The sequence below is a fragment of the [Clostridium] aminophilum genome (genome assembly GCF_900101295.1).
GTDB classification, from domain to species: domain Bacteria; phylum Bacillota; class Clostridia; order Lachnospirales; family Lachnospiraceae; genus Clostridium_R; species Clostridium_R aminophilum_A.
This window is the reverse complement of record NZ_FOIL01000004.1, coordinates 57,672-115,342: the sequence shown is the minus strand read 5'-3', so window position 1 is coordinate 115,342 and position 57,671 is coordinate 57,672. Positions and strand designations below refer to the sequence as shown.

The window sequence follows — 57,671 nt, the reverse complement described above, 5'->3', positions numbered from 1 at the left end:
ATCTCCTATGGAACGAAAAAGAGGGACTGCTGCACGCAGTCCCCCGAAAAACTTCTGAAATATTATTTGTTTTCTGCCTTCATGTCTTTTAATTCATCGAAGACAGCGTCATTCAGTACTTTGATGTAAGTACCCTTCATGCCGGATGAGCGTGACTCAATTACTCCAGCACTCTCGAATTTACGGAGAGCATTCACGATGACGGAACGCGTAATTCCGACACGGTCGGCGATTTTGCTCGCAACCAGGATACCCTCTGTGCCATCCAGCTCACCGAAAATGTGCGTAATGGCTTCGAGCTCAGAGAACGAAAGTGTGCTGATTGCGGATTTCACAATCTGAACCTTACGTGTCTCTTCGGCATTTTCTTCATTGACAGACCGCATCATTTCCAATCCGACAACGGTAGTACCATACTCACTGAGGATGATATCATCAATATCATACTGCGCATCCGACTTGTAGATGAACAGTGTACCGAGTCTTTCACTCGAAATATCAATCGGCGTGATGATCGCCTGATACTTTTTCACATAATCCTCGTCAAAACCAAGGGTTGCCAGATTGACATTCTCCTTGGTCGAGAGAACACTCAGAAGTCTTTCGTTGAGCATATGATCAATCATATTGCCCACCTGATCCACAATCAGTTCGTGGATCTCATCGATGCCGTCGTGATTTGCAACCCCCAGCACCTTTCCTTTGCGGCTGATCACAAGAATATTAGATTCAAGAATATCACTGAGAACTTCGCAGATATCATTGAACACCACTTTGTGTGAGTGGTTATTGTGCAGCAGCTTATTGATCTTACGTGTTTTGTCTAATAGCTGAACGCCCACTGCTATACCTCCTTTTTTACTCAGCTGTCAGCGTGTAAACCGCAGAATGTTTTTTGCATTTATGTACGTTGAAGGGACATTTCCAGAATATTCTTTTTTTGTCCTTCAAATCGTCAATTCTGCAATATTCGGGAATGAGCATACCATTCCTTTTGATTGAATATTAACACTAATCTACCTGAGTTGCAAGAGTTTTTGGCAATTTACGTGCATTTTTAATTTTTTTCGTCTCCTCCGAGATTTTTCACAAATCCGCAGTTTTTATTGGCACACATCAGTTTATTCCCTTTTTCAACCATATAAGTGCCGCAATTCGGACATTTTTCAGCGGAAGGTTTCTGCCAGCTCATAAACTCACAATCCGGGTAGGACGAACAGCCGTAGTAGACTCTTCCCTTCTTGGACTTGCGAATCACAAGATCCTTGCCGCATTTCGGGCACGCGACGCCGATCTTCTCCAGATACGGTCTTGTATTTCGGCAGTCCGGAAATCCCGGGCAGGCCAGGAATTTTCCGTGAGGGCCGTATTTGATGACCATGTTGCGTCCGCACACTTCACAGATCTCATCCGTCACCTCATCCGCAATCTTGACGGACTCCAGTTCTTTCTTCGCTTTGGCAACCGAATCATCCAGATCCGGGTAGAAATTCTCGATAACGGTCTTCCACTTGACGGATCCGTCTCCGATACGGTCAAGCAGATACTCCATATTCGCAGTAAAAGCAGTATCCACGATGGTCGGGAACGCTTTTTTCATGATACGGTTAACCACATCACCGAGTTCGGTCACATAGAGATTCTTTTTCTCTTTTGTGATATAACGCCGGTTCAGGATTGTGGAGATTGTCGGCGCGTAAGTACTCGGACGGCCGATACCGTCTTCTTCCAGTGCCCGGACAAGACTTGCCTCGGTATAATGGGCCGGCGGCTGGGTAAAATGCTGCTCGCCGGTCACAGAAAGAGCCGACAGCTTCTGGCCCATCTCCAGGGATTCCGTCAGCGCGTTCTTCTCTTCTTTTTCGCTGTCAATCGAATATACGGACAGAAAACCGTCAAAAAGGATTCTGCTTGCCGACAGTGAGAACAGATGACGGCCTGCGGCAATCTTCACGGATGTTGTCTCATAGGACGCCGGTGTCATGCGGCTCGCCACAAATCTCGTCCAGATGAGATGATAGAGGCGGAACAGATCCCTCGGAAGAGAGTCCTTTACCTCGGTCGGGGTCAATTCCACATTAACCGGGCGGATCGCCTCATGGGCATCCTGAATCTTTGCGTCATTTTTCCCGCCGGTCGTATTGCCGCCTCCGGCATATTTTTCTCCGTAGTTTTCGGAGATATATCTTCTTCCGGCCGCATCCGCCTCTTCGGAGATACGGGTGGAATCGGTACGGAGATAGGTAATCAGCGCGATGGTTCCAAGTCCCTTGATCTCGACGCCCTCATAGAGCTGCTGGGCGAGACGCATGGTCTTGGAGGTCGAGAAGTTCAGATTTGACGCCGCCACCTGCTGAAGTGTACTGGTGGTAAAGGGAAGCGGCGGCTTCTTGCTCCGAACGCCGTTCTTGACTTCCGCAACCGTGAAATCGGCATGTTCCAGTTCCTTTTTGATCCCGTTGACTTCCTCTTCGCTTGCCGGAACATATTTTTTCCCGTCTCTTCCGTAATAATGAGCGATAAGCTTCTTCTTTCCCTCGGCAAGTTCTGCATCCACCGTCCAGTACTCTTCCGGAATAAAGGAATTGATCTCATCCTCACGGTCGCAGATCATTCGAAGCGCCACCGACTGAACACGGCCGGCAGAAAGTCCCCTCTTCACCTTTTCCCACAGAAGCGGGCTGATCATGTAACCGACAAGCCGGTCCAGCACACGGCGGGCCTGCTGAGCGTCCACCAGATCCATATCGATCTTTCTCGGCGCTTTCAGAGAGGCTTTTACGGCATTTTTCGTGATCTCATTGAACGTGATACGGGAAACCTTTTTATCCACGGCCTCGTCCAGTTTCAGCGCCTTGGACAGGTGCCAGGAAATCGCCTCCCCCTCACGATCCGGGTCGGTTGCGAGATAGATATGGTCCGCTTTTTTTACTTCTTTTCGCAGGCGCGCAAGTGTATCACCTTTTCCGCGGATTGTGATATACCGCGGTTCGTATTCCTGAGTCACATCAATTCCGAGCTGACTCTTCGGAAGGTCCCTGACGTGGCCGCCGGAAGCATCAACGGTATAATTGGAGCCAAGGAACTTTTTTATGGTCTTTACCTTGGCCGGAGACTCCACAATAACAAGATTTTTTGACATATAAGCACCTACTTATCAAGTTTCTTCATATAATATTGGTTATCCGGCTGGACTGCCAGCCCGTAGATTTCCAGTTTCATCAGCGCCACAAGACATTCTCCCCAGGATAGACCGCTGCGTTTCATGATCTCCTCGATGTGTCTCGGGTGCGAATCAATGGCACTATACACCTTTTTTTCATTCTTGACAAGTCTGCTGTCACACACTCCGCTCTGTTTTCTGCCTTTTTTCGCGTCCAATCCGAAATATTCAAGCACATCCTCCGGCCCGGTCACAATCCCCGCGCCCACCCGGATCAGGCGGTTTGTCCCCTCACTGAGCGGGTCGGTACGCCGCCCCGGCAAAGCAAAAATATCCTTCCCCTGATCCAGTGCCAGATCCGCCGTAATCAGGCTTCCGCTCTTCCGTTTTGCCTCCACGATCAGCACCATATCCGCCAGTCCGCTGATGATCCGGTTTCGAACCGGAAAATGCTGCGGAAGTGCCGGACAGTCCAGCGGATGTTCCGACAAAATTCCTCCGTTTTCCGTGATTTTTGAAAAAATATCTCCGGCCTCCCTCGGATAGCAGATATTCACCCCGCAGCCGAGAACCGCATAACATTCTCCGTCTTTCCCCAGGGCCCCTCGAAGCGCGAAAGAATCGATTCCGAGAGCCATCCCGCTGATCACCGGAATCCGGTTTTCAGCCAGAAGGCCGCCGAAATATTCCGCCTCCTCCTTTCCGTATTCCGTACAGGTTCGTGCGCCGATCAGCGCGCAGGCCTTTTGATCTCCGTCCGGAAGTTTCCCCTTCACATACAGCCACATCGGCGGATCCGGAATCCGTCGGAGTTTTTCCGGAAATGCCGCATCCTCCGGCAGAACAATCCGTATTCCGTACCGCTTCATCCGCTCCAGATCGCGCATCGCTTCCTCCCTTGCAGAGCCGTCATGGAGCGTTTCCGTCAGCATTTTCCTCTGTCTTTCCGTCAAAATGCCGGCGTTATCCAGTTCGTTTCCGCTCAGCCGGAGCACATTCCGGTAACCGCCCGCAAGGTTGATCAGTTTTTGCGCACTCACTGCACCAATCCCCTGCCGGTGACTCATCCACACCGCTGCCAGCCGGTCTTCCTCCTCATACATTTCCGTTTTCCTCCATCCCTGTTTCTTCAGAATGCTTCTCTGTTCTCGCTTTCTTCACCGGATTCTGCTCCCGCACCGAATCCCGGCTTTCTTCGCCGGATTCCTGCTTTCTCCACCGGATCCCGGCTCTCTTCACCGGATTCTGCTCCCTCACCGGATCCCGGCTCTCTTCACCGGATTCTGCTCCCGCAACGGATCCCGGCTTTCTTCGCTGGCTCTCTCTGCCTTCTCCACCGGATTCCTTCCTCTCTGATCCGCTGATCTTCTTTCCTCCTCTGCATCCGCCGTTTCCTCTGACATTTCCCGTTCACCCTCTTCCCCAGTACTTTCTCTGAAAGGACCGGTAGGACAATGCCTCCGAGAGAACCATCTCGTCAATTTTCTCCTTGCCCTCCAGATCCGCCAGCGTTCGCGCCACGCGGCAGATCTTTCCGTATCCGCGCAGACTGGTATTGCCGCCGGCACTGTACCGTTCCAAAAGCTGCTCTGCTTCCGGTGTCAGCGGACAATACTCCCGGATCTGGGCAGAATCCATCTCACTGTTGTAACGGATGGGCTCGGAAGAAAACCGTTCCTGCTGAAGTTCCAAAGCCCGCATTACTTTTTCCCGCATATTCGCCGTGGTCCACACATCCCCTCCCGACACCTGGTGCATGGGCCTTATCTTCTGTCTCGGCACCTCAACTCCGATATCGATCCGATCCAGAAAAGGGCCGGAGATCTTTCCCAGATAACGGTTCCGGTCGTTTTCCGAGCATTGGCACCGTTGATCCGGGTATAAGCCGCATTTACAGCCGTTCAGTGCGGCCGCAATCATGCAGTCCGCCGGATATACCATCGTGCCTTTCATTCTCGAAATCACGACCCTGCGTTCTTCCATCGGCTGCCGCAGAAGATCGATCGTCCGGGGCGAAAACTCAGCCAGTTCATCGAGAAACAGGATTCCGTGGGTGGCCAGGGTGATTTCTCCCGGCCGGGGATTTGCCCCTCCTCCCACAAGAGCTGACGGTGTCACACTGTGGTGAGGCGACCGAAAAGGTCTCCTTCTGGAAAATGGTGCACTCGGATCCAGCAGTCCGCAGATGCTGCGGATTTTCGCCAGCTCTATGGTCTCTTCCATCGTCAGAGGCGGTAAAATCCCCGGAAGTCTGGACGCCGCCATGCTTTTTCCGGTCCCGGCAGGCCCGATAAACAGAATACTGTGCCTCCCCGCAGCGGCAGCCATGCAGGCATACTTCACCGATTCCACACCGATCATATCCCCGTAATCTTCCGCAGACGGAAGGTCTTCCTCCTCAAACATAAGGGGATCAAAGAATTCTCCCTGTATCGATGCTCTTTGACTCAGCAGCCGGCATAACTCTTTCAGATCGGTTACGCCGATCAGTTCCGCTCCCATAACGGCCCGTCCTTCCCGGACATTGTCTTTTGGCAGAAAAATCCTTCGGACACCGGCTTTCACCGAGGCAAGCACCATCGGCAGAATTCCGCGGATCGGCCGGACGGTCCCATCCAGTCCGAGTTCCCCAAGAAAAGTGAATTCTTCCAGACCATTCGGATCAATTACACCCAGGCAGCAGAGAACCGCAGCCGCGATGGCCAGATCAAAGGCCGTCCCCTCTTTCCGGATCCCCGCCGGAGACAGATTGACGGTAATTCTCCTCGGCGGAAGTGGAATTCCGGAATTCCGGATCGCCGTACGAACCCGTTCCTCCGCCTCACTGACCTCCCGCGACAGATGTCCGACCAGATGAAACATGGGAAGCCCGGGACTTACATCCGCTTCCACTGCGATTTCAATTCCGTCAATGCCGCTGATTCCGTAACTACGGATTCTTGAAAACATCCACATCCCCCTTTGACAGATTTTTTCCGCACGCAAAGTGCGCTGCGGAACCGTATGAGAGTATTTCTTTTTTTCGAAAATGAATAAAAAAATGAGAACAGGATTTCGAATCACGTCGAAATCCCGTCGCTGATTAAGACCGGGACAAGATCCGAGATGTAAAAAACGAATGATAAGATGAGTTTCTACATATTATAAAAGATGTTTATATCTATTCTTCGAGGGAATGATATATCATTTTCCTTTGATTCTCAAGCCTCAGATTATATTCTATGAAGAATAATTCTTTTTAATATATTAAAAGGCAATTTTCATTGAATACCCCTCCCAATGGCCGCAGGCATCCGCTTCCTCCACAGGGAATCTTCATTTCAGCGGCGTGGGCATCCTCGGGGAGTTTTTTGTGTTATGGGCAATTTCGAAGAAGTTCTCTATAACGCAAAAATTCCCCCGGGGAAATCCCCGGGGGAACCGTTCCGGACAACGTCCGGTTATATACGCGACTAACTCGCCAAATCCTGTGCTTGCACGAGGCCTTGGCGACTGTCGCGATAACGAGCGAAACTTGCAAAGCGTGTTTCGCTCGTTTTATTTTTGCTCAAATTACTTGTTGTAAAGAGCATCCAGCTTGCTCAGATATTCGAATCTATCCTTTGCAGCCTGCTCGTTAGCAGCATCGAGCTGAGCAGCTCTTTCCTTGTTCTTGAGAGCCAGGGAGGCGTAACGAACCTCACCCTTCAGGAATTCCTGATAGTCACCTGTCGGTGCCTTGGAATCCAGAGTGAACTTCTTGTCGCCGCCAGCCGGATTGAAGCGGAAGTTGTTCCAGTAACCGCACTCAAGAGCGAGCTTCTCCTCGGTCATAGCCTTAGCCATGCCCTTCTTGATTCCGTGGTTGATACACGGAGCGTAAGCCATGATCAGGGACGGACCCGGATATGCCTCAGCCTCTGCAAGAGCTCTAACCGCCTGAGCGTAGTCGCCGCCCATGTCGATCTGAGCTACGTATACGTAACCATAGGACATCGCGATGGTAGCAAGATCCTTCTTACCGGTCTCCTTACCGCCTGCAGCGAACTGAGCTACAGCACCCATCTTGGTAGCCTTGGAAGCCTGACCGCCTGTGTTGGAGTAAACCTCGGTATCGTAAACCATGATGTTGACATCCTTGTTGGATGCAAGTACGTGGTCAAGACCACCGAAGCCGATATCGTAACCCCAACCGTCGCCGCCGAAGATCCACTGGGACTTCTTAGCGAGGAAGTCTTTCTGGTTGACAACTTCCTTAGCAGTCTCGTCATCCATGGACTCAAGAGCCTCAACGAGTGCATCCGTTGCAACGCCGTTCAGAGCGCCGATGCCGAAGGTATCGATCCACTCCTGAGCTGCCTTCTGGAATGCAGCATTTTCCGGATGAGCAACAACGAGAGCTTCCACTCTCTTCTTCAGGTTGTCACGCATTGCGTTCTGAGCAAGAAGCATACCGTAACCGAACTCTGCAGCATCCTCGAACAGGGAGTTGTTCCATGCCGGACCGTGACCCTCATCGTTTACAGTGTACGGAGTGGACGGTGAGGAGTTACCCCAAATGGAAGTACATCCTGTTGCGTTCGCAATGTACATTCTGTCACCGAAGAGCTGTGTGATCAGCTTCGCATACGGAGTCTCGCCACAACCTGCGCAGGCGCCGGAGAACTCAAGAAGCGGCTTCTTGAACTGGGAACCCTTTACAGTATTGATCTTAAACTTCTCTACAACGTCTCTCTTCTCCGGGAAGGTAACAGCGAGATCGAATGCCTTCTGCTGCTCCATAGCCTGATCGATCGGAACCATGGTCAGAGCCTTGTCGCCTCTCATGCCCGGGCATACGTTCTGGCAGGAGCCACAGCCTGTGCAGTCGAGAGTGGAAGTAACGATGGTGAACTGATACTCGTCCTTCATACCGGTCAGCGGAAGTGTTGCAGTGCCTTCCGGAAGCTTTGCAGCCTCATCAGCTGTCAGAGCGATCGGACGGATTGCAGCGTGCGGGCAAACAAGGGAGCAGAACTCACACTGAATGCACTTGGAAGAATCCCAAACCGGAACGTTTACAGCGATTCCTCTCTTCTCGTATGCTGCTGCGCCGGACGGTGTAGAACCATCTACATAGTCAAGGAGTGCAGATACCGGGAGGTTGTTACCTTCCTGAGAAGATACAGCAGCCTGAATGTTGTTTACGAAGTCAACAACATCCTTGCGGCCTGTCTCAGCGTGGCTGGACTCAAGACCTTCGTCAGCGCCGTTAGCCCAGGACTCCGGAATCTCGATCTTAACAAGGTTCTGAGCAGATGCACCTGCATCGATAGCAGCCCAGTTCTTCTTAACGACATCCTCACCCTTACGGCCGTATGTCTTCTGAGCAGCGTCCTTCATCAGCTTAACTGCCTCATCCTCCGGAATGATCTTCGCAAGAACGAAGAATGCAGCCTGAAGGATTGTGTTGATACGTGTCGGGCCCATGCCTGTCTCAATACCAAGCTTTACACCGTCGATGGTGTAGAAGTTGATCTTGTGATCATACATGAACTTCTTAACCTGACCCGGGATGTGCTGCTCGAGCTCTTCGCCGGTCCACTTGCAGTTGAGAAGGAATGTACCGCCGTCAACCAGCTCCTGAACCATGTTGAACTTTGTGATGTAAGCCGGGTTGTGGCATGCTACAAAGTTAGCCTTGTGGATCAGGTATGTGGACTTGATCGGCTTCTTTCCGAAACGAAGGTGAGACATGGTAACACCGCCGGACTTCTTGGAATCATAGTCAAAGTAAGCCTGAGCGTACATGTCTGTGTTGTCGCCGATGATCTTGATGGAGTTCTTGTTTGCACCTACGGTACCATCTGCGCCGAGACCCCAGAACTTGCAGTTTACGGTGCCTTCCGGAGTGGTAACCAGAGCCGGGCCGAGATCAAGAGAAAGGTTGGTTACATCATCCTTGATACCGATGGTGAATCTCTTCTTCTCTTCGTTCTTATATACAGCAACAATCTGGTTCGGAGTGGTATCCTTGGAACCAAGACCGTAACGGCCGGAGAATACCGGAACCTGATCGAACTTGGAACCCTTCAGGGCAGCTACAACATCAAGGTAAAGCGGCTCGCCGAGGGAACCCTTCTCCTTTGTTCTGTCAAGAACAGAGATCTTCTTAACAGTATCCGGGATTGCATTGATGAGAGCCTCTCCGACGAACGGTCTGTAAAGACGAACCTTTACAACGCCGACCTTCATGCCCTGAGCGTTGAGGTAGTCGATGGTCTCCTCGATGGTGTCGTTTACGGAACCCATCGCGATGATAACCTGATCCGCATCCGCTGCACCGTAGTAGTTGAACAGCTTGTAGTCTGTGCCAAGCTTTTCATTTACCTTGTTCATGTACTCTTCAACGATTGCCGGAAGAGCATCATAATACTTGTTGGAAGCCTCAGTAGCCTGGAAGAAGATATCCGGGTTCTGAGCAGAACCTCTCTCGTTCGGGTGATTCGGGTTCATTGCACTCTTTCTGAATGCGTCAATTGCCTCGAAATCAGCCATATCCTTCAGATCCTCGTAATCCCATGCCTGGATCTTCTGGATCTCGTGGGATGTACGGAAACCATCGAAGAAGTTGATGAACGGAACTCTGCCCTTGATTGCTGCAAGATGAGCAACCGGTGTGAGATCCATAACCTCCTGTACGCTGGATTCGCAAAGCATTGCGCATCCGGTCTGACGACAGGCATAGATATCGGAATGGTCACCGAAAATGTTCAGCGCGTGGGAAGCGATCGCACGGGCAGAAACGTTGAATACACCCGGAAGGAGCTCACCAGCTACCTTGTACAGGTTCGGGATCATAAGAAGAAGACCCTGAGAAGCGGTGTAGGTTGCAGTAAGTGCACCTGCTGCCAGAGAACCGTGAACAGCACCTGCTGCACCAGCCTCGGACTGCATCTCTGTAATCTGTACTACATTTCCGAAAATGTTCTTTCTGCCTTCTGTTGCCCATTCATCGACATGCTCCGGCATAACGGATGACGGGGTGATCGGATACATGGCAGCGACGTCGGTATATGCATAGGAAGCATATGCAGCGGCTTCGTTACCATCCATGGTTTTCCAATTTCTTCCCATGAATAATTCCTCCTTATTTTAACTTTAGACTTTTACAAGTCTGATGTATACATGCATCAAACTGATAATATTATAACAAGTTTTAATAACATTTCAATTGATTCTGTCGTATTGTGAAGTATTTTTTTTAGTGCAGGTTTGCGAATACTTTTCGTTATATTTTGGCCGTTTCTGTCGTCAGGATGCCGTTTCCTCCCCGCGCGCTTCCAAACGGCGCGCCACATTTTCCCGTATCAGCTGGTAGATGACGGATGTCCCCGGAATAAAGAAGATCATTCCAACAATACCGAACAGTCCGCCTCCGACACCGACCGCAAGGAGGACCCAGATGGCCGGAAGTCCCACGGAGCTGCCGACAACACGCGGGTAAATGAAGTTGTTGTCAACAAAGACCGTAGCCATATAAACCCCGGCAAAGTACAGCGCATACATCGGGTTGACCACTGCGATGAGAAATGCGCCGATGGCCAAACCAATGTAAGCTCCCACAATCGGAATCAGTGCTGTAAAAGCAACGAGAACGCCGATGAGCATGGCATACGGCAGAGACAAGAGTGTGAGCAGCAAAAAGATCAGAAAACCGAATATGCATGCGTCGGTAAACTGGCCGGCAAAATAATTGGAATAGGTCTTCGCGATAATCCCTGTGATCCGCAGCGTCTTCCGAACTTTTTCCGGCGAAAGATACGCCCGCAGAACGCGGACCGCCTGTCCGCCCAGTTTTTCCTTGGAGGACAGAATGTAGATTGAGAACATCAGGGCAAGAGCCGCCGTCACCAATCCGCCGAATACGCCGGATACCGTGGAAACCGTCGATTCAAACACATTTCCCGCGCCGGACCGGACAAACGGAAGAAGTTTGTCCCATATGTTTTCCCACTCGGTTCCTATGGTCAGGCGTTCCAGGCTTGCGCGTATCTGAGGATTCTGGCCGAAATAGACCAGAATCTTCTGCGTGAGATCTTCCAGAAATGCCGGAACCCCGCTGGCAAGACTGACCATGGCGGCCCCAATCTCCGGAATCATCAGAGTCAGGATAATTCCCAGGGCAGCAAAGATCAGAAGAAACGAGACAGCCATGGCAATCGCACGGCGAATCCCTCTCCGGCTCTTCTGTTCCGTATCAGGGATCACTTTCCCGATCAGATTTTCAATCGTCTGCATGGGAATGTTCACGATAAACGCGATCATCGCGCCGAGAAGAAACGGAAACAGCACGGAAAACAGCCGGCCGGCCAGCGCAATCACCGCCTCCAGCCGGATGACACAGGCGATCAGAAGAACCGTATAAGAAACCACAAGGATCACCTTTTTGAGCGAACAGTCACCGGTTTCAGAATTACGAAAACGAACAAGTTTCATTTTGTCACCACCTGTCATAAATGGATTGTCATCAGCCGCCGAATACCCGGCTGACCGCACTGCGGATGCTGTTCTCGGATGCACGGAACGATCCCTGGATCATCTGAGGACTTCCGCCGCCTCTTCCGTCCAGATCGGCGTTCAGTTCTTTTGCTGCCGCCCGGCAGTCATATGAGACACTGCCGATACAGTAGGAAAATGCCTCCGTTCCGCTCTCATCCGTGTGTCCCGCGAGCACGCAGACCGTTTCCCCCTTTTTCTTTTTCAGAAGAAGATCGCAGAACCGCCGGATCTCCACCGTCGACGCTTCCGGTTCCGTATCAATCAGAAGTTTCTGACCATCCGGAAATGTCTCCGACTTGTACTGAAACAGTTCCTTCTGGAGTTCCGCGATCCGCAGGTTCTTTCTGCTGTCCGCGTCGAGAATCCGCCGGACCGCCGCCGCACTCTCATACGGCTTGGCCGAAAGCATTTCACAGATCTCCCGGTTCAGATCCGTCTTGATCCGGTAATCCTCCATCGCCTTTCTTCCGGCATGCATCATCAGCCGCATTCCGCCCTTGTATCGAATCATGGAGAGAATTTTGACTGCGCCGATCTCTCCCGTACGGAGAACATGGGTTCCGCAGCAGGCACACATATCGGCTTCCGGAATCTCCACCAGCCGTACCGTGCCGGTCAATTCTTTTTTGCTGCGGTAATCAATCCGGGCCAGTTCTTCTTCCGACGGGCAGAACACACGGATCGGAAGGTCCCGGAAAATGATCTCGTTTGCCGCCTTCTCGATCTCCATCAGTTCCTCCCAGGAACATTCACCGCTGAAGTCCATCCGGATTTCCTCTCCCATGTGAAATCCCACATTTTCAAAACCGAATTTCCGGTGCAGCAGACCGGAGAGAATGTGTTCTCCCGAGTGTTCCTGCATCATGCAGAACCGCCGATCCCAGTCAATGGTTCCGCGAACGCGGCTTCCCGCCGGAACCGGACGGTCCGTGTAATGGACGATGGAGTTGTCCTTTTCCTGAACATCCAGCACCGGGATAACGGTGTCCTCAAAGGTGGTCTGATCTGCCGAATTCAGGATTCGAAGGATTCCGGTATCCGCCGGCTGGCCGCCGCCCTCCGGGTAAAACGCGGACTGATCCATTGTCACCGCATATCGGCCGTCCTCCGGCACACAGCAAAGCACATCTGCCTCAAATTCGGTGCGATACGGTTCTTCATAATATAATGTTCTGGTTCCTGACTGCATGTTTGTGGTCCTGCTTTCTTTTTTCTATATTATATCCTTGTGCAATTCCCGATCCGATCCGTTGGCCGTCAAAGTCTCCGGATCTGATAGAGAAGCGCATTCACGATCGCCGCCGCAACCGTACTTCCTCCCTTTCTGCCACGGGCAACAATATGCGGTGTACTCTTCAGCGTCAAAATCAGTTCCTTTGCCTGCACAACGTTGACAAATCCGACCGGCACACCGATGATCAGCCGCGGATGAAGACGCCCCTGCTGAATCAGGCTGTACAGTTCCACCAGCGCCGTCGGTGCATTGCCGATGGCAAAAACCGCTCTTCGACCGGTCTGTTCTTCCAGTTCCGCCGCTTTCCGCATACTCATCACTGCTCTGGTGACGCCGGCAGCCTTCGCATCCCGCGCCACATCTGCGTCCGCCATAAAGCAGAACACTTCCGTCCCCAGAGACTGAAGAACCGCCTTTCGGATTCCGGATTTCGCCATATTGGTATCCGTGATAACCGGCGCGCCCTCGGTCAGCGCCCGGATTCCTGCCTGAACCGCCTTTGGCGAAAAGACAAGCGTATCCGCAAATTGAAAATCTGCTGTGGTATGGATGACCCTGCGGACAACCTTATCCACATCCTCCGGATAGGGACCCTTCCCCAGCTTTTTGAGTTCTTCTCCGATCATCTCGAAACTTTTCTTTTCAATATCCGACGGATGGATCTCCAGAAGACCGATCCCCTCCGGGAGCTGAAAATCTGTATTCATACCGTTTTTCCATGCCGGCTTATCCCGTTCCGCCGGCACGTCTCTCTCCCTTCTGTAATGTATGAGCCGCGCATCGGATCATTGTCCGCCGGGGAAATCCCCGTTGTTTGAAATCTCTTCTTTTTTCAGCCCCCGGACAGATCCCTGCGGTCGATGATCTGATAGATCTTCTCCATATCCAGATTCCGGCGAACTCCGTCCGCGAGAATGTCATACTGTCTGCGGCGGTAGTCCTCGTAATCCGCTGCGTCTGCCGGATCTATGATCCCGGTCTCCTCAACGGCATCCGCTCCCGGCATCTTCCGCTTCCGGAGAAGCTCCGCAATCCCCGCCGCAACGCCCTGTCCGTCAAAAATCCCGTGCAGATAAGTTCCCGCAATCCATCCCGAAGCGTATCCTTCCGGCTCGGGGAGAAGTGCCTTTCGCAGCTTCAGAAGCGGTTTTCCGCCCCGGACGGTGGTCCGTCCCATGTGAATCTGATATCCGCGCACCTGTTTTCCGCGAAGCGCCGCAAACAGTCCCTCCGACGCAACCGCTTCCCCTTTATTCTGTGAACGGATTTTTTCGCCGGTAAATACGGTCTCAGCCGGAATCAGTCCCATTCCGCGGAGAACCCGTCCCGGCTGACCGGACTCATGCCCTTCCGGATCCGAAAGAACCTCTCCCATCATCTGGTAGCCGCCGCAAATTCCAATGATCGGGACTTCCGCAGCCGCCAGTTTCAGGATCGCGCTCTCAAGGCCACTGGTCCGCAGCCACAGCAGATCATCAATGGTATTCTTTGTTCCCGGAAGAACCAGAAGATCCGGTGTTCCGAGTTCTTTGACATCCGTGACATAGCGCACATTGCACAGTCCCACCGTCTCAAATACATGAAGATCCGTAAAATTCGAGAGTCTCGGGAGACGAATCACGGCGATATCGATCTCTCCGGGTGCCGCCGGTTTTCCCTTCGCCGTAAGCCGTGTGCTCAGACTGTCCTCATCATCAATATCCGCCTTCAGAAACGGCACTGTTCCGACAACCGGAATCCCGCACAGTTTCGAGATCATTTCCGTTCCCGGATCCAGAATCGACCGGTCGCCGCGGAATTTGTTGATCACGAGCCCGCGGATCCGTTTTCTCTGTGATTCCGGAAGAAGCATCACCGTTCCGTACAGCTGTGCAAACACGCCGCCCCGGTCAATGTCGCCGGCGAGAATCACCGGAGAGTCGGTCATCTCCGCAATGCCCATATTGACGATATCATCCTGCGCGAGGTTGATCTCGGCGGGGCTGCCGGCTCCCTCAATGACGATAATGTCATACTCCTCATCCAGACGCCGGTAGGATTCCAGGATCTGCGGGATCAGTTTTTTCTTATAAGCGAAATATTCCTTCGCCGGCATGGTTCCGATGGGTGTGCCGCGGACAATCACCTGCGACCCCACGTCACTGGACGGCTTCAGGAGAATCGGATTCATATCCGCCGTCGGCTCAATGCCGCATGCTTCCGCCTGAACCGCCTGTGCACGGCCGATCTCCAGCCCGTCCACGGTGATAAAGGAATTGAGTGCCATGTTCTGTGACTTGAAAGGAGCCACTTTCCATCCGTCCTGCCGAAGTACGCGGCAGAGACCGGCGGTCAGAAAGCTTTTCCCGACATTGCTCATCGTTCCCTGTATCATGATCGATTTCGCCATGCTCTTCCTCCTGTTCTGAAATATGCAGCCCGCGGTCAGGCATCCTTTTCCGCGTTTTCTTTCTTAATCGCCCCGATCTCTGCCGCCAGCCGCTCACAGCTCTCCTGCGTTTTCACCGCCGCGCGGTACCAGCCTTCGCCAAGTCCGGCGTAGTTTGAGCAGTCCCGAATCAGAATTCCCTTCTTCTGCAGGCGGTCTCCCAGATCCCGGATCTCTGTCCGGAACAGAACAAAGTCCGCAAAAGATTCTGCGCACCTCATTCCCAGCGCTGTCAGACGGCTCCGCAGCTCATTCCGGCGGATTTGGATCTCTCCGGAAGTTTTCCGCACAAACTCCCGCTCCGCAAGGCAGGCGATTCCGGCCTCTTCCGCCGGCACCGATACGCTCCACGGCTGCCGAAGTTCTTCCGTCTGCCGGATGATGACCGGATCCGCGATCATAAAACCAAGCCGGAGTCCTGCCATCGCGAAGATTTTCGTGAAAGCATTCAGGACAATCAGTCCCGACGGTTCCGGTTCGTGCCCGGCGCATCTCCACAGGGAAAGGGCGCTGCGCTCTTTTCCGTCCGTGCAGAACCAGAGAAAACTTTCATCGACTAAAAGAATCATACCATATTTTTGACAGATTCCGAAAATTCTCCTGACAAAATCGAATGTTCGGACATGTCCATCCGGATTATTCGGATTGCACAAAATAACCATGCCGGAAACCGGAGGGAGATGTTCCGCAAATGCTCGAACCGCCGCCAGAACCGCATCATCATCATACGGGGAAACCGACTCGGCCGAAAATACCGGCAGGCCGGTAATCTCGGCGCCGACGGTTTCCGCCGCTTTCCGGTATTCCGAAAAGCCGGGAATCGGAATCAGCACGCGTTCCGGGCGGAGTGCCTGGAAAATGCTGTAGAGAAGGTCCGACGCACCGTTTCCGAACAGCAGGGAATCCGTCCTCACCGGGAAGCCCTCCTGCCGGAGGCTCTCCGACATGCGGTTTCTCAGATTTCTCTGAAGCGCGTCCGGATACTGCTCCCATCGGTCCATGCTCTCAGCCGCCGCCCGCCGCGCACTCTCCGGCATGCCGAACGGGTTGATATTTACCGACAGATCCAGATCGATCCCGCCGCGGAATATATCTCCGCCGTGAACGTATGTGTACTTCGAAACGTTTTCTCTGTTCTTATGCTCCATCATGTCATTCCTATTCCGTTCCCAAAAATAATTTCCGCTCCGTCCATACGTTCTCTTCCGGCAGAAATATCGTCCGCAAGCGGACTTCGGCTCTCCGCTCCAGGGATACTGCGGGGAGCGCAGCGGACTTTGCGCGCCGCCGCTGATCACCGTAAGCTGACATCTTTCTGCCGCAGCCGGCACAAGTCTCAGACCCCCGTCAGGATCAGCACGGAAAAACGGACCGCCGCCGCAAAACAAGCAGCGAGATACGCGGTCCCGTACATCAGCCGGTTTGCCTCGGTGATATCGGACGGTTCCGTTTTCTTTTTTTCATCTCCGATAAACGGCTTCTCCACTTTCTTTCCGAAATACCATGCATCCCCCGCAAGCTTCAACCCCAGAGCGCCGGCACAGGCAGACTCGGTCTGTGCGGAATTCGGGCTCTTGTGATTTCTTCGGTCCCGTTTCCAGATCCGGTACGCCTCCGCCGAATCCAGGCCGAGAAATCCTGCCGCGGCGATCATAAAAACGGCAGCGATCCTTGACGGGATGTAGTTAAAGACGTCATCGGTGCGGGCCGCACACCTCCCGAAATACAGATACCGGTCATTCCGGTATCCCACCATGGAATCCATCGTGTTGACCGCTTTGTAGATCCAGCCGCCCACCGGTCCGAACAGCGCGAGCCAGAAGAGCGGGGACACAATTCCGTCCGAAGTTCCCTCCGCCACCGTCTCCACGGCGGCCTTCGCCACGCCTTCCTTCGTCAGGGTTTCCGTGTCGCGGCCGACGATCATCGAGACGGCTCTCCGCGCCCGGAACAGGTCATTCTCCTCCAGCGCCTGCTGCACCTTCATGCTCTCGGTTCTCATCGAACGCACCGCCACCGCGTAACAGACCGAAACCGTTTCCAGCAAAAAAGCCGCTGCCATCGCAGCCGCGGTGAATCCGCACCGGAGAAGAAGAATCACCGGAAAAACCGTAACTGCCGCCGCCCCCAGTCCCGATGTCAGAACCACGACGGCGGTAAACAGGCATCCTCCGGCCAATTCTCCCTTCGGTGTCTTCGGAAACACCGCCCGAACCCATCGCTCCGCAACCGTGATCCAGCTTCCGATCAGCCGGACCGGATGCGGAATCCACTGCGGATCTCCGACCGCAAGATCCAGGAGAAAACCGGCCAAAAGCGCGCCGGTATGTATGATAACCCAACTCAATTTTTCATTTCCTCTTTATTGTTTTTCCCTGTTTCATTCTTTTCCGTTTCTGCGGAACCGATCACCGTCGGAATACCGCATACCACGCGGATGACAATATCCGCCCTCTCTGCGATCTTCTGGCAGATTCTGCCGTAGGTGTCGCGGAACTCGCGCTCACGGCGGCTCAGGGGGACGACGCCGCAGCCGATCTCATCCGCCGTAATCACACGGATCGCGGGGTCCTCCAGAATCCGCTGAACGGTTTCTTCCGCCTCCTCGCTAAGTCTTTTCCAGTAATTCTCCTCCGACATCCCCGCGGAAGCGGATTCCTCGAACACTCCCTCTGTTCCTTCCGCCCGGACCTCCGGCAACGGATTTCCCGAGACTTCCGCCGTCCGGTCCGAAGGACTCCCATCGGAATCCAGTGCCTCTTCTCCCCGCAATCCATACAGTTTCGCGACCGTGTCTTCCAGATGAAGCAGAATTTCCGGTCCCGATGCATAGGACTGCGCTGTCTTCGTTTTTCCCTGGCCTCTTCCGCCGACAATCAGTATCATATCAATTCCCCTTTGGCTGCTGATTCATCACCGGTCTTCCGACAGTTTCTTCCGCGGCAGCTTTCCAACCGGTTTTCTCACTGCTTCCGCTGAGTATGAAAGAATGCCCCTCATTCGCATATCTTTCCCGGAGAAGCGCAGACATTTATCCGTTTTCGCCGGACTCCGGATACCCGAGCGGCGCTGAAAGCCTGAGCCTCCAGCGCCGCTGACAAATGCATCATTTATCCGTAATAATCTCCGCCGACATTGACCGCAAGTCCGTTCAGCTGACAGAGTGTAACCACCACGGTAAAGATCAGCACCGCTCCAAGGCTGGCAGTGGTGTCATCCTGATCAAACCGCGGAGAGATCTCACAGATGTCGAAACCGCGCACTTTTCTGGTCCGAAGAATGTGCTTCATAATCGGCACCACAGCCTGCGGATCCAGTCCGAGGGCCTGCGGGGCGCTGACGCCGGGCGCAAATGCCGTGGAGAAGACATCGGTGCAGATGGTCATGTACGCATTTTTGTGCTGATACATGAAGTCATCCACATGTTCATAAACCTCTTCCCGGGAACCGTACTGAAGTGTTCTTGCCAGCATATAGGGCACTCCGAGACGCTCCGCTTCCTTGAAAAGGCTGACCGTATTGCTGTGGCGCTGAATGCCCAGCGGCATGTAAGCAAACGGCATTTCCTCTTTCTCACAGATATCCGCAATCTGACGGAACATGGAGCCGGAGGATGCACCGCCGTCGTACGGTCTCATATCAAAATGCGCATCAAAGCTGATGATGCCGAGATCGACTTTGCTGCTCTCGTCTTTTCTTCCGCTGCGGATCTTCTCCTCCAAAATCTCCTTTTCATGGGCGAGTTCACCCATATAATGACCGAAGGTGGTCTCATGTCCGCCGCCCATGACAATCGGGAAAAGGTTGAGGCTGAGAATCTTCTGAACCGCCTCGGCCAGAATGCTCTGTGCCTCTTCCAGTTCGATGCCGTCAGTCACGATATTGCCGCAGTCATAGAGTGAAACACCCGGATCAAAGACACACGGAAGATTCGAAAGTTTTTTTCTCAGAAGATTCGGGCCGAGAGCCGCACCGGCCCGGCCCTTGTTCCGCTTAACGCCGAGATCACAGCAGAAACCGATCAGTCCGAAGCCGAGCGGTCCGGAAAACGGCTCCGTCACCGAATTGAGATCCAGCGGACGGATTCTCTGATGCCAGCGAAACGCGTCATAATCCTCCTCGCTGTCGATGCGGCCCTGCCACTGATCCGTTACATCAAAATAATAGTTTTTCAGCATTGTTCTATCCCCCATCTATGTTCAGAATCGAAGCATCAGTTCTTTTTCAACCACATTTCCGTTCTCGAGGTAATATCTCGGAACTCTCTTGCTCACCGCGCAGACAATCTCATACGGAATTGTTCCGGCCAGATCCGCCAGAACTTCCACCGGCTGATGGCTTCCGAAGATCTCGACCTCGCTTCCGACGTCGACGCTGTTCTTTCCGGTCAGGTCAATCATGCACATATCCATGCAGATCTTTCCCCGCTGCGGGCACAGCCCCTCCCCGGTATACAGCGAACAACGGTTGGACAGCGTGCGGAAGAAACCATCCGCATATCCGTACGGAACAACCCCCATCCGTGTTGTCTGATCACAGGTGTAAATGCCTCCGTAGCTGATCTTTGTCCCCTTCGGATAAATCTTGATGGTGCTGACCGTCGTCTTGAGTGACATCACCGGCCGAAGTCCCCACTGTCGGGCAAATTCTCCGTAGCCGTAGAGAAGAAGTCCCGGACGGACCATATCGAGGTAAGTCTCCGGATATCGGACCGTCGCCCCGGTATTGGCACAGTGACGGATGCGGAATGACCGCCCCATTTTCTCCTCCACCGCGCAGATCACATCGCGGAAGAGCTGAAACTGATGTTTTGTATACTCCTCGCAGTCCTCCCCGGGCTCGTCGGAAACCGCAAAATGCGTGAAGATTCCCTCCGCGTCCAATCCCGGAAGATTGCAGGCCAGCGCGATGCCGTCCACACCGTGCTCAAAATAGTCTCCCTCGCAGATATAACCGAGCCGCGACATACCGGTGTCAACTTTGATATGAACCTTCAGCGTGCCGCCGTATTTTACCGCCTCGGCACTGTACTCCCGCGCCTTGGCCTCGCAGGTGACTGCCTGTGTGATGTTGAAACAGATCAGCCGGTCCACCTGTTCTTTCGGCGTGTGTCCCAGAATCAGGATCGGCATGGTAATGCCGGCATTCCGGAGTTCCAGCGCCTCGTCGATGCTGGAAACCGCAAGGTAATCCGCACCGAGCTCCTGCATTTTCCTTCCGATCTGCACGGATCCGTGTCCGTAGGCATCCGCCTTGACGACGCCCAGAAAACGCACGTCTTTGCCGATCTTTCGGCGAATGGTCTGATAATTATAGGTAAGAGCATCCAGATCGATCTCTGCCCAGGTTCTTCTAAGTGTAGAATTCATAGTCCCCTTATGCAGTCAGGATTTTCATCCCCGGCCGCTCTCCTTTTTGTTATAGCACCGGAATATTATACACCGATTTGACGGAACATTCTATACGGTCTGTTCCTTCCGGATATCTTCTTCGGAATTTCAGCCTCCGAGCGCATCAACCATATCCTGAAGTTCGATGAAACGCTCCATCTTCGCCTCCAGAAGTTCATCCGTCTCCGCCTTTTCCTTTGTCAGACGGTTCAGTTCCACGAAATCGCTGGCCGCTTTCAGAATCGCCCGGTCCAGTTCTTCCGATTTCCGGGTGAGCGAATCAATCTCGTCCTCGATGGTGTCGTACTCGCGCTGTTCCTTGAAGGAAAGTTTTTTCTTCGGCTGTGCAGACCGATCCTTCCACGTACTGCGTGTATTCCCCTGAGGAGCCGGATGATCCTCCCCCTCCGCCGGCGTGGTTTTCCCGCCCGGACCGGTTTTGCCGGCCGCGGCTTTACCGGCGGCGGAGTCTTCCGCTTCCATCAGCATTCTCTCACGGTACTCCTCATATCCGCCCTCATTCTGGCGCAGAATACCATCCGGAGAGAAGGCAAAAATCCGCGTCACCACGCGATCCAGGAAATAGCGGTCATGGGAAACCGCGATCACAATGCCGGAGAAGCCGTCCAGATAATCTTCGAGCACACGGAGAGTAGCGATATCCAGATCGTTGGTCGGCTCATCGAGGATCAGGACATTGGGTGCCTCCATCAGAATCCGCAGAAGATAGAGTCTTCTGCGCTCGCCGCCCGAGAGTTTGGATACCGGCGTATACTGCATATTGCTGTCAAAAAGGAATTTCTCGCACATTGCGGACGCACTGGTCAGGCCATCCTTTGTGCGGATAAACTCCGCCGTTTCTTTCACATAATCGATGACGCGCATATCCCCGTCCGGCATCTCCGCTTCCTGTGAAAAATATCCGACGTGAACCGTCTGTCCGATGTCGATCGTTCCCGCATCCGGCGGGACAAGACCCACGATCGTCTTCATCAGCGTGGACTTTCCGCATCCGTTCGGGCCAATGATGCCGATCCGGTCATTTTTCAGAAATGTGTAACTGAAATCCCGGAACAGCGTCCGTCCTCCGTAGGATTTCGAGACGTTTTTCAGTTCAATCGTCTTGTTGCCGAGACGGGACTGAAGCGAATTGATCTCCACCTCACGATCGATCACGATCTTATCCCGGTCGCGCAGTGCTTCAAAGCGGGCGATATGGGCCTTCTGTTTCGTACTTCTGGCTCTTGCGCCTCGCTGAATCCATGCCAGATCCTTTCGGTAGAGCGTCGCCATCTTCCGTTCTGCCGCCTCAGCGTACTCGAGGCGCTGCTGCTTCAGTTCCAGATATCCGGAATAATTGGTCTCATATCGGTAGGTCTTCCCGTGGTCGATCTCGAGAATTTCCGTTGTAACCATATCCAGGAAATACCGGTCGTGTGTCACCATCAGAATCGCGCCGCGGTAATGCTGGAGATAATCCTGAAGCCACTCGATCATCTCATTGTCCAGATGGTTGGTCGGCTCATCAAGGATCAAAAGATCACACGGTGTCAGAAGCGCCGCAGCGAGAGCCGCACGCTTTCTCTGACCTCCGGAGAGTGTCCGCGGATCCGCCTCCGGATTGTCGATGCCGAAACGCGCCAGCATCGCCTTGATCTCTCCGTTCTGATGATAAATCTGATCGTTTCCGTATACCATGGCGGCGACATTTTCCACAACGTTATGGTCCGGATCAAAGTCCGGATTCTGGGAAAGATAGGAGATCCGGATCTCCCGACCGCGGACCGTCTGTCCCTCATCCGGTTCGAGGGCTCCCGCCGCAATGGCCAGAAGCGTGGATTTTCCGGTTCCGTTGACACCGATCACGCCGATCCGGTCACGATCAGAGATACCGACGGTCACCTGATCCAGAAGAACACGGTTTTCAAAGGATTTACTGATTCTTTCAAGGTTTAAAATGTTCATATCTGCTCTCTCATCACATGGACTTTTCCCGTGGGGCATATAAGAAAAGACTTCCGCACTTTCCGCTCACGGCTGCCAACGAGGCGAAACACGCCCCGCAGGTTTCGCTCGTTCGCGCGCACAGAACTTTTCGGAGGAATCTCTTATACCACAAAAACCGGCAAACGGCTGCCGCACTCACGCGGGAAGCCCTCTGCCGGTCGTCGGAACATGAAGCACAAATGCGGAATGTTCGCTTGCGGAATCGGGCAAATGTCACCCTGCCCGACTGTCTTATTGTTTCATCTGACGGATCTCATTCAGAATCTCGATGTCATCGGCCAGAACACGCATATTGGTCACCTGCATTTCCTCGCCGGGCCTCTGAATTGTCATCTCGATGACGGTTCCCTCCGGAACGCCCCGTCCCTGCTGAAGCTGAATAAACTGAACTACTTTCGGATGATTGTTCTGAAATCTGCGGAACAGTCCAGCCGCCTTAAACATATCTGCCGGATTCATTCCCATGATCAGACCTCCCCCTCCGGACCGTCAAATCCGAAGGAAATTGCTCCGTCATTCAGGTCCTCGTAAATTTCACGCGCCTTCTCGGAAGAATCTTTATATTTCTCCGCGATCTCCTTCGCTTCCTTCAGAGAAGTGTTGTCCGGCTGGTCCTTGGCCTCATCGAAGAACCGTCCCTGGTGGAACAGCGCCTCCGCCAGATCCGGCATGTACTTTTCATCGTTGTTCGCGCACGCACGGATCAGTGTGACTTCATTCGTAAAGCAGACTTCTGCCTGATCCAGACGGTCCACGTCCCAGGCGATCTGACCGAGCTCATAGAAATTCTTCGCAGACTCGATCTGTGCTTCCGCACCCGGAAGTCCGTGATAGAGTGTCGCTGCGGTGCGGTATCCGTTGATCGCATCCTGCACACGGTTCTGCGCCTTTGCCTCTGCCGCATCTGCCGCAGCCTTGGCTGCTGCTTCCTTCTGACGGCCGGATGCATCGTCGCGGACGGTCTTCATCAGACCGAACAGGCCGCGGCAGAGTTCGCTGTCCGCTTCTCTGCGCTCGCAGATCTCCCACGCGGTGTTCCAGGAAGTCTGCGCGTCCTGCGCATTTCCGGCAAACCGGTAAGCATTGAACAGGTTGAAGTTAGCCTGCGCGCATCTCGGCTCAAAAATCTGTTTCTGGGAATCATCGATCGCCATCAGCTTCTGATCGGCCTCAACCGCCGTCCGAAGGATTCCGATCGCCTCCTGGAACTTTTTGTCATGATTGTAGATCACGCCCAGGGAGTTGCCCATCGCGCCGAGACGGATCAGAATTTCGCGGTTCTCCGGATCCCCTTCCTGAAGCTTGCGGAGATCGGCAATTCCTCTCTCATAGGCAATGCAGGCCTCTGCCTGCTGTCCGCTTCTGCCGTACATCTGTCCGATATTTCCGTTTGTATCGGCGGTCACCTGAAGGAGTGTTTTCTGTTTCTCGGCCGTCTGCCACTCCTCATCCTTCTTCAGATCCTCATATATCTTCATCGCCGCGTCAAACTCTTTGAGCGCGGACTCGAAAAGCTGCATGTTTTTCTTCTCACCGGAAGCCTCACCGGACTTTTCTTTCTCCAGCGCCGCAAAATCGACCTGATTCATGAAAAGAATGCCCTTATTGTTGTGCGCGCCGGCAATTTCGATGGAACGGTTCGGCGCATCCGGTGCCTTGGAGAGTTCTTCCAGCGACTGAATCGCGGAATCGTACATCTCGATCGCATTGCGGAAGCGGTTCTGACGGAGCAGAACGGTTCCCATCTCATTGTAGCTTGCCGGAAGCATGCCGAGGAATTTATCTCGGTTGGAGGTGGTCAGCTTGACCTGAATCATCAGCGCACGGCTGAGTGCCGCCTCTGCCTTTTTCAGATCATTTTCTCTTCCCGCCTTCACGCCTTCCTGAAACAGTGCGCCGGAAATCGCCGCCAGATCTTCCTGCTTTTCCTCCGGAATCGGAAGTCGGGCATTGGTTCTTGCGACAACCTGACTCAGGCCGGCGATCATCTTGTCTGCGCCTTCCTTCGGCAGGAACCAGAGCTGAATTCCCTTCTGCTGTTTCTTTGCAAGTCCCTGCATCAGTTCCTTGAGTTCCGACTCGGAAACCTGATCCTGACGGCAGAGCATGATGACAAACATCGCGCTGAAGTGGGCATACTGCTGCAGAATCGCATTCTGCATCTTCTTGACCTGATAGCGGCCGTCGCCGTCCTTGCTCAGGCTTCCCGGATATTTGGAAACGACGAACTCGAAATCGAACATTCCGTAGATACTGTTCATGTTGTTGGCGAAATCGATCAGACGGCGGATATTCGGATCCGTCTCTTCCTGACCGGCCGGAACACTGCTGCCTTCCGGTTCCACCAGATACACGTTAAATGTCGTCTTCATCGGTGCAGCGGCACCGGCGGACGAGTCCGCCTTATTCTTGTTTTCCTCGCTCATGAGTATAACTCCTGTCTTTTTATGAATTCCGCAGCCATCGCTGCAGTTTCGTTCTTATTGATAAAGATACCCGAATACGAATTATACCACAGACCGATGTTGTCCGACAACTGTCACCTTTGGACAGATCTGCAAACAGCTCAAACGGACGGGTTCAGAAACTTTTCATTGAACACCACAGCCAGCGCTCCGATAAAACGGATTCTGCCGCTGAGTTCCGAGTGCACCAGAAAGCCGTCGCGGTACTGTGCATCATTTTCCCGGTATGCCTGCACAAAATGTTCGCGGAAATACGGGATCTCAAACATATCCCCATAATAGATCACATTGTCCGGGGCAAGAACCGTCGCCGCATTGGCGATATTTCTTGTAAAACATTCCAGTACCCGGTCGAAAACACGGTAAAGCGCCGGATCATCCGCCGCCGACCACTCCCGGATCGATGTCTCGGTGATTTTTCCGGTATCTCCGCCGCACCATCTCCATAATTCCGGCATGGATTCTTTCGTGAACGCCGCTTTCACCTGCTCCGTAATCCCGGCTGCGGAAACCAGCGTTTCCAGACAGCCTCTCTTCCCGCAGGTGCAGAGTTTTCCGTTTTTATCCGCAACCACATGACCGAGTTCCGAAGCCCGTCCCTTCCGGTTGTCATAGATTTCGCTGTCGATGGCGATCGCTGATCCCACGCCGGGGCCCCATTTGACAAACAGAAGATTGTCCGCCTGCCGTCCCACGCCGAAGGTCAGTTCCGCTTCCGCGAACGCCTTGACGTTGTTCTCCACAATCACCGGAACGTCCAGCAGTTTTTCCAGAATCCGGCGGACCGGAACCTCATCCTTCCACACACGGATGGCGAGAATGCTTGTGCCGTCCTTTCTGCGGACCGCACCGGGAATGGACACGCCGACGCCGAGAATGTGTTCCGACCCTGCCTTTTTCAGGAGTTTTTTCAGTTCCTGCGCGCATCGGGCAAGAAAAATCTCCGGCGGCACACCGTCGTCCGTGGCAATCACGGTTCCGCATATAAGCGTTCCGCGAAGTGTGGATACTGACAGAAAGGTTTCGCCGCCCTCGATGGTTATTCCGCCGATGGCTGCATATGTTTCATCGATTCCGACCAGAATCTTTTTTCTTCCGACCCGCTTCTCCTCGTTCATCTCCCCCATCTCCCGAAGAATTCCCTCCTTCAGGAGATCGCCGCAGATCTGCGTGACCGCGGCAGGTGTAAGGCCGAGTTCCCCCGCAATATCCTTGCGTGCCATCGACCCGCGATTGTTCAGAAGACGCAGGATTTCTGTCCGGTTTGAATTCTTAAGATTGTTAAGGTTCATTCCAGCATATTCCACGGTCTTATCTCCCCTCTGCCATAACATACTTAATATTGGGAAACGATGTTTAAAACGTTTCCACGGCCGGATTTTCGATGCGAAGCATCCATTTCCTTTGAAAATCCGTGCCGTCTGCTGAAACCTCTAAGAAAACAATGATATAATCAGTATTATTTTAGTATAACGCAAAAGGCGGACACCGGTCCATGGCGAAAAACCGATGTCCGTCACCGATCTCTGTCATCTCATTCCGGCAGAGCTCAACTGCGCTTTAAGTCCGCCTGCGGACTTTGTTCTTTTTCAGAATCGGCAGACCCGGATTCCGAGCATATGCCCCAGAATCTCCAGTTCCTCCGCACATTTTCCGTAAATCACCGCATAATGCGGTTCCCAGCCTTCCAGTACGGCGTTCTCGACCAGTTCCCGGCACCGGCTTTCCGTCTTCACGACGATGGATGTGCCGCTGAACTGCTTCGGCTTGTCCATCACCGATCCCTCAGCGATAAAGAAGCGGAACGAGCCGTTCTCATCTCTTCCGACGCGGAAGATGGTTGCCGCGTCCGCCTTCTCACAGCCGAATTCCATCGTCGGTCCGAGTTTTCGGTTCGGATGAACACCGACTTCCGCCCCGGTATCCTTTCTCGCCAGATCGCAGGACGCCATGCCGCAGTGCCAGAACGTGACGCTGTTCTCCGACTCGTCAAGCGAAACAGGATCACCGAAGAAGCAGGAATTGCCGGTAAGGCTCCGGCCGATGAACATGGACAGTGCCCCGTAGGTATCAGACTCACAGCTCGCACAGACGCCCATTGCATTCAGAAGCGACAGCACCATGCAGACCGGCGTGCCGAATTCCGTGAAGAAGTCCGGCCAGCATCTCGACGATACCGCTCCGACGTGGTTCTCCGTGACATAATCTTTGTACGCCTTGTAAAGCCGGGCAAAGTCCTTCACATTCTTTTCCGGCGTCTTTTCCAGACCGGTCACCTGCTTTCTCGCCTCCTCGAGATACGGCGCACATTCCTCATCCGTGTAACGAAGCGCTTTTCCGATCAGCTCCCGGGACTCGATGGATTCCAGAACGGCACCGAACACCGACATCATGTCCGCATCCAGCGCACGGCCGAAACCGAACCCCTGCGGTGTATGGCCGATGGACACCAGCTTCAGTCCCTGCAGTTCCTTTTTCGTCTTTGCCGCGCGTACCACCGCGGACACTTTGTTCTCCACTTCCCTCTCATCCGGCGCGCCGAAAATGTACTCGAACGGACGGTCTTTTCGAAATGCGCGGATGGCATTGCCGGCAGAGAATGCACCGGTCAGTGAGTTCAGGCGGAGACGCCCTCCGTCGATCACCGGTTCCCGAAGTGTCCACAAAAGAATCGGACAGCGGAACCGGCGAAGAATCTCGCTCGCGTACGCCGCATTTGCAAAAGTAATATTCTGGAGAATGATCAGATCCGGATCGATGTCGTCCAGAAACCGGTTCAGAAGATCGATGGAGAGAAGCATTTCGTCCGGAACCCGAATCTCCGGATCGATGCGCCGCAGCAGCGCGATTGATTGTTCAAACTGTTCCTGTGCACTCTCCAAATGAAATGTTCCGACTCCGATCGGAACGTATGCTGCCTGAAAGCTCATTGTCTTATTCCTCGCATTCCCTTCAGATCAGGCTTTCCGCCCGGTCTGTCTCTTTGGTGTTCATTTCCTGATGAATTTTTTCGATCTCCCCCGCCTGTGCGGCATTCAACGCTTCCACTTTCTTGTTGATGCGGATCATCGAAGCGACCAGAATGACCGTGATAATCAGAATGATCAGGGAAATCGGTCTCTTGAAAAAGATCAGATAATCCCTGTCATACGACATCATGGATGTCACAAAATTTGTCTCCATGATCTTGGCAAGAATCAGTCCCAAAAGCATCGGAATCGCGTCAATCTGAAGAATCTTCAAAAGATAGCTAAATACCAGAAGTGCGGCGCAGAAGGCCATCTCCTTAAAGTTTCCGGTACCGGCAAATGCTCCCGCAAAACAGAACAGCATGATCGCCGGTGCAAGATAGGTGTAGCGCACCTGGACAACCTTTGCGACAAGTCTTGTCATCACCTTTCCGAGAGGATACAGGAAGAGATTCGCCACAAGACATCCCACAATGATGGTGTACGCCTGCGGCGCCTGTTTCGTAAACATATTCGGTCCCGGCTGCAGGCCGTGAAGAATGAATGCGCCGAGAAGAAGCGCCGTTACGCCGTCTCCCGGAATACCCATGGTCAGAAGCGGGATCATCGCCGATCCGACCACCGCATTGTTCGAAGACTCCGCCGCAGCGATGCCCTCAAGGCTTCCTTTTCCGAACCGTTCCGGATGCTTCGACGTCTGTTTTACCTGATTGTAGCAGAGAAACTGCGCCACTCCGCCGCCGACACCCGGCATCGCGCCGATAAAGGACGCGATCAGCGTAGAGAGCGTGCACGCCGGAAGGATCGACTTCATTTCCCCCGCGGTCAGACCTCTCTTGTCAATCTTTGTCGCCGAGCCCATGTCTCCGCCGGTCACCTTGTATTCCGACAGCTTCTCACAGACCTGCTTCAGCGCAACCAGCGCGATCATCGCCGGAAGCATATCGATGCCGAACTGAAGAACCGGGATGCCGAATGTGAATCGCGCAACACCGGTCACCGCATCGACGCCGACGCTGGCGAGGAGAATTCCGAACAGTCCTGACAGAATTCCCTTCGGAAGGGAATTGCCGCTGACGCCCGCCAGAAGTGAAATACCGAGCACCGCCATGGAAAAATATTCCACCGAGGTGAATTTATTGACAAACTGTGCGATAGGCGCAGAGAGAAGGAGAAGCAGCGCCGCTCCGATAATTCCGCCGAATGAGGAGGCGAACAGCGAAGTGTCCAGCGCCTGCAGTACTCTTCCCTTCTTCGCCAGCGGATATCCGTCAAACGTCGTCGCAATCGCCGAGTTGGTTCCGGGCGTATTCAGTGTGATCGCACTGATCGATCCTCCGTACATTCCGCCCACGTATACTGCCAGAAGCGAAATGATCGCGGTGGACGGATCCTTGATGCTGTAGGTCAGCGGCAGAAACAAAATGATGCCGAGCGTTACGGAAAGCCCCGGAATGCATCCGATGACCATTCCAAGAAGCATTCCGCCGAAAATGACCGCAATATTCTGGATCGTGAAGACGGCAAGAAACGCCTGCGACACATAATCAAAATAGCTCATGTTCTATCCCCTTTCCGTCACTTGAGAAAACTGAGAAGTCCTGCCGGAAGAGAAACATGGAACACATTCAGGAACAGCCAGTAAACAAAGAAGACAAACAGAATCGTGTAAATATAGATAAACGGCTTGCGCTCTCCCTCATACCACTGTATGAAGCAGAAAGCGAGAATGCCTGCCGGAACGAATCCGATCATGCTGGTTCCGATCACGAACAGAACCAGAACGGCAATGAGGACAAGCTCGTGTTTTTCATTGTTCCAATCAAATTCATAGATATGTTCTTTGTGAAAAACCAGACTCTGGATCAGTAAAATAACACTGCAGATCAGAATGCCCACAAGGCAGATTCCGGGAATAATTCTCGGACTCGGGGCGCCCGAATCCCACATCGGAAGACGTACCTGAGTCGGCATGATCAGGAGCATGACGATGGAAAAGATTCCCATCACAAGTCCCGCGGTGAGGTTCGTTTTAATTTTGAACTTCATGTGTCTTTCCCTCTTTCAAAAGCAGATTTTTTCTATCGGACGGAACACCGAAACGAGGCGAACTACGCTTCTCGGTTTTCTCTCGTCATCGCGGTGCCGCCAAGTCCGCGCCCAGGCACGGACTTGGGCCGGCTAACACGCAGATCAGGCCCCGGCCTTTCCGGAAGAATGGACCGGGGCCTGTTGGTTTTACGGATTTTTTCCTGGATTCCCCGCATCGCAGTCGCTCCGTATGCGCTGCGAAGGACGGGCAGCGAAATTACTTTCCGCTGAGCTGCTTGAACGCCTCTACTGCCTTCTTGCAGGCATCCTCATAGTGCTGAACATCTTCCTCACCGTATACTTCATACTTGTTCAGAAGGATGGAGCTGATGAACTGGGAATACTCGTCGGAAGCCCAGACATCCTTCGCAACCTGGATCATCGCATCCTCCCATTCCTTGGAAGCGCCCTTTCTGACTGCCAGAGAGCCGCCTGCCGCGAGAATGGAACCGGTGTAATCCTTGGAAGCATCCAGCTCCTTTGCCTTGGTGTCGCCGGCTACCGTCGGAACCGCGAGATCTCCCTTCGGTCCCTTGAAGCCCTTGAACTCACGATCGGAGAATGCAAGAATCGGTACCAGATTGCCCGCTTCCACGTCTTCCTGCGCCGCCTGAGTCGTTCCGACAAATACGTCAACCTCGCCGTCGGTAAGTCCCTTCTTCTGAGCCGCACCGCCGTCATACGGAACAACCATTACCTTTCCGCCTTCCTGTGCGAGAAGAGAGCCGAGTGCCAGATGCGGATCGGACAGCGGATTTCCGCCGGACATCTTGATGCCGCCGTTCTTGGACTTATCGAGAATGGTCTCGAGAGTCTGATCCGGTGTGGTGTAGAGAATCCATGTTCTGTCATCGATGGTTGCGATCGGACGGATTTCATTGCGGTCGAAATCAACCACTTCTGTCTGATACTGCTTTCCAAGGTCATGACGGTAGGCAACGCCGTAACCGTATACCAGAAGATCGGTTGTGTTCACATCCTCCTGAGAAAATGCGGTTGCCGCCGCAAATCCGTCACCACCGGTCTGCTGCTCCACGATAAAGTTGTATTCCGGATGAAGTTTGGTCGCTACTTCCGCATACTTTCTGCCGATGATATCCGCAGTACCGCCTACGCCGTAGGGGCAGATGATCTTAACGGTTTTTCCGCTTCCCGCTGCCGCCGCTTCTTTGGACTCCTCTTTGGACTCCGCAGCCGCCGTTGTCTCCGCTGCTTTGGACTCCACAGCCGCGGTTGTCGTCTTGCTTCCCGCAGAAGATCCGCAAGCTGCAAGTGCCGCTGTCATCGCCGCTGCCATAACTCCTGCCAAAACCTGTTTTTTCATAGTTCCTTTTCCTCCTCTAATGTGTGTTTTACTATCATTTCCCTGTGTTCCGCCGCCGTTATCCATTCGGCAGAGCAATCATTTCAGAAGCAGTGTCACGCCTGAGACCGCAAGAAGAAGATAGGTCAGGATCATGAACACCTGCTGACTCATCCGGTGATACAGGATGCTTCCGATCTTCATCGCAGCCAACAGAAACGGAACCGCGATCAGCAGTGTGCCGATCAGTCCCGGATTCCAGTATCCGCTCCGGATATCATCGATCAGTACGATGGAGTTGAGGACGATCCACACGGTGGAAATCGTCGCCCGGAACGAATTCTTGTCCGGAAGCTTTCTGGTCAGATAACTGATCAGAAGCGGTCCGCCGGAGACAAAGATTCCGTGGACAATGCCGGCGAGCGGAAGAATCAGATAGAGCAGCGGATGATCCGGCCGCATCGGATTCTTCTTTCCCCGGATCCGGCCGATCAGGCCCTGAAGACCCAGAATGATCACAAACACGCCGAGTGCCCGAATGAGAAACTGTTCTCTCCCGGCAAATAATCCCTTGATATAGATTCCAAGGAAAATGCCGGCTGCCATGATCAGAACAATCGTCCTCACTTCTTTCCACTGAACCTGTTTTTTCTGTTCCAGAAAGACATAGACGCCGCTCAAAAGACCCAGCACATTGAGAACCGGTTTCGCCACCGGGTATCCGACCAGCATCAGACTGAACGGCATGGCCAGAATCGTACCGGCAAATCCGGTGATGCCCTGCATGATATTGGCAAGCAGGATCACAGTGAAAAATAATAAATAATTTAATACAGGCATAACGTACCATCAGGCTCCATACGTTCCGCGGATTTTCTCAAACAGATCCGCGTATTTCGAACGTTTCCGGTAGAACACCGGCGGAAAGCCGAGTTCTGCGCCTACCACATTGTTTCCCTTTCCGTATTCTCTGCCGGTCCAGAGATGAATCCATTCATCGTCCGGAAGATAGACGTCCCATTCTTTCCGTCCTTCCTTCCAGACCGGCGCCGCAAGGAGATCCCGTCCGAGAAGATACTCGAACTGTTCGGTATAACACCTCTCATCCCCCTCATAGTGGAGAAACAGCGCCCGCTGAACCGGCAATCCTTTTTCATGGTTTTCGCGGACCGCCTCCGTGACGTAAGGCGACAGCATCCGGAAAATCCCGGTCAGTCTCGCCATCCGCCGGATTCCGTCCTCGTCATCATAAAACTGATAACAGTCATCCGGCCGGTTTCCCTCATGCGTTCGCATAACCGGCGTGAACGCCGCCATTTCCGCCCAGCGGAAGAACACTTCCTTCGTCCGCACATTGCCGAACAGAGATGTATATCCCCCGATGTCACTGTGATGAAGACCCATTCCGGTCATGCCGCAGCTGAGCGCCGCCGCGATCACCGTGCAGAGACCGTCATGTCTGGAAAAGTCAACCGACTGATCTCCGGCCCACATCAGGGTGTTGTATTTCTGGCTTCCGGTTCCCCCCGCCCGCATGAAATAGACGATCTTCCCGAGGTTCCCGGTCTCTTTTACCGCCTCATAGTTGCATTTTGCCCACAGCATCGGCCACCGGTTGTGCTCGATCATCGCCGGCTTTCCGCTTGCGAGGACAATGTCGTCGGTCGGAAGATATTCTCCGAAATCCGCCATCCAGCCGTCGATTCCGATGCCGATAGAATATGTTTCGATGATCCCTTTGAACCAGTCAAAGGCCTCCGGATTCGTCAGATCAACCACGCCGCAGTCAAATTCACCGAAATCGACCAGATAGAACGATCCGTCGGACTTTCTGGCAAAATATCCTTTTTCCATTCCTTCCCGGAACAGCATACCGTCCTTCACCAGATACGGATTCACATATCCGAGGAACCGGATTCCTTCGCGGTGGAGTTCCCGGATCCGCTCCGGAAGATCTCCGTACATCTGCGGGTGGTAATGCCAATCCCACTGGAGCCGTTTTCCGAACGTGGTCACGCGCTTTCCGCACCAGTCCTGACACCAGACGCCCGCGAGTCCGACTCCGCCGGAACGGACTTTCTCCGCAATCCCGAAGCTCCGCTCGCTGCCGCCCTGGACTCCAAGTATCAGTCCGTGACGGGTCCATTCCGGCAGTTCCGGCTGTCTTCCGAGAAATGCCGTCTCTTTTTTCAGAAGTTCCGGAAAACTGTCCGCCGACTCGATCCGGATCGAAGCGGGCACTTCCCAGATCTGAAGTTCATGATACTCCGGACTCCGGAAATCAAAATCCGCATACGCTGTCGTCTCCGCGTGAAGATAATATTTCCGCGAAGAGACAAAGGTCGTTTCGGGAAAACTTGTGTTGTAATAATCTCCCCCTGCCCGGTTTTCCACATCGCTCCGCCAGGTTACATACGTCGTCTTGTCACGGCCGACTCCCGTCTCTCCGGTCCACAGCGGAAAATGTCTCCCGCGAAGATCAAAATACGAAAGCTGTTCGCCGCATCCGTAGACATGTTCTCCCGGCTCGGCTGCCAAACGGATCCAGAACCGGTTGATCTCCGGATTCCTGCTCCGGAACCGGATCACGGAACAGTCGTTGTCCGCCTCGATTCTCCCCTCGATCTGTCCCCCGAAATCCAGAATCAGAGCCCCGTCTTTTTCTTCCGAATGCAGAATCGGAAGTGCGACTCTCTCTTCCACCCGATCTTCGATCTTAAAATTTCCGCGGTACATTTCCACCTGTTCCGTTCCGTGTCCCGCGAAAATCATCGGTTTCTCATCGGACGCCTCCAAAAGAACCTTTCCGTGATCGGTCAGGCGAAAGGTACTTCCTTTTGCAAAGATCTCCATTTATACCTCCGTCCGTCAGTATTTCAGTTCCCTGTTCGGCCCGATCACTCCGCCGACTGCCCCCTGCTTCATCAGCGGTTCCCGTTCCGGATGAGCGATAACCCATTTGTTCTTCTGGAGAAGAAGCTGTCCCTCTTCATCCACCGGAATCTCTTTTTCGAGCGGTGTGTTTGTACCTTTCGGAAGAATCACCACGCCGCGGAACCCCTCATCCGTCACTCTGCACGGAGACAGATGCAGCGTCGTCTGATACATCTCAATCGCGGTTCCCTTCGGAACAAAGAAAACCTGCACCTTTTCCGCATCATAGGTATTGTTTTCGATATCCCACACATGCCCGAGACAGAGCATAAAATCCGTCACGGCGATGTTGATCTCGCTTCCCTTGTGATACTCAAATCCGTTCAATGTGGTGTTGCGGCCGTTGCAGTAGCCGATCTCGATCGGCATACCGCCGTAGATCAGGTTCTTCACCCTGTCTGCCACGGAAAACGTTTCCATCTCCTCCACCGATGCCACATAGACATTGCCGTTTTCCGGAATCGGTGTTTTGTGTTCCATATAGTCGGTGATCTCCGAGAAATCATATCCCCGGATCACTCTCCCGTAGGTTCTGAATGCCTCGCGGTCCAGAACCGACCGGATCACCACGTCATTGACTTCATTCAAATGTTCCAGTATTCCCATCGCTCAGGCCTTCTCACTTCGAATCACTTTGACGGTTGCAGAGAAATCTTCTTTGCCGAATCCCATCTCCATCGCCTTCTCGTAGACGCGGACCACGTTCATCTCGCCCGGCATCGGAAGACCTTTTTCCTCGGCAAGTTTTTTGCAGATGTGAACGTCCTTGTTCATATTTTCGATGGAAAATGCGGTCGTGAAGTCATTTTTCTCGATGACATCCTTTTTGCTGTCGAGATAGAAGTTCTGTCCGCCTCCATAGGAGATTGCGGTCGCAAAGGTCTGAATGTCGATTCCACATACCGCCGCAAGATTGGACACTTCATTTACGCCATTCTGGATCTGGCCGACCAGCGCGTTATGAAGAATCTTCATCGTAATACCGGTTCCGTTCTTTCCCATACGGATCACATTTTCACCCATGTAGGAGAGAACCGGTTTGACGGAATCGTAAAGCTCCTCGTCACAGCCGACATAGATTCCGAGTTTTCCCGCGATCGCCGCCGGTTTGGACTTAACCACCGGAGCATCGGCAAACTGCGCACCGGTCTTCTTGACCATCTCCGCAATCTCCACGGAAACACCGGGATCAATGGTACTCATATCGATGCAGATCTTACCTTTGCCGAGTTTCGGAAGAATCTCCGTATAAACCGCTTTCGAGTGCTCCGACTTCGGAACCATGGAAATGATTACGTCCGACTTCTCCGCCAGATCCGCATTGCTTTCGCAGGCTACCGCACCCTCGGCGGCAAGCTGGTTCACCTTTTCCGGAACCATGTCATAGCAATACACCGTATCATCATGTTTCTTTACAATATTCGCACACATGGACTCGCCCATGATTCCGAGTCCGATAAATCCGATCTTCATGTCTTTTGCCCTCCCGTCCCGGACAGCTGAATCGCTTCGACTGTCTGAGACGTTATTCAAATTCTGAAAGGTTACGGTTCCGAAGGATTCCTTCTCACTCCGTGGCGGTATGATCCCAGGCATCACAGAATGTTCCGAGCCCCTGCGTCGTATATGCGTGATGCTGTGCTGCCTTGTACACCGCAAGACCTGCCGTCACAATGTCCGCTCCGGCAACCGCGCAGTCCACGATCTGCTTCGGGGAACGGATCGCCGCACAGATGATCTGTGTCTTTCCGTACCAGCCGTAGTTTTTATAGATATCCACAATGTCCTTGATATAGCGCTTGCAGTCCTCGCCGTTATCCTCTTTCCATCCGATGAACGGGGAAACAAAAAGGGAACCTGCTTTTCCGGCAAAGATCGCCTGCGCCGGAGCAAAGACAAGGGTCAGATTGGTCCGGATGCCCTTTTTCTCCAGTTTTCTGGCCGCCTCGATTCCGAACTCGGTTGCCGGAATCTTGATCGCAAAGTTCTGGGAAATCGCCGCATATTTTTCCGCTTCCGCTACAATCGCATCTGCCGTATCAAGATGCGGGTTGACCTCGATGGAAACCGGGAACTTGTCGATTCCATCCAGACCGTTCTGCCGGATCCACTCGGCGATGTCTTTGATCGCCGTAACAAACGGTTTTCCGCTCAGCATGATGTGTTTCGGATTGGTCGTAACACCATCAATTCCGAACGTCTTATACGCATAATCGATCTCGTCTAACTTTGCGCTGTCCAGATAAAACTTCATTTCCCTACATCCTCCTAAATGTTTAATTAAGTATATTAACTAATAACTTGTAAAAAAATCCGGTCACCTGACCGCTATCTGAAGTATATAGTAGTTATGTATATAAGTCAAACCTTTCTGTCGTGAAATATAGTACAAATGCACATGACTTATTTTGTGTAATCTGCCGTTTTTGTTTTTTTATGTATCTTTTGCACATTTCATACTTCTTTTGTAAGTTTTGTATCGTGCATATCATGCACAATCGTTCCTGCTGCCTGTGTCTTTTCCGGAACCATCGTCCGCAAGAAACCTTCGGCTCCATAACAAAAACGCAGTGTCCGGGGATTTCTCCCTCAGACGCTGCGTTCCCATTTCGTTCTTCTCTTCTGTTCCGGATTCCGTCCGGTCTCCTCCACCATACAGGGCGAAGCGTATTCTCAGACTCCTCAGCCGAGCAGACTGGTTACCTTCTCGCGGAGCATCTCCGGATTAACGGCACCGACAATGTTGTCCACCACTTCACCGTTCTTGAAAAACTTAAAATTCGGGATCGACATAACACCGTACTTCTGAGCGATCTCGCCGTTGTCGTCGACATTGATCTTTCCGACCTTGACCTTTCCGTCAAACTCTTCCGCAAACTTCGCAACAACCGGCGCCATCATCTTGCACGGACCGCACCAGTCGGCATAGAAATCAACCAGAACCGGAACATCACTCTTTAATACTTCTTCCTCAAAATTCTTCGAATCAAATTTATATTCCATGTCAAACCTCCTTGGTGTGAAATGATTTTACGTTGTGTACAATTTAATTATACAAAATTTTTAGGCCCTGTCAACCGGTTTTCGAAATTTCTCTGCCGATTTTCCGCCGCACCCGGGATCTCTTTACCGCTTTGTTACAGAAATACCGGCAGAATCATATTCAGAAACAATGCTGCCAGATACCATACTTTCTGAATCACCAGAGCGTCAAGATACGCGAGCGGACCATTTGCCACGCCGGTAAATACAATGAGCAGCAGAATCACCGGCATCGCCTGTGAAAAGCGGCTGTAAAGCTTCCGGACCGGCGGAATCAGTCCTCCGAGAATATGGTGACCGTCCAGCGGCGGAATCGGAATCAGATTGAATACAAAAAGTCCCACATTGATGAAGGCCGAATACTGTGAGAAGGTCCCGATCATATATCCCGCTTCCGTTCCCTGCAGAAAGATCAGACTCAGCGTGTAGACCACCAGCGACAGAAAGGACAGGATCAGATTCGTCAGCGGACCCGCGGCGGCAACCAGCATCGATCCAATCCTCGGATTTTTGTAATACCGCGGGTTGATCATGACCGGCTTAGCCCATCCGAAATGAAACAGGATCAGACAGAGCGTTCCCTTCCACTCAAAATGTCGAAGGGGATTCAGACTCAGCCTTCCGTCATACCTCGGTGTCGGATCCCCCAGCGCGTAGGACGTCGCGGCATGTGCAAATTCATGCAGCGTAATGCCGAGGATCGTACCCGGTATCGCGTAAACGATCGACTGTATCTCATGTGTCAGATTCATCCGTTGTTCCCCTCTCCCGTTGTATTCCGCATTTTCTCTCCGCCATACTCATTCGCTTTTCAAACTGCGGATAAAAACTCTCTTCCGCTCGGTACGGAACCTCAAAAAACATTTTCAGAATATATTCCGCCAGCTTCATCTGTTCCGGCACGGAAAACGACAGCATTTTCTGCTCCATTGTCCGGACAAACCAATGCCACCGAATGTGATAGGCGTCATTTTCCGGAAGGTGATCGATGTCGATCCACTTTTTCAGTTTTACCTTCGTGAGATCCTTCTTCTGACAGGCGTCCCGCATCAAGATATAGGAAAACCCGCCGTTTTCCGTCTCATCGTATTTCCGTCCCAGCGGGTAGAGACGGCAGAGTCCGGTGCGGAACGGATGGATGCTGCAGCGGCCCTCCTCATTCAGAAAGGTGCAGGTTTCTTCCTTTCCCGCCATCTTCAGATTCGGCAGAATCAGTCCGTTCTGAATGTGTTTTTCAAGGTGATCCCGAAAGATCGCTTTGGTATCTTCCCCGAGCGCCCGCTCGAGATTCCACATATCATAGGGATCCAGAATGATGGATGTTCCCATCCCGCGGCAGCAGGCGCTGCAGCCTTCACAGTCGCCGCAGCCGACGCGCACCATATCGTGGATGCCGTATTGCTTTCCGTCCGTCACGTCTTCAAGACGAAATTCATTGCTCATATTGATTACTCCTGATTCAGCCGCAATCGATGACCGATCTGCGGCCCTTGCTGTTAAAATCCGCGGAATTGTTCATCCAAACGCGCTCAACGCTTCGATGCTCAACGTACTCAGCGCCCTCCGCTTCCGGAAAGAATGTGAACCGCCTCCCGGTAATCTCTCTGCGCCTCCGGAAAACGCACCGCAATGCAGTAACTGTGGCACATTCCCGGGGCTGTCCGGATGTGAAGCCGGTCCGGGATTACCTCAAAATCATTGACCCACGTTTTCTTCTTGGCACTCAGGATCTCATCCCCGCCATACCAGATGTAGGTTTCCGGAAAATCGGTCGTATCCAGCCGGTCCCCGCTCAGCATAAAGCGCGGCACATCCGGTCGTCCCGCGCAGAGAACATCCCGCATCATATAGACATAATCCGCCTCCATCATGATATCCTTCCGCTCGAGAAGTTTCATCTGTCTCCACTCGGTTCCGTCGGACGGAACCGCAGCCGGAGAGACCAGAAGAAGCATGGACGGCATCGGCAGACGCACCTTGCGCCGGCCTTCGATAAAGGCGCTGTTGTTATATCCGAGCGTACTGATCGCCACCATTGCGCCCAAAGAGTATCCGTAGAACGCGATATCTTCCGGCCGGTATTCTTCCAGCATCTGGCGGTAGGTTTCCAGCACCATCTCAACCGAATCGAGAATGCTGTAATCGGGCATCGTCGGATAACACGGATACCAGACATCCCGGGAACTCTGCTTTCCGAGATCACGGGCAAACCGGACGGACTCCTTCTGCGCTCCCCGCGGGAGATTAACCCCGGCGACATAGAGAAGCGCTCGGCGGTGTTTCATTTTTCCGGTGAGGTTCATGCGAAGACAGGAAAATATTTCCTGCCGGCGTTCCTCACCGCACCTCGACCGGATCCGTACTTTGGAACAGAGAAAGGTCTCATCGCTTGGAATATCGGTACACCAGCCGCCAAAGCTCCGCTCCGGATCCCGGGCCATTTTTCGCAGACGGTCCGCGGCTTCCTTCCGGTTTTCTTTACCCGCCGTCATCTGGTGCAGGGCACAGAATAGTGTATAGCGAATTCCCATAGTCGATCTGTCCTTCCTGTTGTCTTTTCCGTTGTTTTTCTCTGTTGTTTTTTCTGTTGTTTTTCCCCTTGTCTTTTCGGTGGCCCGCTTAATACCGTCTCATCGAATTCCTGCGAAGACGATTGCGTTTTCTTCGGAGATTTTTGTCTTCCCGCGGTCCGGCGGAAACCGTCTCTTCCTCTTCACCTGCCTTCGGTGTGCGGTACGGTTTGATCAGATACCGTCCCGATCCGATGCAGACAACACCGAAGATCGCATAATAGACCACATAATTCCACGGTGTCGGAAGAATCGAGTAAATCTGAATCGAAAACAGCAGCGAAATCACCGTTAGATTCAGCATCAGATATGCAGCGAGGGCGATTCTCTTCGCTCTCGCCGGTTCTTCATTTTTTCGAAGGCGATATATACAGTACGCTGTGATGACAGCGCCGATCGCCGGCAGTGCAAAACGCATCATGGTATTTCTCCTGACTTTCTGTTATTTCTTTTCCCGGGGAAGCTGTTCCCCGGCCGGTATGTTACAGTCTAACATGAACCGCGAGGAAACCGCAACTTTCGCCGCCGGATCACGGCAGCTGTCCGGTTCCCACAGCCGGGCGCTTTAAACCTCAGTCTTCCCCGGCATATCTCCGTTACCGGAATCCGATCCCGGCACCACTCACGCCAACGGGCGCTTTAAACCTCAGTCTCCCCAGGCGTATCTCAGATGCCGGAATCCGATTCCGGCCCGTCCAGGGCCTTCACGCAATACCGCAGTTTTGTGGAATGCGCACGGGGATTGCGGAAGCACTCCTCTCTGCCCGGACGGATGACCTCCTCCGAGATCTCCGAGTAAATTCCTCTCTTTTTTCCTTCTCGAAAAGCCTTCTTGACCAGCCGGTCCTCGCCGGAGTGGAAGGTGAGAATCGCGGCTCTTCCGCCGGCCGCGAGTACATCCGGGAGTTTATCCAGAAATGTATAGATCACTTCAAACTCGCTGTTGACATCGATGCGAAGCGCCTGAAAGGTTCGCGCGCAGGACTTCCTGACGGTATCCTCGTACTCCTCTTTCGGAAGTTTCTTCGAGGATACTTTTTTCAGTGCCGCCGCCACAATCTCTGCAAGATCCGTGGTCTCGCGGATATCTCCGCCCTTCCGGTATGTATTTGTGATCTCTTTTGCGATCTCTTCCGCAAACGGCTCATCCGAGTTTTCGATCAGCATTCCCGCGATCTCATCCTCCGTCAGTTCACGCAGACGGTCTGCCGCCGGGACGCCGCTTGTCGGATCCAGACGCATATCCAGCGGGCCCTTTGTCTTATAGGAAAATCCTCTCGACGGATCATCAATCTGCATAGAACTTACACCAAGGTCCGCGAGAAGAAAGTCGAAACCTCCTTCCGGCCGGATCTGATCGACATCACGGAAATTCATCCGGTGAATTGTAAGAATCTCCTCTCCGAAACCGGCGTCCGCAAGGCGCTTCTTTGTCTTTTCCGATTCAATCGGGTCCACGTCGGTCGCATCCATGTGGCCCTGTCCTTCCAGACACTCCAGCATTTTCCTCGTGTGACCGCCGTAGCCGAGGGTACAGTCGCACCCCCGCATTCCGGGCCGGATCTTCAGGACATCCAGAATCTCATCCACCATGATCGGAATATGCATTCCGGCCGGCGTGTTGCCCTTGGAAATGACATGTTCAATCTGATCCGCATATTTTTCCGGGTTGTGTTCTTTGTATTTTTCATTGAAATGACGCGGATATTTGCCGCTGTAATGAACTCTTCTCTTATGTTCTTCTGCCATCGGTGTGATCTCCTCATTGATCGTCAGGGTATTTCGTTCACGATTTTCATTCTCTCATTCTTCTGCGGGCATTCTTCCGGCGCGCTCATCGCACGCACAGCTTCCTTCGAATGATACCAAAATGCCTGCAGGCGTCCGGAATCCCAGCCTTCGTTCCGAACACCCGCAGGCAATATTATACATGATCAGAGGGAAACGGTAAAATAAATCCTTCCGTCCCGGTATGCGACCGAAATATTTCCGCCGAACAGTTTCGCCAGTTCCTGCGCCATGGAAAGCCCGATGCCGTATCCCTGCTTTTCACTGCTGTGAGAAGTGTCCGCCCGGTAAAATCGCTCAAAAAAGCGGCTGTAGTCCGTATGCGCACCGTCAGCATACGGATTTGACACTTCCAGAACCGCTCCTTTTTTCCTCTTTGTCCGCGAAAGCCGGAGCAGAATGTCGCCTCCGTCATCGCAGTATTTCACCGCATTGTCCAAAAGAATGCTGATCAGCTCCCGAAGTGTTTTTTCCTCCGCCATCACTGTGACATCCGGCGCTATTTCCGACAGCAGCTTCTTTTCTTCTTTCGCCGCGAGCGGGCCAAAGGCCGCAACCGCGTCCGCCGCTGCGCCGGAAAAATCCACTTCCGTCAGGACGATATCCTGCTGCTCACCGACCTTTGCAAGAGTGATCAGATCACCGACCAGTCCCGACAGACGTTTTATCTGCGCGTGGATACTGTCCGTCCACTCCGATTTTCCGTTCATCATCTCAATCACCTCCGTATTGGCGGAGATAATCGCAAGCGGGGTCTTCAGCTCATGCCCTGCATTGGTGATAAATTGCCGCTGGTTTTCCATGTTCCGGATGAACGGAGCGATCACCCGCCCGGACAAAAGTGTCAGGATTAAAACATAGAGTACGGTACAGAGAATGCCGAACGCAAGAGATGACGACTGAAAAATCTGAAGGGAAGAAAATGTCCGCGTACTGTCCAGAACCGCGATCAATGTCCTGCCGTCATCCGTCACAGTCTTCCGGTAGGCGTAAAACGCATGGCCCCGCCGGATGATGCCGGAGTCCTTGATTCCGGTCCGGATCAGTTCCCCGTACTCCAGCGCATTTTCTTCGCTCACGGCCGCAATGTGATCCATCCGGAGACTCTCGATGCTGCCTTCCCTGTCATAGGATACGAAGAAATATCTTGTCTGAAACGGCTGCTCCGGCTCGGCATCCAGAACCGAATTCTCGCCGAACCGGATACCGGACGGGAGGATTCCGTCATTGTCCAGAATCACATCCAGAACCGTGTGAATTTCCCTTTCAGCCCGGTACGTATTGAAAAAATTGACCGCGCCGAGCACCAGCACCAGAAGAACCACTACCGCCCAGGTTGCAAGTCCGACAAACCGGACCCGCATCCTCCGGGAAAGCGACCGCGGATTCATGATTTTTTGCGGAGGCAAAAGTTTCCGCCCTCCTCACCGCTGATCTCCACATCTGCCGAAATCGCCTGAAGTTTCTGCCGGAGATAAGACACATACATCCACACAATCCCCGGATCTGCCGACGGTTCGTCTCCCCATACCCGGCGAAAAATATCCGCCGTAGACAGGTTTTTATCGGGATTCTGCAGAAGAAACTCCATGAGTTTTGACTCCTTTCCCGCCAGGCGGACCGAACTTTTTCCGGTCAGTTCCTGTTCGGCCATGTCCAGGGAAATGCAGCCGAACGTCAGCGTTTTTGGCGCAAACGTGCTGTTTCTTCTTGTCATGGACCGGAGCCGTGCGAGCAGTTCCCCCATCGCAAACGGTTTCGTCAGATAATCGTCCGCACCGGCATCAAGCCCGGTAATCCGGTCCCGGATCTCGGTCTTGGCCGTCAGCATGATGACCGGTGTGACATCACCGGCGGCACGGATCTCCCGGAGTGCCTCGATCCCGTCCTTTTTCGGCATCATGATATCGAAGATCATGCCGTCATAGGCTTCCTCTGCCGCTTTCTTTACCGCCGCCTCCCCGTCAGGGACCGCATCCACTTCATATCCGGAATGTTCCAGAATCGCCGTCAGCGCTCTGGCCATCTCCTTTTCGTCCTCCGCAAGCAGAAGTTTCATCGTTTCTCCTCCAGACCGTCATCATTTTCCCGGATGAGACTGCGGATCGTCTGCATCGACAGATCACAGCCGGCCAGTTCGTCCGCACAGCGCTTGAGTTCCGCCGTGATCATCCCCGAATTTGTGATACTCTTCTTATATTTCATCTGATGTTCCAGACTTGCCCAGGAGTCCATGGCGATGGTCCGCAGCTGGATCTCGGCATAGTAGACGCCCGGCAGATTTCCTTCCGGATCCGGAAACGGCTCCTCCATTCGAATGATCATGTGATAACTCCGATAACCGTTTGGTTTCACATTCGTGATATAGTCTTTTTCTTCCACCACCGTCCAGCCGGGGATCCTCCGGATATGCCGGACATTGACATAAATGTCCTCGATAAACCCGCAGATGATCCGGACCCCGACGGCATCGTGAATCAACCGGAGCGCACTCTCCGGAGTCGCGGGAAGTCCCTTTCGGATACATTTTTCCCGCATACTCTCCTCGCTTTTTATCCGTGAACTCAGATGTTCTATGATCTTCGATCCGCCCGTTCTTTTTTCTTCCGCGTCATATTGTTCAATTTTTGTCCTCAGATCGCTCTCGACAAGCGGAAGAAACTCACCACACTCTCCGTATATACTTGTCCCGCTTTCCATCGCTGTCCTCCGTTCCTTCAAAGGATTCGCCCGCAGCTTCATTTCTGCGGACATACAAACCGCCGGAAGCGGTGGGTTCCGCTCTTTTCGCGGTTCCGATTTCCGCCTCCGGCAGTTTTGATACAGCGTAAGGATAACAGGAAAATGTGAACTTCCGGTGTTGACTTCATAAAGAAAATCAAAACAATAAAGAAATGTTTGCGATCGATCACGTCCGCAAACGGATTTCCGCGCGCTCCCGATGGTCATCTCACTTCAGAAAAAGAGCCAAAGCGGTCAGAATCACGAGAAAAATCACATTGATCCCGGTGAAGAGCGCAAAATAGCGTCCGGTCTCAGCGTCCGGCTCCGCCGCGTACAGCTTATAGGTGATCAGGCTTGCCATCGACGCTATCAGCGTTCCGAGACCGCCGAGATTGGTGCCGATGAGAAGACTCGTGCCATCTGCGGTAAATCCGGACAGGAGAAGCGTTGCCGGAACATTGCTGATGATCTGACTTGCGAGAATCGCGCAGATCAGCTCCCGCCCCTGCATCACGCCGGAAAGCCATGCCGAGAAAGACGGCACCTTTCCGATATTGCCGATAAAGACAAAGAAAAAGACAAAGGTGAGAAGAAGTGAATAATCCACGGTCCGGAAGAGCGAGCGGTCGGAAAAAAGAACCGACAGCGTGATCACCGCAAACATCACCGGCGTGGAAACCACATGAAGAACCGAGAGGACCGCAAAGGCAAAAAGCGCTGCGTAGAGCGCGATTCTCCGGTGATCCATCGGAGCCGCGGCATCTTCCTTCCAGTTGTTTTTTCGGGAAGAAGCCGGCATTTTCTCCGGCACAGGCGGGTTCTGTTCTTTCTCCCGCTTTGCCATTCCGACTGTTGCGGCAAGGATCAGCACAAACGATGCGGCGGCATAGGGAAACATTGTGGTCAGGAAATCCCCAATTGAAAAGCCATATGCGGAATACAGATACAGATTCTGGGGATTGCCGAAGGGTGTCAGCATACTGCCAAGGTTTGCCGCCACCGTCTCCATCACCAGCGTGCGGATGAGACTTCCCGCCGTCGCCTTCATTTTCCTCCATACGAGAAGCGTGAACGGGACCACCGTGACCAGCGTCACATCATTTGTGAGAAGCATGGCCAGAAAGAAACAGAGTATTTCCAGGGAAAGCTCTGTCCCGAGTTCGGTGCGGCAGACTCCGAGGAGTTTTCCGCACAGCCAGTCAAAAGCCCCGGCCGCCCGAAGCCCCGCTGAGACCGTCATCAGACAAAACAAAAGAGCGAGAACGCTCCAGTTGATATAACCCATATATTCCGCAGACGGCGGAATCACAAAACAGGACGCAAAAGCCAGGAGGCCGGCGATCAGCGTCACGGCCTCCTTCCTGCAAAATTCAATAAAATGCTCCATAAAACCTCTGTTCCATCAAATCGTAACCTTTTGGCAGGATGGCTCCCTTCACAGACCGAGCTCAGCCGCCGCTTTCTCCGCCTCGTCGAGAATCCTCTCGAATTTCCGGAGCGCGCTCTCGATCGGCGCCGCCGTTCTCAGATCCACGCCGCCGTGGGCAAGCTCATCCAGCGGATATTTGCTTCCTCCCATGGAGAGGAACTCCAGATACGGCTTCGATGCCGCCTCGCCCGATGTCAGAATCGCCTCGGAGATCGCAATCGCAGCGGAATAGCTGGTCGCATATTTATAAACATAGAACGGACGGTAGAAATGCGGGATTCTCGCCCACTCATACTGTACCTCATCGTCCATGACCAGTTCCGGTCCGAAGTAATCCTCCACCAGTTTTTTGTAGACGCGGTTCAGCGACTCCGCCGTGATCCCTTCACCGCGCTCCGCCATCTCATGCGCCGCGCGCTCAAATTCCGCAAACATCGTCTGGCGGTAAACCGTTCCCTTGAATCCTTCCAGATACTGATTGAGAAGGGCGAGACGCTCCGCCGGATCCGTCGTCTTCCCCAGAAGATGCTCCACCAGAAGATTTTCATTGACCGTGGACGCCACTTCCGCCACGAACAGCGTGTAATCCGCATACTGCGCCGGCTGTGTGTGGTTCGAAAGCCAGGTATGCATGGAGTGTCCCATCTCGTGCGCCACCGTCGTCACGCTGTCGTAGTTTCCGGTAAAGCTGGTGAGGATAAACGGATTGGATCGATAGGTTCCGCTGGAAAATGCGCCGCCGCGCTTCCCCTTGTTCGGATAGACGTCGATCCAGCGATCGGCAAATGCCTTTTTCACCCGATCCGTGTAATCGGATCCCAGCGGCTTTAACGCCTCGAGAATCGTATCGCAGGCTTCCGCATAGGTCCAGGTCTTCGTGCTTCCTTTGGAAAGCGGTGTATACACATCATAGTAATGAAGCTCGTCCAGGCCGAGAATCCGCTTCCTGAGTTTTACATAGCGGTACATCGCCGGCATAAACTTCCGCACGCTCTCCGTCAGATTGTCGTATACCTCCGTTGGGATATGTTCATCCGCCATGGACATGGCACGGCTCGACTCATAATGCCGGGCCGCAGCCTCCGCTGCCGCCCCTTTCACGCAGCCGGCATAAGCCGCCGTAAAGGTATTGATGTGTCCCCTGAACCCTTTATAAAAACTGCGGAAGGCATTTTCGCGCAGCGTCCGGTCCGGCGACTGCTGCAGAAGGATGTAATTGGCCTGCGTCACTTCGTGCATTTCTCCCTTCGAGTCCGCCGCATCCTCAAAGGTCATATCCGCATCCTGAAGATTCTCGGCAATCCGCTCCGGTGCATTCAGAACTTCGCCGAAGCTTGCCAGAAGTTTTTCTTCCGCCGAGCTGAGGACGTGGGGTTTCCGTTCCAGAAGCTTTTCGAGATTGAAATGATACGGCTTTGTCTCTTCCGCTCCGGTCACTTCGCGGAGCGTCTCTTCCGGAAGAGAAAGGATCTCCGGGCTTGCAAAGCTGACCCGGCTCACGGCTGCCGTGTAGCGGGACTCGGCGATGCTCATCATCTCCTGCGCTTTTGCGTCTCTCGTATCCTCCGAGAGGCGGAGCATGGCATAGGTGTAGAGATCCGCAATCTTCTGCTCCATTTCCGTCTCCGCGTCCATAAACGCGCGGATCGACGCCGCATCGGTCAGTTTTCCGGAAAATGCCGCCGCCCGGTCAGTCAGTTCTCCGAGTTTCTCCAGATCCTCCTTCCACTCATCATCACTGTGATACAGTGTCGAGAGATCCCAGGTATATGCCGGATCCATGTCGCGGCGCTCTTTTGTTTCGATTGGTGTATTCATACGTTATCTCCTTTTTCGTCTTTCAGGTCATGATTCTGATAGCGTTTTCTCTTTCCATGTCACGATTATTATATAGGCATCGGGAGATTTTTCAAAGTTCAACATTTATCTGGAAAAAATCCCTTCGTTCCTGAACCGGAACCCGCGGACTTTTTATGGACGAACAAAGTCCGCAAGCGGACTTCGGCTCCCCCATCCCCTCAGTCCTGAGGGGAGCCCCGCGGACTTTGCGCGCCGCCGCTGGTCACCGTTAGGTGACAGTTTCCTTACAGCGGCGTGCGCATCCTCGCGGAGCGTTTATGTTTCATAGGGAATTTCGGAGAAATTTCCTATGAAACATAAACGGCAGCCCCTCCCGGAAGCTGCCGATGTGTTCCAATATTCTGTTCCTCCCGGACCATTTAAACCGTACTCATGTAACTGCGTACCTTCTTCTCATCGTCCGTATTGGAGAAAAAAAGCCGGAAATCGCTGTTTCTCTGACCGCTTGCGAGCTTGGTCATAAACGCGAATCTGGTGAGCGTACTCTTCAGATTCAGACGGTCGCCGCTGACAGACTCAACATAAACATCATGACTGCAACTGTCGATCAGATCAGCAAAATCCTGAACACTGCTGATATCGCGGATTGAAAATTCCATCTCGTTCCCCTCCCTGAGATCAAACTTCAAGGTCTTTCGACCATTCCCCACAAATATGACAGTATCTTACCGAATAATTCCTGAAAAATCCATTTGTAAAATGTGCAATAAAAAGACATTTCGTTCGATGTATTTTGTGATTATATCTGACAAATGTTTTTTCAATACCGGAATATTGTATAAATATCTGTGCAATCAATCGCTTGTCATTATTTCTTTTCATACCTGCCGTTCCGCCATTACGATTTCAAACCGTGCATTCTGCGGTGTTCCTCAGCGATCTCGCGATAAAGCTTTTCCGCACTCCATGCGGCATTGGTCCCGGTCAAAACGGCTTTGAGATCCACTCCCGGAACGCCGAGTCTCCTCGATGTTTCCAGAAAACGGTCAACCTCATCCGAAGTCATCCCGCAGAATAACAGCATTTCCCCCCGGATTCCGTTCGGCGCGGTTCTGCCGCTTCCCGTCCTCCCTGCTTTTTCCAGCATTTCCGCGTCGAGTGTCCCGTCCGGCCCCGCCGCCATGGCGATCGTTCCAAGCGGAATCCCAATGTATTTCGAGTCTACCGGGATCAGCGGAACGCCGATTTCGCGGCAGATGTTATAAATCGATGCTGCCCGAAGGGGATTCATATTAAATACCAGGATTTTCCCGTTTGATGCCCTCATGTTTTCCTTCTTTCCTTCTTTCCTTCTTCCATCCGTTTTCCGGTTCCTGTTTCCTGTTGCTTCTGCACTCGCTGCTTCCGCCTGCCCGACGGCAGTTTCCTCCGCAGCAGCCGCTTCTTCCGCCCGACGGCGGTTTCTTCCGAAGCCTCCGCCTGTGGGCATTGCTGAACACAGTATAGCACAAAACCGGGGCAAAACGGGACCGGGACGGCGATCCTTCACGACAAATGCCGGAGAATTACGCCGCATTGTGAAGAGTGACTTCCCATGCTATAATCGGATTATCGAATTTACAGCAGTGAGGTGCAATTTCATGACAAATATCCGTTTTAACCTTCCGGAAAATGTGATCGAAGAGCTGAACGAGTACGTTCAGATGACCATGCCGGAGGGATATGCGAGCTCTCTGATCAATCTGATCAAATACGGTCTCTATCATCTCGATCAGGCGTCCCATTACACGATCTATGTCGAGAACCCGGCTGCCGTCCTGAACAAAAAGGACGCCGATCCGCAGGAGATCTTTGACGAGATTCTGGATTCCTTCTCCGGCATTGACGGAACCAACGGTACCATCCGCTGCTGCTATCAGCCGTCCGTCGACGACATGATGCTTCTGGAGATCACCTACAGCAAAAAACTCCAGATCCAGCAGGTCATCAGCAAAATCCACACGCCGATGATTCCGCTGAGCGAACTTCACGAGGCTGAGGACAGCATTTCCCTGATGTACACGCCATCCATGACCGACCGCGGAAGCGCCATGTACGATATGATGGACCGCGTGGATTACGCGCTGGAAGCCGGCAACGGCGTGACAACGCACACTTTCTGATTACAGGTGAACAGAGACAGCGCACAAAGTCCGCAAACTCCCCGCCGGAATGGTTGGAAGTCTGCGGACTTTCTTGTTGAATATTCTGGAAAATGGAATAATCCGTCAGAGGTTGGAATAATTCTCCTTGATATGCTGGTACAGCGTGCGGACGGCCGGTGCCATGAACTGCGGGTTCAGGCAGGACAGACCGATCATTCGCTCTGCATCCGCAATCGGATAACGCTTTACTTCATAGGTGATGTCGTGCATGACCAGTTCCGGCATGATGCAGATGCCGAAGCCGTGCGCTACCATCGCGATCGTCGACAGGTCGTCCACCACATGATAATTGGACTGCGGATCGAGATTGACGGATTTCATGTAATTGGCAATATCGGCATCGGTGGATTCCCGCTGAACAACGAACTGGGATTTGGACATCTCCTCCGCCGTCATCTCCGTGCCTTCTTCTTTCTCAAAATTCGCCGGTGTGATGCACAGAAGCGGATCGCGGTAGATCGGTTCAAAATTCAGATCACCGCTGCTCGACTGGGAGAGAAATCCGAAGTCAACCACACCGTTCTTGATCCAGTAGATCACATCATCATAGGTTCCCTGGAACACTTCAATCCGGATTGCCGGGTAAATCTCTGTAAACGAATTGATGATGTCCGGCATCCAGCTGGTGCAGGCACTGGAAAAACAGCCGATCTTTACGGTTCCCTGTTTCAGTCCCTTGAATTCGGCAACCACCTGCTTAAGGCTCTCATCGCTGTTTAAAACCGCATTGACATACGGAAGAATGTGCTCGCCGTAGTTGGTCAGTGTAACACCGGCCTTGTTGCGGGTCAGAACACTGAAACCGAGCTCATTTTCCATCGAGGAAATCGCATGGCTGATGGCGGATGGAGTCAGGCCCAAAACGCTTGCCGCTTTGTGAAAGCTTCCCATCTCAGATACCGTCTTAAATACCTGATACGTCAATAAAGTCATATAATACTACCTCTTCTTTTCTGTATTCTTATACATTCCGGCAAATGACTACCCTGCTGCAGTGAAATCTTAAATATTTCCGATTTACTGTATTTTATTATCGTTTTATAATCAATCTTTGTCAACTGTCAAATGAATAAAATTATTCATACCGTTGATTCCATTTACCGCAGATATGATAATCATTACCAAAGGTGATATTATATCACATTTCTGAATTTTATGTTCGCAAAAATTAAATATTTTCATGTATTAATTTCTGCTTTCTTTCTGCAATTCCACGAAGACCTTTCCTGTATCTCCCGGGGCCGATCCTGCGTTCTCCCAAAAACATTCCCGCACGTTCCCACCGTTCATTCCATACGGATGTCCCAGACATCTTCCGCCGGAATACAGGTTCCGTCCTCCATCACCAGCGTCCGCGAATAGGGATCCGTCTTCCGGATTCTTCCCGTGCAGGTCACGTAAGTCCCGCCGTCTTTGCGAAGATCGGCCAGAAAATAGGTGATTTCCACCGTCCGCGCCTGCCCTGCCGCCTCCGGTGAGATACACGCCGCAATCTTTTTGTCCAGTTCTTCTCTTCTGCTCTCGGTGAGAATGCGCTTTCGCTCGGTGAGACGGGCTGTCTCGTCCGTCGCGTCCCCGAATCCGGTCAGGGCGGCAAACGGAATAAACTGTGCCGCCCGCTTGTTGGGAGACATACGGCGGTGATGCGCCGGACCTTTGTAGTCATATTCGATGATATCCGCATAAAGATCTTCCGCTTCGCGCATCCCGCTCCCTCCTTTCATCATAATCCGCTGTTTCGCGGCTTACGTTTTATGCCTTGTGTCCGCCGATCTGACGGCCGCGCTCGATGCCGGTAGCGCCTTCCTGAAGATCGGTTCCTTTTACCAGTGCCGTCGCTCCGAATTTCTTCCGGATCTCCAGCATGGCTTCCTGCACCTTCCGCTCCTTTTGCCGCTCAGCGGCTTCTTTCTGCTGTTCCTTCTCCCGCGCCTCATAATCCGTGAACATATCCAGCTGTTCAAACGAATTTTCCTGTTCCTCCCGGTCTTTTTCCTCGGGAATCAGCCGTCCGACCGTCAGCGTATACCGCCGTTCCAGCAGATTCGGATCCGCCAGCCCGTCGAACAGGCTGAGCATGGCTTCGGTAATCTCCTTTGTGCTGTTGGTCCTTCGCGGAAGTGTCATGGATCCGGCAGCCGGTTTCGGCGTTACCCTTCCGTAATGATCGACAACATGACTTCCGTCCTCCGGAAGATCAGCCGCATATCTTCGTTTGCCGTTTTTTTCCAGGGCCTCATAGCCGACATATACGCCGACCAGATCCGTGAGGAGTTTTTTATCCACCAGCTGAAGGCTCAGAGCCTCCGCCATTTCCCGGATAATGATCCGGCCCTTCTCTTTCGTGTACGGGTTCTGCAGAACCTGACCGGACGAGAAACTCTTCTCCTCCGTCCGGTAACCCTTGATATCGGCCATCGTGCAGCTCTCCAGTCCCCAGGCGTGGTCGATCAGCAGTTCCGCATTGACGCCGAAAAGTTTAAACAGAAGATCCTCATTTTGAAGTGACATCCGGGCCACATCCCCCATGGTGTACATTCCGTAATGCTCCAGTTTTCGGGCGATTCCGCGGCCAACCCGCCAGAAATCGGTCAGCGGACGGTGATTCCAGAGAAGTTTCCGGTAGGATCGCTCATCGAGTTCCGCAATCCGTACCCCGTCCCGGTCCGCCGGAATATGTTTCGCCACGATATCCATCGCCGCTTTGCACAGGTAGAGATTCGGGGCAATCCCGGCGGTCGCGGTGATTCCGGTTTTCGCAAGCACATCGCTGATGATCCTCCGGACCAGTTCTCTCGCCGTAAGTCCGTAAGTGCGAAGGTAATCGGTGACGTCGATGAAAACCTCGTCGACGGAATAGATGTGAATGTCTTCCGGCGCGGCATAATTCAGATAAATCCGGTAAATGTCACTGCTCACCTGCATGTAGTAGGACATCCGCGGCGGAGCCGCAATGTAGTCGGCGGCCAGCGCAGGATCCGCGTCAAGTGCTCTTGCGGAAACCGAAACACCGTTTTCTTTCACCATGCCGCGTATTTTTTCGCGCGCCGCGTTGACCTCCTTCATCTTCTGAACAACCTCAAAAAGTCTCGCTCTCCCCGAAATACCGTACCGTTTCAGGGATGGCGAGACCGCAAGGCAGATCGTCTTCTCGGTCCGTGAGGCATCAGCCACAACCAGATTCGTATCCAGAGGATCCATCCCTCTGCTGACACACTCTGCCGACGCATAAAATGACTTGAGATCGATCGCAATGTATGTTTTGCTCATTTGTTTTCTTTTCTCTGACTCGCGCAGCACCTGGCGAGAGCTTTTCAACCTTTGCACATACTACAGGAATCTGTCTGACGAGGTCTCTTCAACCTTTTCGCATACTTCAGGAATCTGTCTGACGAGATCTCTTCAACCTTTTCGCATACTTCAGAAATCTGCCTGACGAGGTCTTTCCGGAACTCGTAATTTTACTTCACAAGAATCGTGGAAAAATATCCCTCCTCATCGCCTGCATCACGAAGACTGTGAAACAGCTTTTCATCCGGCATTCCACAGTTCACCGCCATCTGCGCACGATCGGTCAGCCCGGCCTCCTCGATCATTTCCCTGATCGCTGCAAGGTTTCTTCCTGACTTCATGAGAACTTTTGCTCCGGGCAGTTTTAGATATTTTTGCGTGATGTCCGGATGAGACGCCGGAAGAATGATGAGCGGATCCGCTCCGCTGGTCAGACTGACGTTAAGTGCCGCGGCAGATGCGCTGAAACTGGTCACGCCCGGGATGGTCTTCGTCTCAAATCCTCTGTGTTCTGCAATATCCCGGATATATTCCCAGGTGCCGTAGAGGCTCGCATCGCCAAGATTCAGCATGGCGACATTTTTCCCCTGTTCCAAAATCCCGATCAGGATTTCCGCCTGCTTCTCATGGGACTTTACAAGGATCTCCGGATCACGGCTCATGGTAAAGGAGAGCATCCGGATCTCTTTCCGTTCCAGACAGACTGCACGTCTCGCAATATCCAGTGCCGCATGGGATCCGCCTTTTATCTCCGGTGCCGCGATGACATCGCAGGCTTCCAGCGTGCGCACCGCGCGAAGCGTCATCAGCTCCGGATCACCCGGCCCCACGCTCACGCCATACAGCACGCCTCTCTTCCCCGTCATCCGAACACAAAATGTGCGCCGGCGCGAATTTCAACTCTGGTCTCGCACCGGTCACAGCTGAACACATCGGAGGAACCGTCCTGTCCAAAAAAAGACACGTTTCCGCCGGTGCAGAACGGACACTGGATCATTTCGTTCCTGCGCATATTTCTCAGACTCCGCATAAATGCCGGAACATTGATATCTCTCGGCGCACCGGCATTTGCCACCGCACCGTATTCCGATTCCGCTTCCTCTCCAAATCCATCGGATTTCGGTTCACCACCGATCCGGAAACCAATCTCATATTCCATGAAGATGACTCCTCGATTCTCTGTTTTTCGTTGTTATCTGTTCATTTCATAGAAAATGCTTCGCACTTCCCATGAAACAAAACGCTCCGCGGGATACGCGCGCCGTTCACCGGCAAATCCACTAAGCCCGGAAAAAACAGCCGCAGCACGCGATTTCGTTAAGTGATCCGCCTTCGACGGCGTCACCCTGCGGTGACCAGCGGCGGCGCGCAAAGTTCGCAGGCTCCCCTCGGGAGTGAGGGGGACGTGGAAGCCGAAATCCGCCTGTGACTTTGTCATAAAATCATAGATGAACACACGTTTCTTAATTGTAATACAATGCCGTTAAAATGTCATCCCATTCCGGTAATTTCACGAAGTTCTTTCAGCTCTTTTTCGGTCAGTCTTCTCCACTGGCCTTCCCCGAGATCCGGATCCAGCCGGAGCGGCCCCATCGTCAGGCGTTTCAATTCCAGAACTTCCTTTCCGACTGCCCCGAACATCCGCTTTATCTGATGAAATTTTCCCTCCCGGATGACCACTTCCACAACCGACCGTTTTTCTTCTCCTTCCGCCCGGATCTCCAGAATTTCCAGTTCCGCCGGCAGCGCGGTCAGTTCCTCATCCACCCGGAGGCCCTCCGCAAACTTCCGGACATCCTCAGCGTTCACCTCTCCGCTCACCAGCGCGCGATAGCGCTTGTCCACATGTTTTTTGGGGCTGAGAAGCCGGTGGCCCATCTCTCCGTCATTCGTGATCAGAAGAAGTCCCGTGGTGTCCCGGTCCAGTCTCCCCACCGGAAACAGATCCTTTCTTGTCCTCTCGCCGATCAGATCAAGCACCGTTTTCTGATGCCGGTCCTCCGTCGCGGTGATCACGCCGGCCGGCTTATTCATCAGATAATACACTTCCGTTTCATATTCGACCGGCACACCGGCACACAGAACCTTCTGTCCCGGTTCCACGGAATATCCCGGATCCTTCACCGTCTCTCCGTCCACCGAAACCTGTCCCTTTCGGATCATTTTTTTTAGCTCACTCCGCGTGCCCGCGCCCATCTCACTCAGATAGCGGTCTATTCTCATTTAAAATCTCCTGTCTTAACTTCATTTCCGGATCCCGTCATCTTCTCCGGTCATATTCCTCAGCCGCGTTTCTCCGGTCACGCTTCTCTGCCGCGTTTCTCTGCCGCATTCTCCGGTCACGCTTCTCTGCCGTAGTCCTCGGTCACGGGCTCCGGTCATACTTTCAGCATCGCGGCGAGCGCGATGATCCATGCTCCCGTCAGCTCGCACCGCTGCAGAAACCATCCCGCCAGATCCCCGGTCATTCCATGGAACCACTTCATGGCCGTCCGGTAATACAGTCCGTATGAGAGGAGACAGACCGCGCCCAGAACCGCACCGGTCTTCCCACCCCAAAAGACGGTCCAGATCATCGCCGCCATGGCCCAGAATGCCGAAGCTGCCGCCACCGCCCGATCGGCGGATGACCGGCTGAAGGTCACCGCAAGACCGTCTTTTTTCGCCTTCGGAAAGAGCACCACGGAACTGCCGCTGAGCGCCCGCTCCAGCACATACAATCCGCCCATCATAAAAACGGCATTTTGGCCGGCGGTCATGACGGCGGCCATGGCTCCGAAATAGAGAACCATGTACCCGACGCAGCGGATGACCGCAAACGCGCCGACATGCGGGTCCTTCAGAATTTCCAGTTTCCGCTCTGCGCTCTCCCAGGAGTGCAGCGCATCGGAGGTGTCCAGATATCCGTCCAGATGAATTCCGCCGGTGACAAGAAGCGGAACGGCCGTGCCGGCCGCTGCCAGAACGGTCTCCCCCGCGCCGAGCCGCTGCAGCGCAAACTGTGCCAGATATAACACTGCGCCTTCCGCCGCACCGATCAGCGGAAACCAGCACATGGCATACCGCATCGGCTTTTCCTCCCATGCGGCCTGCGGCACCGGAATGGCAGAATACATGGAAAATGCAATCTTCAGGCTGTCAAACATATTCTTTTCTCCCGTTCATCCCTTTCACCGGAACCGGAATTCCGAAAACCACTTCCGTGACGGTATCCGCCTGTTCCGCAATGTCCCGGTTTAACGCCGCAAGTATCCGGAGATACCGCACCGTCTCTTCGTCGTAGCGGATCCCATCCGAAAAAATCTCGTCCGTGACGATCACAAGATGGCCGCAGCAATCCGCGAGATGTCGGATGCCGCGAAGAATCCGCTTTTCTGTGTCCTGATCTCTCGCAGCCCTTCCGGCAATATCGTTTTCACCGTCTGCCTGTCCGTCTTTTTTTTTCTCTTCCACTGCCTGCGGTTCCGTTTCAGGGCATGACGCAAAGCGTTTTTCCTCCGCATTTACGTCCGTGCTTCCGACGGAAGCCCCCGGAATATCTTCCCGCCAGAGTTCATTGACCAGAAGATTCGACATGCATTCCAAAAGAACGGTTCCGTTCCGGAAGCGCTCCGGAACGTCCAGCATCTCGAGATCAACGGGACATTCCCACGTCTCGAATCCCTTTCCCGCGCGCATTGCCCGGTGTTTTTCCACACGTTTCCGGTCTTCCTCGTCCCAGATCTTCATCGTCGCCAGATAGAGACGGGGCCCCCCGTATTCCAGACAGCGGTTTTCGGCATAGGCGGATTTTCCGCTTCCGCTTCCGCCGGTCACAAGATGCAGCATCCGATTCTCCTTACAGCGGCCGATAGGCGTCAATTCCCATCCCGTCAAATGTCATCATGTTGCGGTAGACCGCAAGGGTCATCCGAAGCAGCGGCAGCAGCATGAGAGCTCCTGTCCCCTCTCCGAGATGAAGTCCCGCGGTGATCGGCGGCACAAGTTTCAGCTTCTCCATGATCCGTTTCATTCCGCCCTCGCCCGACATGTGGGACGGGAGAAGAAATTCTCTCGTATCCGGCGCAATGGAGACCGCCGCAAGGGCCGCCGCCGAGGCGATGAAGCCGTCGATCACCGCCGGAATGCGGTATGCCGCCGCGCCGAGATAAAGTCCGCAGAGCGCGGCGATATCAAATCCGCCGACACAGCGAAGAACCTTCAGCGCATCCTTCTCTCCGTTCGTCTCATAAATCTGCCGGTGAAGCGCCACGCCTCTGCCGACCACATCAATCTTATGCCGGAGTCCTTCATCGGTAAATCCGGCGCCTTTTCCCGTG

The 57,671-nt window shown here is 53.2% G+C and carries 53 protein-coding genes (1 of these 53 only partly in view); 1 reads left to right on the top strand and 52 read right to left on the bottom strand.

Annotated features, from left to right (window positions below; all coding sequences use genetic code 11):
• Positions 1-62: 62 nt before the first annotated feature.
• From codY to BMW41_RS14505, 42 genes are all read right to left on the bottom strand, one after another.
• Positions 63-842 carry a GTP-sensing pleiotropic transcriptional regulator CodY gene (gene codY / locus BMW41_RS02370; protein WP_031471431.1) on the bottom strand — a complete coding sequence of 260 codons (780 nt, stop codon included), beginning with the start codon at positions 840-842 and terminating at the stop codon, positions 63-65.
• 215 nt (positions 843-1,057) lie between these two features.
• Positions 1,058-3,142: a type I DNA topoisomerase gene (gene topA, locus BMW41_RS02365; protein WP_074648523.1), complete on the bottom strand. Its 2,085-nt coding sequence runs from the start codon at positions 3,140-3,142 to the stop codon at positions 1,058-1,060.
• Positions 3,143-3,150: 8 nt separating this feature from the next.
• A complete protein-coding gene (gene dprA / locus BMW41_RS02360) occupies positions 3,151-4,266 on the bottom strand; it encodes a DNA-processing protein DprA (RefSeq protein WP_074648521.1) in 1,116 nt (371 codons plus the stop codon).
• Entirely contained in the window at positions 4,259-4,420 is a 162-nt protein-coding gene (locus BMW41_RS14515; protein ID WP_177171139.1) for a hypothetical protein, read from the bottom strand. Before BMW41_RS14515 ends, dprA begins: the two co-directional genes overlap by 8 nt.
• Positions 4,417-4,566, bottom strand: coding sequence for a hypothetical protein (locus BMW41_RS14510; protein WP_177171138.1), 150 nt, complete (start codon positions 4,564-4,566; stop codon positions 4,417-4,419). The genes BMW41_RS14515 and BMW41_RS14510 overlap by 4 nt, the downstream gene beginning before the upstream one ends.
• A gap of 7 nt (positions 4,567-4,573) precedes the next feature.
• A complete protein-coding gene (locus tag BMW41_RS02355) occupies positions 4,574-6,112 on the bottom strand; it encodes a YifB family Mg chelatase-like AAA ATPase (protein ID WP_074648519.1) in 1,539 nt (512 codons plus the stop codon).
• Between the two features lie 603 nt (positions 6,113-6,715).
• On the bottom strand, positions 6,716-10,258 hold the full coding sequence (gene nifJ, locus BMW41_RS02350) for a pyruvate:ferredoxin (flavodoxin) oxidoreductase (protein ID WP_074648517.1): 3,543 nt from the start codon (positions 10,256-10,258) through the stop codon (positions 6,716-6,718).
• A gap of 177 nt (positions 10,259-10,435) precedes the next feature.
• The gene (locus tag BMW41_RS02345; RefSeq protein WP_074648515.1) at positions 10,436-11,620 is read right to left on the bottom strand and encodes an AI-2E family transporter; all 1,185 of its coding nucleotides are present in this window, start codon (positions 11,618-11,620) and stop codon (positions 10,436-10,438) included.
• 31 nt (positions 11,621-11,651) lie between these two features.
• Positions 11,652-12,872 (bottom strand): alanyl-tRNA editing protein, encoded by a 1,221-nt coding sequence (locus tag BMW41_RS02340; RefSeq protein WP_074648513.1) that lies wholly within the window; start codon positions 12,870-12,872, stop codon positions 11,652-11,654.
• A gap of 68 nt (positions 12,873-12,940) precedes the next feature.
• Entirely contained in the window at positions 12,941-13,624 is a 684-nt protein-coding gene (locus BMW41_RS02335) for a precorrin-8X methylmutase (protein ID WP_074648535.1), read from the bottom strand.
• Positions 13,625-13,749: 125 nt separating this feature from the next.
• Positions 13,750-15,306 (bottom strand): cobyric acid synthase, encoded by a 1,557-nt coding sequence (locus BMW41_RS02330; protein ID WP_074648512.1) that lies wholly within the window; start codon positions 15,304-15,306, stop codon positions 13,750-13,752.
• Positions 15,307-15,341: 35 nt separating this feature from the next.
• Entirely contained in the window at positions 15,342-16,496 is a 1,155-nt protein-coding gene (locus BMW41_RS02325; RefSeq protein ID WP_143050791.1) for a pyridoxal phosphate-dependent aminotransferase, read from the bottom strand.
• Positions 16,497-16,681: 185 nt separating this feature from the next.
• Entirely contained in the window at positions 16,682-17,692 is a 1,011-nt protein-coding gene (gene cbiB, locus BMW41_RS02320) for an adenosylcobinamide-phosphate synthase CbiB (RefSeq protein ID WP_074648508.1), read from the bottom strand.
• Entirely contained in the window at positions 17,689-18,231 is a 543-nt protein-coding gene (locus BMW41_RS02315; RefSeq protein ID WP_074648506.1) for a bifunctional adenosylcobinamide kinase/adenosylcobinamide-phosphate guanylyltransferase, read from the bottom strand. Before BMW41_RS02315 ends, cbiB begins: the two co-directional genes overlap by 4 nt.
• Before the next feature lie 224 nt (positions 18,232-18,455).
• A complete protein-coding gene (hutG, locus tag BMW41_RS02310) occupies positions 18,456-19,538 on the bottom strand; it encodes a formimidoylglutamase (protein ID WP_242870275.1) in 1,083 nt (360 codons plus the stop codon).
• 6 nt (positions 19,539-19,544) lie between these two features.
• Entirely contained in the window at positions 19,545-20,714 is a 1,170-nt protein-coding gene (alr, locus tag BMW41_RS02305) for an alanine racemase (RefSeq protein ID WP_074648502.1), read from the bottom strand.
• 129 nt (positions 20,715-20,843) lie between these two features.
• Entirely contained in the window at positions 20,844-22,700 is a 1,857-nt protein-coding gene (locus BMW41_RS02300) for an ABC-F family ATP-binding cassette domain-containing protein (RefSeq protein WP_074648500.1), read from the bottom strand.
• A 273-nt stretch (positions 22,701-22,973) separates the two neighbouring features.
• Complete coding sequence (locus BMW41_RS02295) at positions 22,974-23,207, bottom strand: hypothetical protein (RefSeq protein ID WP_081843968.1); 234 nt, start codon at positions 23,205-23,207, stop codon at positions 22,974-22,976.
• A 2-nt stretch (positions 23,208-23,209) separates the two neighbouring features.
• Entirely contained in the window at positions 23,210-25,168 is a 1,959-nt protein-coding gene (locus tag BMW41_RS02290) for a tetratricopeptide repeat protein (RefSeq protein ID WP_074648498.1), read from the bottom strand.
• A gap of 140 nt (positions 25,169-25,308) precedes the next feature.
• Positions 25,309-26,499, bottom strand: a complete 1,191-nt coding sequence (locus tag BMW41_RS02285) for an ROK family transcriptional regulator (RefSeq protein WP_207646861.1) — start codon at positions 26,497-26,499, stop codon at positions 25,309-25,311.
• A gap of 297 nt (positions 26,500-26,796) precedes the next feature.
• A complete protein-coding gene (locus tag BMW41_RS02280) occupies positions 26,797-28,137 on the bottom strand; it encodes a fucose isomerase (RefSeq protein ID WP_074648494.1) in 1,341 nt (446 codons plus the stop codon).
• A 22-nt stretch (positions 28,138-28,159) separates the two neighbouring features.
• Entirely contained in the window at positions 28,160-29,737 is a 1,578-nt protein-coding gene (locus tag BMW41_RS02275; protein ID WP_074648492.1) for a tripartite tricarboxylate transporter permease, read from the bottom strand.
• 17 nt (positions 29,738-29,754) lie between these two features.
• Positions 29,755-30,225, bottom strand: coding sequence for a tripartite tricarboxylate transporter TctB family protein (locus BMW41_RS02270; protein ID WP_074648490.1), 471 nt, complete (start codon positions 30,223-30,225; stop codon positions 29,755-29,757).
• A 259-nt stretch (positions 30,226-30,484) separates the two neighbouring features.
• Positions 30,485-31,591, bottom strand: coding sequence for a type 2 periplasmic-binding domain-containing protein (locus BMW41_RS02265; RefSeq protein WP_074648489.1), 1,107 nt, complete (start codon positions 31,589-31,591; stop codon positions 30,485-30,487).
• 78 nt (positions 31,592-31,669) lie between these two features.
• On the bottom strand, positions 31,670-32,410 hold the full coding sequence (locus BMW41_RS02260) for a sulfite exporter TauE/SafE family protein (protein ID WP_031471408.1): 741 nt from the start codon (positions 32,408-32,410) through the stop codon (positions 31,670-31,672).
• Positions 32,411-32,419: 9 nt separating this feature from the next.
• On the bottom strand, positions 32,420-34,423 hold the full coding sequence (locus BMW41_RS02255) for an alpha-glucosidase (protein WP_074648487.1): 2,004 nt from the start codon (positions 34,421-34,423) through the stop codon (positions 32,420-32,422).
• A gap of 15 nt (positions 34,424-34,438) precedes the next feature.
• A complete protein-coding gene (locus BMW41_RS02250; RefSeq protein WP_074648486.1) occupies positions 34,439-35,110 on the bottom strand; it encodes a DUF4867 family protein in 672 nt (223 codons plus the stop codon).
• Positions 35,111-35,113: 3 nt separating this feature from the next.
• Positions 35,114-36,100 (bottom strand): NAD(P)-dependent oxidoreductase, encoded by a 987-nt coding sequence (locus BMW41_RS02245; protein ID WP_083378739.1) that lies wholly within the window; start codon positions 36,098-36,100, stop codon positions 35,114-35,116.
• Positions 36,072-36,758 carry a transaldolase family protein gene (locus tag BMW41_RS02240; protein WP_031471404.1) on the bottom strand — a complete coding sequence of 229 codons (687 nt, stop codon included), beginning with the start codon at positions 36,756-36,758 and terminating at the stop codon, positions 36,072-36,074. Before BMW41_RS02240 ends, BMW41_RS02245 begins: the two co-directional genes overlap by 29 nt.
• Positions 36,759-37,186: 428 nt before the next feature.
• Positions 37,187-37,507: a thioredoxin gene (gene trxA / locus BMW41_RS02235; protein WP_031471403.1), complete on the bottom strand. Its 321-nt coding sequence runs from the start codon at positions 37,505-37,507 to the stop codon at positions 37,187-37,189.
• A 134-nt stretch (positions 37,508-37,641) separates the two neighbouring features.
• On the bottom strand, positions 37,642-38,298 hold the full coding sequence (locus BMW41_RS02230; protein WP_031471402.1) for a site-2 protease family protein: 657 nt from the start codon (positions 38,296-38,298) through the stop codon (positions 37,642-37,644).
• On the bottom strand, positions 38,282-38,989 hold the full coding sequence (locus BMW41_RS02225; RefSeq protein WP_074648483.1) for a YkgJ family cysteine cluster protein: 708 nt from the start codon (positions 38,987-38,989) through the stop codon (positions 38,282-38,284). The genes BMW41_RS02230 and BMW41_RS02225 overlap by 17 nt, the downstream gene beginning before the upstream one ends.
• A gap of 110 nt (positions 38,990-39,099) precedes the next feature.
• Entirely contained in the window at positions 39,100-40,077 is a 978-nt protein-coding gene (locus BMW41_RS02220) for an alpha/beta hydrolase fold domain-containing protein (protein WP_074648481.1), read from the bottom strand.
• An 88-nt stretch (positions 40,078-40,165) separates the two neighbouring features.
• Positions 40,166-40,537 carry a hypothetical protein gene (locus BMW41_RS02215; RefSeq protein WP_143050790.1) on the bottom strand — a complete coding sequence of 124 codons (372 nt, stop codon included), beginning with the start codon at positions 40,535-40,537 and terminating at the stop codon, positions 40,166-40,168.
• 245 nt (positions 40,538-40,782) lie between these two features.
• On the bottom strand, positions 40,783-41,865 hold the full coding sequence (gene rsmH, locus BMW41_RS02210; protein WP_074648477.1) for a 16S rRNA (cytosine(1402)-N(4))-methyltransferase RsmH: 1,083 nt from the start codon (positions 41,863-41,865) through the stop codon (positions 40,783-40,785).
• Positions 41,866-42,050: 185 nt separating this feature from the next.
• Entirely contained in the window at positions 42,051-43,313 is a 1,263-nt protein-coding gene (locus BMW41_RS02205; RefSeq protein ID WP_207646860.1) for a sensor histidine kinase, read from the bottom strand.
• A complete protein-coding gene (locus BMW41_RS02200; protein ID WP_074648473.1) occupies positions 43,292-43,963 on the bottom strand; it encodes a response regulator transcription factor in 672 nt (223 codons plus the stop codon). Before BMW41_RS02200 ends, BMW41_RS02205 begins: the two co-directional genes overlap by 22 nt.
• Complete coding sequence (locus tag BMW41_RS02195; protein WP_031471394.1) at positions 43,960-44,604, bottom strand: GTP pyrophosphokinase; 645 nt, start codon at positions 44,602-44,604, stop codon at positions 43,960-43,962. Before BMW41_RS02195 ends, BMW41_RS02200 begins: the two co-directional genes overlap by 4 nt.
• A 250-nt stretch (positions 44,605-44,854) precedes the next feature.
• Entirely contained in the window at positions 44,855-46,015 is a 1,161-nt protein-coding gene (locus BMW41_RS02190) for an SLC13 family permease (protein ID WP_074648471.1), read from the bottom strand.
• Between the two features lie 48 nt (positions 46,016-46,063).
• Positions 46,064-47,875 (bottom strand): oligoendopeptidase F, encoded by a 1,812-nt coding sequence (pepF, locus tag BMW41_RS02185; RefSeq protein ID WP_074648469.1) that lies wholly within the window; start codon positions 47,873-47,875, stop codon positions 46,064-46,066.
• Positions 47,876-48,276: 401 nt separating this feature from the next.
• Positions 48,277-48,516, bottom strand: a complete 240-nt coding sequence (locus BMW41_RS02180) for a hypothetical protein (RefSeq protein WP_031471391.1) — start codon at positions 48,514-48,516, stop codon at positions 48,277-48,279.
• Between the two features lie 239 nt (positions 48,517-48,755).
• Positions 48,756-49,184: a DUF3783 domain-containing protein gene (locus BMW41_RS14505; RefSeq protein WP_177171137.1), complete on the bottom strand. Its 429-nt coding sequence runs from the start codon at positions 49,182-49,184 to the stop codon at positions 48,756-48,758.
• A gap of 313 nt (positions 49,185-49,497) precedes the next feature.
• Between BMW41_RS14505 and BMW41_RS02170 the strand changes: the two genes are divergently transcribed.
• Entirely contained in the window at positions 49,498-50,019 is a 522-nt protein-coding gene (locus BMW41_RS02170) for a hypothetical protein (RefSeq protein WP_074648466.1), read from the top strand.
• A 105-nt stretch (positions 50,020-50,124) separates the two neighbouring features.
• Here BMW41_RS02170 and BMW41_RS02165 read toward each other — a convergent pair whose 3' ends face one another.
• The 10 genes from BMW41_RS02165 to cobT form a co-directional block, all read right to left on the bottom strand.
• Positions 50,125-50,994 (bottom strand): LysR family transcriptional regulator, encoded by an 870-nt coding sequence (locus BMW41_RS02165; protein ID WP_031471387.1) that lies wholly within the window; start codon positions 50,992-50,994, stop codon positions 50,125-50,127.
• 111 nt (positions 50,995-51,105) lie between these two features.
• Positions 51,106-51,243, bottom strand: coding sequence for a hypothetical protein (locus tag BMW41_RS14720; RefSeq protein WP_207646859.1), 138 nt, complete (start codon positions 51,241-51,243; stop codon positions 51,106-51,108).
• A 104-nt stretch (positions 51,244-51,347) separates the two neighbouring features.
• Positions 51,348-51,767: a hypothetical protein gene (locus BMW41_RS02160; protein ID WP_031471386.1), complete on the bottom strand. Its 420-nt coding sequence runs from the start codon at positions 51,765-51,767 to the stop codon at positions 51,348-51,350.
• A 46-nt stretch (positions 51,768-51,813) separates the two neighbouring features.
• Complete coding sequence (locus tag BMW41_RS02155) at positions 51,814-53,331, bottom strand: Y-family DNA polymerase (RefSeq protein ID WP_074648464.1); 1,518 nt, start codon at positions 53,329-53,331, stop codon at positions 51,814-51,816.
• 191 nt (positions 53,332-53,522) lie between these two features.
• Positions 53,523-54,218, bottom strand: a complete 696-nt coding sequence (gene cobI / locus BMW41_RS02150; RefSeq protein ID WP_074648462.1) for a precorrin-2 C(20)-methyltransferase — start codon at positions 54,216-54,218, stop codon at positions 53,523-53,525.
• Positions 54,215-54,511, bottom strand: coding sequence for a hypothetical protein (locus BMW41_RS02145; protein ID WP_074648460.1), 297 nt, complete (start codon positions 54,509-54,511; stop codon positions 54,215-54,217). The genes cobI and BMW41_RS02145 overlap by 4 nt, the downstream gene beginning before the upstream one ends.
• 332 nt (positions 54,512-54,843) lie before the next feature.
• Positions 54,844-55,575: a pseudouridine synthase gene (locus BMW41_RS02140; RefSeq protein WP_074648458.1), complete on the bottom strand. Its 732-nt coding sequence runs from the start codon at positions 55,573-55,575 to the stop codon at positions 54,844-54,846.
• 155 nt (positions 55,576-55,730) lie between these two features.
• A complete protein-coding gene (locus BMW41_RS02135) occupies positions 55,731-56,498 on the bottom strand; it encodes an adenosylcobinamide-GDP ribazoletransferase (RefSeq protein ID WP_074648456.1) in 768 nt (255 codons plus the stop codon).
• Positions 56,491-57,180, bottom strand: coding sequence for a bifunctional adenosylcobinamide kinase/adenosylcobinamide-phosphate guanylyltransferase (locus tag BMW41_RS02130; RefSeq protein ID WP_074648454.1), 690 nt, complete (start codon positions 57,178-57,180; stop codon positions 56,491-56,493). Before BMW41_RS02130 ends, BMW41_RS02135 begins: the two co-directional genes overlap by 8 nt.
• A 10-nt stretch (positions 57,181-57,190) precedes the next feature.
• On the bottom strand, positions 57,191-57,671 hold the final stretch of the coding sequence (gene cobT, locus BMW41_RS02125) for a nicotinate-nucleotide--dimethylbenzimidazole phosphoribosyltransferase (RefSeq protein ID WP_177171136.1). It continues 662 nt past the right edge of the window; the window shows 481 of its 1,143 coding nt (coding positions 663-1,143); the start codon falls outside the window, past its right edge; its stop codon occupies positions 57,191-57,193.

Coding starts and splice junctions, on each gene's coding strand:
- topA (WP_074648523.1), bottom strand. CDS start 3,142: ATGTCAAAAAATCTTGTTATTGTGGAGTCTCCGGCCAAGGTAAAGACC.
- dprA (WP_074648521.1), bottom strand. CDS start 4,266: ATGTATGAGGAGGAAGACCGGCTGGCAGCGGTGTGGATGAGTCACCGG.
- BMW41_RS14510 (WP_177171138.1), bottom strand. CDS start 4,566: ATGTCAGAGGAAACGGCGGATGCAGAGGAGGAAAGAAGATCAGCGGAT.
- BMW41_RS02355 (WP_074648519.1), bottom strand. CDS start 6,112: ATGTTTTCAAGAATCCGTAGTTACGGAATCAGCGGCATTGACGGAATT.
- nifJ (WP_074648517.1), bottom strand. CDS start 10,258: ATGGGAAGAAATTGGAAAACCATGGATGGTAACGAAGCCGCTGCATAT.
- BMW41_RS02345 (WP_074648515.1), bottom strand. CDS start 11,620: ATGAAACTTGTTCGTTTTCGTAATTCTGAAACCGGTGACTGTTCGCTC.
- BMW41_RS02340 (WP_074648513.1), bottom strand. CDS start 12,872: ATGCAGTCAGGAACCAGAACATTATATTATGAAGAACCGTATCGCACC.
- BMW41_RS02335 (WP_074648535.1), bottom strand. CDS start 13,624: ATGAATACAGATTTTCAGCTCCCGGAGGGGATCGGTCTTCTGGAGATC.
- BMW41_RS02330 (WP_074648512.1), bottom strand. CDS start 15,306: ATGGCGAAATCGATCATGATACAGGGAACGATGAGCAATGTCGGGAAA.
- BMW41_RS02325 (WP_143050791.1), bottom strand. CDS start 16,496: ATGATGGAGCATAAGAACAGAGAAAACGTTTCGAAGTACACATACGTT.
- BMW41_RS02315 (WP_074648506.1), bottom strand. CDS start 18,231: ATGATACTGATTGTCGGCGGAAGAGGCCAGGGAAAAACGAAGACAGCG.
- hutG (WP_242870275.1), bottom strand. CDS start 19,538: ATGGGGGATAGAACAATGCTGAAAAACTATTATTTTGATGTAACGGAT.
- alr (WP_074648502.1), bottom strand. CDS start 20,714: ATGAATTCTACACTTAGAAGAACCTGGGCAGAGATCGATCTGGATGCT.
- BMW41_RS02300 (WP_074648500.1), bottom strand. CDS start 22,700: ATGAACATTTTAAACCTTGAAAGAATCAGTAAATCCTTTGAAAACCGT.
- BMW41_RS02295 (WP_081843968.1), bottom strand. CDS start 23,207: ATGGGAATGAATCCGGCAGATATGTTTAAGGCGGCTGGACTGTTCCGC.
- BMW41_RS02290 (WP_074648498.1), bottom strand. CDS start 25,168: ATGAGCGAGGAAAACAAGAATAAGGCGGACTCGTCCGCCGGTGCCGCT.
- BMW41_RS02285 (WP_207646861.1), bottom strand. CDS start 26,499: ATGAACCTTAACAATCTTAAGAATTCAAACCGGACAGAAATCCTGCGT.
- BMW41_RS02280 (WP_074648494.1), bottom strand. CDS start 28,137: ATGAGCTTTCAGGCAGCATACGTTCCGATCGGAGTCGGAACATTTCAT.
- BMW41_RS02275 (WP_074648492.1), bottom strand. CDS start 29,737: ATGAGCTATTTTGATTATGTGTCGCAGGCGTTTCTTGCCGTCTTCACG.
- BMW41_RS02270 (WP_074648490.1), bottom strand. CDS start 30,225: ATGAAGTTCAAAATTAAAACGAACCTCACCGCGGGACTTGTGATGGGA.
- BMW41_RS02265 (WP_074648489.1), bottom strand. CDS start 31,591: ATGAAAAAACAGGTTTTGGCAGGAGTTATGGCAGCGGCGATGACAGCG.
- BMW41_RS02260 (WP_031471408.1), bottom strand. CDS start 32,410: ATGCCTGTATTAAATTATTTATTATTTTTCACTGTGATCCTGCTTGCC.
- BMW41_RS02255 (WP_074648487.1), bottom strand. CDS start 34,423: ATGGAGATCTTTGCAAAAGGAAGTACCTTTCGCCTGACCGATCACGGA.
- BMW41_RS02250 (WP_074648486.1), bottom strand. CDS start 35,110: ATGGGAATACTGGAACATTTGAATGAAGTCAATGACGTGGTGATCCGG.
- BMW41_RS02245 (WP_083378739.1), bottom strand. CDS start 36,100: ATGCCTGGGATCATACCGCCACGGAGTGAGAAGGAATCCTTCGGAACC.
- BMW41_RS02240 (WP_031471404.1), bottom strand. CDS start 36,758: ATGAAGTTTTATCTGGACAGCGCAAAGTTAGACGAGATCGATTATGCG.
- trxA (WP_031471403.1), bottom strand. CDS start 37,507: ATGGAATATAAATTTGATTCGAAGAATTTTGAGGAAGAAGTATTAAAG.
- BMW41_RS02230 (WP_031471402.1), bottom strand. CDS start 38,298: ATGAATCTGACACATGAGATACAGTCGATCGTTTACGCGATACCGGGT.
- BMW41_RS02225 (WP_074648483.1), bottom strand. CDS start 38,989: ATGAGCAATGAATTTCGTCTTGAAGACGTGACGGACGGAAAGCAATAC.
- BMW41_RS02220 (WP_074648481.1), bottom strand. CDS start 40,077: ATGGGAATTCGCTATACACTATTCTGTGCCCTGCACCAGATGACGGCG.
- BMW41_RS02215 (WP_143050790.1), bottom strand. CDS start 40,537: ATGATGCGTTTTGCACTGCCGGCGATCGGCGCTGTCATCACAGCGTAC.
- rsmH (WP_074648477.1), bottom strand. CDS start 41,865: ATGGCAGAAGAACATAAGAGAAGAGTTCATTACAGCGGCAAATATCCG.
- BMW41_RS02200 (WP_074648473.1), bottom strand. CDS start 43,963: ATGAAACTTCTGCTTGCGGAGGACGAAAAGGAGATGGCCAGAGCGCTG.
- BMW41_RS02195 (WP_031471394.1), bottom strand. CDS start 44,604: ATGGAAAGCGGGACAAGTATATACGGAGAGTGTGGTGAGTTTCTTCCG.
- BMW41_RS02190 (WP_074648471.1), bottom strand. CDS start 46,015: ATGGAGCATTTTATTGAATTTTGCAGGAAGGAGGCCGTGACGCTGATC.
- pepF (WP_074648469.1), bottom strand. CDS start 47,875: ATGAATACACCAATCGAAACAAAAGAGCGCCGCGACATGGATCCGGCA.
- BMW41_RS02180 (WP_031471391.1), bottom strand. CDS start 48,516: ATGGAATTTTCAATCCGCGATATCAGCAGTGTTCAGGATTTTGCTGAT.
- BMW41_RS14505 (WP_177171137.1), bottom strand. CDS start 49,184: ATGAGGGCATCAAACGGGAAAATCCTGGTATTTAATATGAATCCCCTT.
- BMW41_RS02170 (WP_074648466.1), top strand. CDS start 49,498: ATGACAAATATCCGTTTTAACCTTCCGGAAAATGTGATCGAAGAGCTG.
- BMW41_RS02165 (WP_031471387.1), bottom strand. CDS start 50,994: ATGACTTTATTGACGTATCAGGTATTTAAGACGGTATCTGAGATGGGA.
- BMW41_RS14720 (WP_207646859.1), bottom strand. CDS start 51,243: ATGAAAATATTTAATTTTTGCGAACATAAAATTCAGAAATGTGATATA.
- BMW41_RS02160 (WP_031471386.1), bottom strand. CDS start 51,767: ATGCGCGAAGCGGAAGATCTTTATGCGGATATCATCGAATATGACTAC.
- BMW41_RS02155 (WP_074648464.1), bottom strand. CDS start 53,331: ATGAGCAAAACATACATTGCGATCGATCTCAAGTCATTTTATGCGTCG.
- cobI (WP_074648462.1), bottom strand. CDS start 54,218: ATGACGGGGAAGAGAGGCGTGCTGTATGGCGTGAGCGTGGGGCCGGGT.
- BMW41_RS02145 (WP_074648460.1), bottom strand. CDS start 54,511: ATGGAATATGAGATTGGTTTCCGGATCGGTGGTGAACCGAAATCCGAT.
- BMW41_RS02140 (WP_074648458.1), bottom strand. CDS start 55,575: ATGAGAATAGACCGCTATCTGAGTGAGATGGGCGCGGGCACGCGGAGT.
- BMW41_RS02135 (WP_074648456.1), bottom strand. CDS start 56,498: ATGTTTGACAGCCTGAAGATTGCATTTTCCATGTATTCTGCCATTCCG.
- BMW41_RS02130 (WP_074648454.1), bottom strand. CDS start 57,180: ATGCTGCATCTTGTGACCGGCGGAAGCGGAAGCGGAAAATCCGCCTAT.